40 protein-coding genes (1 of these 40 running past the window's edge) are annotated in these 57671 nt (G+C 32.3%); 28 read left to right on the forward strand and 12 right to left on the reverse strand.

The features are described from left to right. Positions 1-82 precede the first annotated feature (82 nt). Together Q0891_RS14845 and Q0891_RS14850 are read right to left on the reverse strand one after the other, a co-directional pair. Positions 83-649, reverse strand: coding sequence for an aminodeoxychorismate/anthranilate synthase component II (locus Q0891_RS14845; protein ID WP_299102853.1), 567 nt, complete (start codon positions 647-649; stop codon positions 83-85). A gap of 58 nt (positions 650-707) precedes the next feature. Further along, on the reverse strand, positions 708-2108 hold the full coding sequence (locus Q0891_RS14850) for an anthranilate synthase component I family protein (protein WP_299102855.1): 1401 nt from the start codon (positions 2106-2108) through the stop codon (positions 708-710). 232 nt (positions 2109-2340) lie between these two features. Here Q0891_RS14850 and Q0891_RS14855 point away from each other — a divergent pair, with 232 nt between their 5' ends. The 5 genes from Q0891_RS14855 (at position 2341) to Q0891_RS14875 (ending at position 6851) form a co-directional block, all read left to right on the forward strand. After that, complete coding sequence (locus tag Q0891_RS14855) at positions 2341-2814, forward strand: TlpA disulfide reductase family protein (RefSeq protein ID WP_299102857.1); 474 nt, start codon at positions 2341-2343, stop codon at positions 2812-2814. A 4-nt stretch (positions 2815-2818) separates the two neighbouring features. Then, complete coding sequence (locus Q0891_RS14860; protein ID WP_299102859.1) at positions 2819-3430, forward strand: thioredoxin family protein; 612 nt, start codon at positions 2819-2821, stop codon at positions 3428-3430. Between the two features lie 145 nt (positions 3431-3575). Continuing rightward, entirely contained in the window at positions 3576-3893 is a 318-nt protein-coding gene (locus Q0891_RS14865; RefSeq protein ID WP_299102861.1) for a rhodanese-like domain-containing protein, read from the forward strand. 16 nt (positions 3894-3909) lie between these two features. Further along, positions 3910-4320, forward strand: coding sequence for a rhodanese-like domain-containing protein (locus Q0891_RS14870; protein ID WP_299102863.1), 411 nt, complete (start codon positions 3910-3912; stop codon positions 4318-4320). Between the two features lie 140 nt (positions 4321-4460). Beyond that, a complete protein-coding gene (locus Q0891_RS14875; protein ID WP_299102865.1) occupies positions 4461-6851 on the forward strand; it encodes a protein-disulfide reductase DsbD in 2391 nt (796 codons plus the stop codon). Positions 6852-6860: 9 nt separating this feature from the next. Here the strand turns inward: Q0891_RS14875 and Q0891_RS14880 are convergent, their stop codons facing one another. The 6 genes from Q0891_RS14880 to Q0891_RS14905 are packed head-to-tail and all read right to left on the reverse strand — an operon-like array spanning position 6861 to position 15078. Beyond that, entirely contained in the window at positions 6861-7595 is a 735-nt protein-coding gene (locus Q0891_RS14880) for a 4'-phosphopantetheinyl transferase superfamily protein (protein WP_299102867.1), read from the reverse strand. Between the two features lie 29 nt (positions 7596-7624). Continuing rightward, positions 7625-8971: a phosphopantetheine-binding protein gene (locus Q0891_RS14885; RefSeq protein WP_299102869.1), complete on the reverse strand. Its 1347-nt coding sequence runs from the start codon at positions 8969-8971 to the stop codon at positions 7625-7627. Further along, positions 8968-9756 (reverse strand): class I SAM-dependent methyltransferase, encoded by a 789-nt coding sequence (locus tag Q0891_RS14890; protein WP_299102871.1) that lies wholly within the window; start codon positions 9754-9756, stop codon positions 8968-8970. Before Q0891_RS14890 ends, Q0891_RS14885 begins: the two co-directional genes overlap by 4 nt. Before the next feature lie 11 nt (positions 9757-9767). Next, a complete protein-coding gene (locus Q0891_RS14895; RefSeq protein WP_299102873.1) occupies positions 9768-12692 on the reverse strand; it encodes an amino acid adenylation domain-containing protein in 2925 nt (974 codons plus the stop codon). A 25-nt stretch (positions 12693-12717) separates the two neighbouring features. Then, positions 12718-13971, reverse strand: a complete 1254-nt coding sequence (locus Q0891_RS14900) for a HupE/UreJ family protein (RefSeq protein WP_299102875.1) — start codon at positions 13969-13971, stop codon at positions 12718-12720. A gap of 45 nt (positions 13972-14016) precedes the next feature. After that, entirely contained in the window at positions 14017-15078 is a 1062-nt protein-coding gene (locus tag Q0891_RS14905) for a hypothetical protein (RefSeq protein ID WP_299102878.1), read from the reverse strand. An 875-nt stretch (positions 15079-15953) separates the two neighbouring features. On the opposite strand from Q0891_RS14905, the gene Q0891_RS14910 reads away from it, so the two are divergent. The 7 genes from Q0891_RS14910 (at position 15954) to Q0891_RS14940 (ending at position 26111) form a co-directional block, all read left to right on the forward strand. Next, positions 15954-17108, forward strand: coding sequence for an acyl-CoA dehydrogenase family protein (locus Q0891_RS14910; protein WP_299102880.1), 1155 nt, complete (start codon positions 15954-15956; stop codon positions 17106-17108). Between the two features lie 11 nt (positions 17109-17119). Continuing rightward, positions 17120-18700 carry an amino acid adenylation domain-containing protein gene (locus Q0891_RS14915; RefSeq protein WP_299102882.1) on the forward strand — a complete coding sequence of 527 codons (1581 nt, stop codon included), beginning with the start codon at positions 17120-17122 and terminating at the stop codon, positions 18698-18700. After that, positions 18693-18932, forward strand: coding sequence for a phosphopantetheine-binding protein (locus Q0891_RS14920; protein ID WP_299102884.1), 240 nt, complete (start codon positions 18693-18695; stop codon positions 18930-18932). Before Q0891_RS14915 ends, Q0891_RS14920 begins: the two co-directional genes overlap by 8 nt. A gap of 14 nt (positions 18933-18946) precedes the next feature. After that, positions 18947-22090, forward strand: coding sequence for an amino acid adenylation domain-containing protein (locus tag Q0891_RS14925; RefSeq protein WP_299102886.1), 3144 nt, complete (start codon positions 18947-18949; stop codon positions 22088-22090). Positions 22091-22092: 2 nt separating this feature from the next. Next, complete coding sequence (locus tag Q0891_RS14930) at positions 22093-22563, forward strand: hypothetical protein (protein WP_299102888.1); 471 nt, start codon at positions 22093-22095, stop codon at positions 22561-22563. Positions 22564-22682: 119 nt separating this feature from the next. Then, the gene (locus Q0891_RS14935; RefSeq protein ID WP_299102890.1) at positions 22683-24917 is read left to right on the forward strand and encodes a TonB-dependent receptor; all 2235 of its coding nucleotides are present in this window, start codon (positions 22683-22685) and stop codon (positions 24915-24917) included. A 183-nt stretch (positions 24918-25100) separates the two neighbouring features. Beyond that, complete coding sequence (locus Q0891_RS14940; RefSeq protein ID WP_299102892.1) at positions 25101-26111, forward strand: hypothetical protein; 1011 nt, start codon at positions 25101-25103, stop codon at positions 26109-26111. Here the strand turns inward: Q0891_RS14940 and Q0891_RS14945 are convergent. Continuing rightward, positions 26095-27438: a HAMP domain-containing sensor histidine kinase gene (locus Q0891_RS14945; RefSeq protein ID WP_299102894.1), complete on the reverse strand. Its 1344-nt coding sequence runs from the start codon at positions 27436-27438 to the stop codon at positions 26095-26097. The two genes, Q0891_RS14940 and Q0891_RS14945, sit on opposite strands and share 17 nt — an antisense overlap. After that, a complete protein-coding gene (locus Q0891_RS14950) occupies positions 27428-28780 on the reverse strand; it encodes a sigma-54 dependent transcriptional regulator (protein WP_299102896.1) in 1353 nt (450 codons plus the stop codon). Before Q0891_RS14950 ends, Q0891_RS14945 begins: the two co-directional genes overlap by 11 nt. A 207-nt stretch (positions 28781-28987) precedes the next feature. Here Q0891_RS14950 and Q0891_RS14955 point away from each other — a divergent pair, with 207 nt between their 5' ends. From Q0891_RS14955 to Q0891_RS15005, 11 genes are all read left to right on the forward strand, one after another. Beyond that, on the forward strand, positions 28988-30238 hold the full coding sequence (locus tag Q0891_RS14955) for an efflux RND transporter periplasmic adaptor subunit (RefSeq protein WP_299102898.1): 1251 nt from the start codon (positions 28988-28990) through the stop codon (positions 30236-30238). 123 nt (positions 30239-30361) lie between these two features. Further along, complete coding sequence (locus Q0891_RS14960; protein ID WP_299102900.1) at positions 30362-31039, forward strand: ABC transporter ATP-binding protein; 678 nt, start codon at positions 30362-30364, stop codon at positions 31037-31039. Between the two features lie 208 nt (positions 31040-31247). Continuing rightward, the gene (locus Q0891_RS14965; protein WP_299102902.1) at positions 31248-33647 is read left to right on the forward strand and encodes an ABC transporter permease; all 2400 of its coding nucleotides are present in this window, start codon (positions 31248-31250) and stop codon (positions 33645-33647) included. A gap of 52 nt (positions 33648-33699) precedes the next feature. Next, positions 33700-36117 carry an ABC transporter permease gene (locus Q0891_RS14970; RefSeq protein ID WP_299102904.1) on the forward strand — a complete coding sequence of 806 codons (2418 nt, stop codon included), beginning with the start codon at positions 33700-33702 and terminating at the stop codon, positions 36115-36117. Between the two features lie 49 nt (positions 36118-36166). Further along, complete coding sequence (locus Q0891_RS14975) at positions 36167-38545, forward strand: ABC transporter permease (RefSeq protein ID WP_299102906.1); 2379 nt, start codon at positions 36167-36169, stop codon at positions 38543-38545. A 23-nt stretch (positions 38546-38568) separates the two neighbouring features. Next, complete coding sequence (locus Q0891_RS14980; RefSeq protein ID WP_299102908.1) at positions 38569-41016, forward strand: ABC transporter permease; 2448 nt, start codon at positions 38569-38571, stop codon at positions 41014-41016. A gap of 153 nt (positions 41017-41169) precedes the next feature. Continuing rightward, on the forward strand, positions 41170-43521 hold the full coding sequence (locus Q0891_RS14985; RefSeq protein ID WP_299102910.1) for an ABC transporter permease: 2352 nt from the start codon (positions 41170-41172) through the stop codon (positions 43519-43521). A gap of 19 nt (positions 43522-43540) precedes the next feature. Then, entirely contained in the window at positions 43541-44284 is a 744-nt protein-coding gene (locus Q0891_RS14990; protein WP_299102912.1) for a DUF2807 domain-containing protein, read from the forward strand. 17 nt (positions 44285-44301) lie between these two features. After that, positions 44302-44979 (forward strand): ABC transporter ATP-binding protein, encoded by a 678-nt coding sequence (locus Q0891_RS14995; protein ID WP_299102914.1) that lies wholly within the window; start codon positions 44302-44304, stop codon positions 44977-44979. Between the two features lie 10 nt (positions 44980-44989). Next, positions 44990-46411 (forward strand): TolC family protein, encoded by a 1422-nt coding sequence (locus tag Q0891_RS15000; RefSeq protein ID WP_299102916.1) that lies wholly within the window; start codon positions 44990-44992, stop codon positions 46409-46411. 136 nt (positions 46412-46547) lie between these two features. Continuing rightward, a complete protein-coding gene (locus tag Q0891_RS15005; RefSeq protein ID WP_299102918.1) occupies positions 46548-46976 on the forward strand; it encodes a peptidylprolyl isomerase in 429 nt (142 codons plus the stop codon). Between the two features lie 92 nt (positions 46977-47068). Here Q0891_RS15005 and Q0891_RS15010 read toward each other — a convergent pair whose 3' ends face one another. Further along, positions 47069-48568 carry a sulfatase-like hydrolase/transferase gene (locus tag Q0891_RS15010; protein ID WP_299102920.1) on the reverse strand — a complete coding sequence of 500 codons (1500 nt, stop codon included), beginning with the start codon at positions 48566-48568 and terminating at the stop codon, positions 47069-47071. Positions 48569-48580: 12 nt separating this feature from the next. Continuing rightward, positions 48581-49339 (reverse strand): DeoR/GlpR family DNA-binding transcription regulator, encoded by a 759-nt coding sequence (locus tag Q0891_RS15015; protein WP_299102923.1) that lies wholly within the window; start codon positions 49337-49339, stop codon positions 48581-48583. A gap of 187 nt (positions 49340-49526) precedes the next feature. On the opposite strand from Q0891_RS15015, the gene Q0891_RS15020 reads away from it, so the two are divergent. The 5 genes from Q0891_RS15020 to Q0891_RS15040 form a co-directional block, all read left to right on the forward strand. Then, complete coding sequence (locus Q0891_RS15020; protein WP_299102925.1) at positions 49527-51092, forward strand: glycerol-3-phosphate dehydrogenase/oxidase; 1566 nt, start codon at positions 49527-49529, stop codon at positions 51090-51092. Between the two features lie 53 nt (positions 51093-51145). Beyond that, positions 51146-52642 (forward strand): glycerol kinase GlpK, encoded by a 1497-nt coding sequence (gene glpK, locus Q0891_RS15025; protein ID WP_299102927.1) that lies wholly within the window; start codon positions 51146-51148, stop codon positions 52640-52642. 14 nt (positions 52643-52656) lie between these two features. After that, the gene (locus tag Q0891_RS15030) at positions 52657-53385 is read left to right on the forward strand and encodes an MIP/aquaporin family protein (RefSeq protein WP_299102929.1); all 729 of its coding nucleotides are present in this window, start codon (positions 52657-52659) and stop codon (positions 53383-53385) included. Positions 53386-53498: 113 nt separating this feature from the next. Beyond that, entirely contained in the window at positions 53499-56264 is a 2766-nt protein-coding gene (locus Q0891_RS15035) for a triple tyrosine motif-containing protein (RefSeq protein ID WP_299102931.1), read from the forward strand. Between the two features lie 301 nt (positions 56265-56565). Further along, a protein-coding gene (locus Q0891_RS15040; protein ID WP_299102933.1) for a TonB-dependent receptor crosses the window boundary here: on the forward strand, positions 56566-57671 show its beginning. Its footprint extends 1969 nt past the window's final position; 1106 of the gene's 3075 nt are visible here — the first part of the coding sequence; the start codon lies at positions 56566-56568; the stop codon falls past the right edge of the window.

The following is a 57671-nucleotide window of genomic DNA, read 5'->3' on the forward strand; positions in this document are numbered from 1 at the left end:
GCTAACTGCTAACTGCTAACTGCTAACTGCTAACTGCTAACTGCTAACTGCTAACTGCTAACTGCTAACTGCTAACTGCTAACTATTCATTAACCCAATTCTCTAAAATCTTTTTTCCATCTGGTGTTAACACAGATTCTGGATGATATTGAACACCTTTTACATCGTAAACTTTATGCCTTAATGACATTATTTGTCCGTTTTCATCAAATGACGTGGCCTCTAAGCTTTCGGGTAAATTAGCGTTTACAACCCAAGAGTGATATCTACCAACTTCAAATGTTTTACCTAATCCTTTAAATAATGGTTCGTCATCTACCGAAAGTGAAATCGTGGTTGAAACACCATGATACACATCTTCTAAATTTTCTAATGAACCACCAAAGACTTCGCCAATGGCTTGTTGTCCTAAACACACACCTAAAATACTTTTTGTTGGTGCGTAGGTGGCTATGATTTGTTTTAATAAACCTGCTTCATCAGGAATTCCTGGTCCTGGTGATAATACAATTTTATCAAAAGCATCAACTTCATCTAGTGTCAATTTATCGTTTCGTTTTACAATAACTTCACAATTTAAGTCTTCTAAATAATGGACCAAATTGTATGTAAAACTGTCGTAGTTGTCTATTACTAATACTTTTTTCATCTCAATGCCTGCTAAAGCAGGTATCTATTAATTAAACTATTTTCTTTTTTGCTTACTGCTAAATATCCTTCGCTAACTCAATCGCATTTGTCAATGCACCAAGCTTATTATATACTTCTTGCAATTCACTTTCGGCATTAGATTTTGCTACTAATCCTGCGCCTGCTTGCCAGAATAATTTGTGATTCTGACTTAAAAATGTTCTAATCATTATAGCATGGTTAAAGTTTCCGCTGAAATCCATAAAACCTATAGCTCCTCCATAATAACCTCTACTAGTTTTTTCATATTTCTCTATAAGTTGCATGGCTTTATGTTTTGGTGCGCCACTCAATGTACCTGCAGGAAATGTATCTGCTACCACTTGCATCGTATCTGTGTTTTTATGAATGGTTCCGGTTACTTTACTCACTAAATGTATCACATGAGAGAAAAACTGTACTTCTCTATAATTTTCTACAGTGACATTGCTTCCGTTTCTACTTAAGTCGTTTCGTGCTAAATCAACTAACATTACATGCTCGCTGTTTTCTTTGTCGTCTTTTATTAATTCCTCGGCAAGCTCTGCATCTTTAAGGTCGTTTCCGCTTCGCTTAAAAGTACCTGCAATTGGGTGAATTTCGGCTTTTCCTTCGCTAACTACTAATTGTGCTTCTGGAGAACTGCCAAAGATTTTAAAGTTGCCATAATCGAAATAAAATAAATATGGCGACGGATTAATACTTCTTAATGCTCGGTAAACATTAAACTCGTCTCCACTAAATTTTTGTGAAAACTGTTTAGATAATACCAATTGAAAAACATCGCCTCGTCCACAATGTTTTTTTGCTAATTCTACATGTTCTTTATATTCATCGTCTGTAAGATTAGAATCAATATCGCCATTGGTATCAAAATCGTAAGAGGCATATTGTCTGGTTTGAATTAACTGTAATATATCATCAATGTTATTTTCAGTATCAAAGCAATGCGCAAAAATATAGGCTTCGTTTTTATGATGATTAATCGCAATTATATTTTGATAAACGGCATAATATACTTCAGGAATAGCAACCGAATTTTCTTTTTTTGAAATTTCTATATCTTCAAAATATTTAACAGCATCGTAGGATGTATACCCAAAAATACCGTTGTTGATGAATTTAAATTCTTCTTTTGTATCCACTTTAAAACGTTGTGTGAATTTGTGTATTTCTTCAACAACACCAACTGTATCTACAAAATTAGATTTAGAACTACCATCGGGATAAGTTTGGTAAATGGTATCGCCTTCAACTTTTATAGAAGCAATGGGATTGCAACAGATATAAGAGAAGCTATTATCATTGGCATGGTAATCACTACTTTCTAAAAGAATGCTATTCGGGAATTTATCTCTAATCTTAAGATAAATGCTAACAGGTGTAATAGTGTCTGCTAAGATTTTTTTATAATGTGTATATAAACTAAATGTTTTCATAAGTTTTTAAATTAAAAAAGGCTTGTCGTGAATGACAAGCCTTTTTTCTATATAATTACATAACAAGGATGGTTTCACTAACTAACGTTTGAGAAATTCCACCACCAAGTATGATTTGTATTTATTTTCATAATATGGTCAAATATAGAAATGAAAATTCGTAAAGTCAAACATTTAATTAATTTTTTGTTAATTATTAAATGTTGGGTCATTTGATTAATAACTTTATAGCATGAAACATTTCTTATTAATACTTTTAATTTTTGTTTTACCAGTCCAGGATGAAAAATTAGAAGTTTATGATTATGATGGTTTAGAACCGTTAATCAATCAGAATGACGATAAAGTTCATGTTGTTAATTTTTGGGCTACTTGGTGCGGACCATGCATAAAGGAATTGCCATATTTTGAGGCTATAAACGAAAAATATGATGATGACAATGTTGAGGTACTTTTGGTAAGCTTAGATTTTCCGAAAAAATATGACACAGCCTTAAAACCTTATATAGAGAAACATAAATTAAAATCTAGAGTAGTTGCGTTAAATGACACGGATCAAAACAGATGGATACCTGCTATAAATGAAAACTGGTCTGGCGCGCTACCAGCAACTATTATTTATAGAGGTAATAAAAGGCAATTTTATGAAAAATCTTTTACACAAGAGGAATTAGAAACCGAACTTAAACAATTTTTAAAAAACTAGAAATATGAAAACTTTAAAATTATTCTCGGCATTAGTGTTGGTTTTAACGCTGTCAGCATTTACGATTAACACAGAAGACAAAGGATATAATGTTGGAGATGTGGCAACAGATTTTAGCCTGGAAAATATAGATGGAAAAATGGTGTCCTTATCGGATTACAAGGATGCTAAAGGTTTTATAGTAACATTTACGTGTAATACTTGTCCTTATGCTGTTGCTTATGAAGATAGAATTGAAGCTTTAAATAAAAAATATGCATCAAAAGGCTTTCCAGTTATTGCTATAATGCCAAATAACATAGATGTTAAACCTGGAGATAATATGAAGTCGATGCAGCAAAGAGCAAAGGAAAAGGGGTTTACATTTCCATATTTAATGGATAAAGATCAAGAGATTTATCCGCAATATGGAGCAACAAAAACACCACATATTTATTTGTTAGAAAAAACCGATAAAGGCAATGTTGTTAAGTATATTGGAGCAATAGACGATAATTATCAAGATGCGAGTGCTGTAAAAGAGAAGTATGTTGAAAATGCTGTTGATGCTTTACTAAAAGGAGAAGCAATCAAAGTAAACGAGACTAGAGCAATTGGCTGTTCTATTAAGGTTTAATAGCCTTTAGTTTCTTTAATATGATGAGATTCTGAATTAAATTAGGGATAAAATGTTAAAATATGAATCCGGAGTGTAACACTTCGGATTTTTTTTCGTCTATATCATAAGGAAAAGTTAATTTTACCCAAATTTAATATACACTATGGCAGATTTATCACAAGAAGATTGGATAAAACAATTAGAAGCGGACAATAATTCGGTAATTTTAGATGTTAGAACACAAGACGAAGTCGATGCAGGATTTATTCCAACCGCAAAGCATATAGACATTTATAAAGGTCAAGGATTTATAGATGAGCTAGAGGAGTTAGATAAATCTAAGAATTATTACGTGTATTGCAGATCTGGTGCTAGAAGTGGACAAGCTTGTGGTATAATGGATCAGTTAGGATTTGAAAACGCTTATAACCTAGAAGGAGGTTTTAATGATTGGGATGGTGAGGTAGCGCACCCTGAATAGTTTAATATTATAAATTATGAAAAGAATATTTACAATTTGTTGTTTTTTATTGGCTTTAAGTTTCAGTGTGAGTTGTTTAGATAATAAGCTAGAAAGCAATGAAGTAAAGTTGGTAACTGCTGAAGAAATGCAGTCTATATTAGAATTAGAAGATGTTCAGCTGGTAGATGTACGCACACCAAAGGAATACGAGGAAAGCCATATCGCCAATTCTCAAAATATTGATTTTATGTCGCCAACTTTTGATGTAGATATAACAAAACTTAATAAAGATAAACCGGTTATATTATATTGTAAATCTGGAGGAAGAAGTGCCAAATGCGCTAAAAAAATGAAAGATGCTGGCTTTGAAAAAGTATATGATTTAGAAGGCGGAATTTCTAAATGGAAACATTCCGACAACCTAGAGATAAAAGTAAAATCTTAAATTCTTAGTAACCGAACGAAACGTTCGGTTTTTTTATTGCCATAATTCATTTCCTAAATTCTTAAGGTTTTTATAAATTAGACGACTGTATAACGAAGACAACTAGACTTCTGTTACATTTGTAAATTAACACGTCCTCTATGAACTTTAAAAAAGTATTTCTGCTTTGCTTATTGGCATTTTCAGGTAATTTATTTGCTCAAATATATAATCCTGTAAAGTGGGAAACGAGAACCGAGAAAATATCAGACACTGAATATAATCTTATTTCTACAGCAACAATTGATGCTAATTGGCATTTGTATTCTCAAGTAGTGCCAGAAGGTGGCCCAATTGCCACGGGTTTTTCGTATAAATCCAATTCAGATTATGACATAGTTGGAAAAACTATTGAAGAGGATGGTCATACGATTATGGACCCTGTTTACGAGATGAAAATTAAATTTTTCGAAAATAAAACTGAGTTTAGACAACGCATAAAAGTTTTAAATGAAGAATTGTCAATCGTTGATGGCGAAGTTGAGTTTATGGCATGTGACGATGAAAAATGTATGCCACCAAGTTACGTTGATCTTAAGTTTAATATAAAAGAAGCTGAACTTATTAAAGAACCTTCTGCAACGGAAGTGATTAGTTTTGGTAATCAAGGAAAACAAATTTTTGAACCTGTAAAGTGGTCAACTTCAGTTGAAAAAGTAAATGATTCTGAATTTATTTTAGTTTCTAAAGCGACTATTGATGAGGGTTGGAAATTATATTCTCAAGTTGTACCAGATGGTGGTCCTATACCAACGAGCTTTGAGTACAATAGTGAGAATGGTATTACTCTTATTAAGAAAACTATAGAAGAAAAAGGCAAAGAGGTTATGGATAAAGTCTTCGAAATGAAGATTAAGTTCTTTAAAAACACAGCCGAGTTTAGACAAAATATAAAACTTACAGATTTAAAAACGACCACAGTAATGGCTGAGGTAGGTTTTATGGCTTGCAATGACGAACGTTGCTTGGCACCAACTTATAAAGATCTAGAATTCGATATAACTAAAAGTGTAGCTGTAAAAAAAAACGCTGATAATTTTGAGGCTGAAAAGGAAGAAGAAACAAAAGGTTTATGGTCTATCTTTTTTATAGCCTTCTTATCTGGTTTCGTTGCTTTGTTGACACCATGTGTTTTTCCTATGATACCAATGACGGTTAGCTTCTTTATTAAGCAAAGTCAGTCTAAAGCTAAAGGCATAAGAAATGCTATTATTTATGGATTATCTATTATTGTAATCTATGTGTTATTAGGGACAATTATCACAGCTATTTTTGGTGCAGATGCCTTAAACGCACTAGCTACAAACGTCTGGTTTAATCTTATATTCTTTATATTACTTGTTGTATTTGCAATGTCTTTTCTTGGAGCGTTTGAAATTGTATTACCAAACTCTTGGGCTAATAAAGCAGACAGACAAGCAGATAGAGGAGGACTTGTTGGTATCTTCTTTATGGCATTAGCGTTAGCTATTGTGTCATTCTCTTGTACAGGTCCTATTGTTGGTACAATTTTAGTAGAAGCTGCTTCAAAAGGTGGAATTGCGCCAGTTATTGGTATGCTTGGTTTTTCATCTGCCATTGCATTGCCATTTGCTTTATTTGCAGCTTTTCCAGGTTGGTTAAATTCTCTACCAAAATCTGGTGGTTGGTTAAATACAGTGAAGGTAGTTTTAGGATTTTTAGAATTGGCATTAGCCTTTAAGTTCTTATCACAAGCAGATTTAGTTTTACAATTACACTTACTTGAGCGTGAAGTGTTTATTGCTATTTGGATAGCTGTATTTGGCGCATTAACCTTATACCTATTTGGGAAAATTCAATTGCCTCACGATTCACCTTTAAAACATATTTCTGTAGGAAGATTAATGTTTGGGTTATTAACTTTAACCTTTACTATTTATATGATTCCAGGACTTTGGGGAGCACCTTTAAACTTAATTAGTGCGTTTCCGCCACCATTAGATTATTCGGAGTCGCCTTATGGTGTTGGGAATGCTAAAGGAGGAAGTTCTGCTAGTCACTCAGATTTACCTGATGGTGCACATTTATTAGCGCCTCATGATATTTTAGCATTTAACGATTATGACAAAGGTTTAGCATATGCTAAAGAAATAGGTAAGCCAGTAATGCTCGATTTTACAGGTTGGTCTTGTGTTAATTGCCGTAAGATGGAACAGAATGTTTGGGTAAAACCAGAGATTTTAAATAAATTAAAAAATGATGTCGTTCTTATTTCATTATATGTTGATGAACAAATTGATTTTCCGGAAGGTGAAGCTCCAGATTCTAAATTAAGACCAGGAAAAAAATTAAGAAATAAAGGTCAGAAATGGAGTGAAATGCAAACCATTAAATACAAAACAAATACTCAGCCTTATTATGTCTTAATGGATCATAACGAAGAAAACTTAAATGAACCTGTTGCTTATACACCAGATTATATGGAATATAGTGAATGGTTAACCGAAGGTATTGGGAATTTTAAAAACTAAACTTCAATTTTAGATAAGGTTTGTTGGATCTAGTTCCATCGTTTTAAAAGAACAAAAGTTGTTTTTAACTATTACAGCTGCTATGTATTCCGCACGTGGTTTAAAAGTGTGAAAATTCCATTCTTTTTTTTCTGATTTATCCCAATGTGTTTCTTGCATTTCTGCTATGAAATCGTGGTCTAAAGTCACAGAAAATGAATCTAAAGGAAACGATAAGCCACTTCCTATTGCTTTTATAAGAGCTTCTTTACGTGTCCAACATCTGTAAAAAGCGATATATTGTTCGGGTTTAGAAATTAATTGAAGGTCAGCTATTTCTTTTTTAGAGAAGAAGTTTGAAGCAATTTCAAAGGTATCGAAATCATTTTTTATTTTCTCAATGTCTATTCCAATAGTATGATTGGTTACAAAACCAATAGTAGCAAGATCTCCAGAATGCGATACATTAAAATTTAAATCTGTGTTTTGTTCAAATTTTGGTTTACCAAATTCACCATAACTAAACATTATATCTTGAGCATTTCTATTTAAATATTTTCCAGAGAGTGTGCGTAAAACACCTTTAGAAACAACGTAACATCTTCGGTCTTTATCAAATTTAAATTTGTTTGCGCGCGCTTGTTCATCTTGGGAGAGTAGGTGGAAATACTTTTTAACAGCCTCATCCTCTATATTAAAATCGAAAGACCAAATGTGTACTGTATTTGGTTCTAAATTAAAAAGTGATTCTGTCAATTTAATCATGGATTTAAATTGCTTTCTAAAAGGTATTATTAATCTGCAATACAAGCTTCAATTTGTTTAGAAACATAAGAAATATCTGGTTCTTTAAAAAGAGTTCTGTGATTACCTTTTGTATAATAAAGTTTTAATTCTCCGTTAGAAATTTCTTTCCAAGAGTCAATGGTAATTTTTTGTAAATCTTTATGTGGCTTTTTAGTAAGAATGAGAGATATATCGCCATTATGAGGTCTAAATTGGTAAGCCAAACATATTTGTCTTAAATTTTCTTGCAATTTCTCTAAATCTCTGGTGTTTTCATTTCCAAAATATTTAGCAATAAAAGGTCTTATATGCCATAATCTGTCTTCAAAATAATGCTTCGTACTTATCAATGGGTTTTTAGTAAATCTAATAGCGAAAGATTTAAGTCGCGCTTTTAATCTTAAGGGTGTGTTTAAAGACCAAGGTGATGCCATGGTATCCATTACTATAATATTTACTTTATGTCCAAGTTTGGAGAACTCAATAGCCATTTCATTTCCTACAGTTACACTAAAGCAATAGACTAAAATATTATAAGTTCCTTTTGTCTGGACAGATTGTATAGCCTTCATATAATCTGAAGTCATTTCCTCAACATTTTTATGCATTTCTCCTCCATAAAGTCCTGACGGTTCTAGTGCATATATTGGACGATCAGTTTTCATGTACTTAGTCAAGAGGTTATAAAATACTACGTGTCCTCCTCCTGAATGTATACAGAATAGAGGTTTTTTATTTCCTTTTTCTCTTAATGGAACTAGAAATTTAAATTGTTCTTTTTCTTCATCAATTTCTTTGTGAGATAATTGTTTGCTAAGCGTTTTTATAGTTTGATGTTCAAACAACTGATTCGCAGATAAAGAGATTCCTAATTTTCTAGCTTTAGCAATTATTTGAATACTCAATATAGAATCGCCTCCAATTTCAAAAAAGTTGTCGTCTGGTAAAACAGGCGAAAAATTTAATACTTCTTCCCAAATATTGATTAATTGCTGTTCAACTTCAGTTAGAGTAGAATTATTTTCAGAGAGTGAAGTTTCAATTGTTGTGTTCTTCTGTTCAATCGGTTTTAAATGCTTTCTATCCACCTTTCCGTTGGGAAGCAATGCGAAATTTGCAATTGAATGAAAAGTAGAAGGTACCATATAATCTGGTAACTGTTTTTTTAAATAGGTCTCAATGTCCTTAAGATTAAAACCTTTTTCTGTTTCAACATAGGCAACAAGACGTTTTGGTTTATCAGAACTATTAGAATCTGAACCATTTGAAACCAACTCTTTTAGTTTTAAAAGAATCAATTGGCGATCTTCATTGGGTAACTGATCTAATTTATTTTCTAAAATATCTTGTCTCATTTTACAGCCTTAATTATTACCATTGAATCTGCCCACCACGTATCTTTTACATCTGTTGGCATATCTAAAGGAATGATATGGACACTAAAGGAACTAAAATACTTTAATAACATATGTTGATGCTCTCTGCTTAAAGAGGCAATTTCATTTGAAAAATAAGTAAAACTTCCGCCTGGTTTTAAGTGTTTAGCTGCATGATGAAAAAAGTGTTCTGCAAATGTAATACTTGCATTAACGTATTGCATATATTCATCTTCGTTGAGTGGATACGTATGAAAAAATATTCCATCAAATAATCCTAAGTCATCAATACAATCTTGCCAGAGACTATGTACCAACCTGATGTTCTTTGCTGTATATTTAGATTTCCACGGCTTAAAATGTTGTTCTATAACCAAATCATTACATTCAATAATGGTGTGAGAGTCTATAGGATGTTCTTGAATCATATCTGCAGAAATTCCTCTGCCAAAACCTACTTCTAAAATATCGCCTCCATCTTCCGCTATTGCTTTTGCCATAGCTTTCATCAGTGGAATTTGCCAATCTTCCATGATTTCTTGAGCCGTTAATTGGGCTTGACCTCTTTCTGATAAACCAACAACTGTTTCGCCTGGAACAAAGTTTTTTGTTTGTTCATTGAGTGCGTTTAATTCGGCTGAAAATTCTTTTAAAGCTCTATTAACTACAGCGTTTCGTTGTGCAGCTTTTGGTGGATTTATAAAATTATCCTCTTTTACAACTAATGTGACTTCAAAATTTTCTGTTCTTTTAATTCTTTTCATAACACTATGACTTATTTCAATTGTTTGAATAAGTACGCTTTATCATTGGTATCTAATACTTCAACAGAGTGAAGCAATTTTTTTATCTCTACTGAATTTAAGTTTTCAATTAATAATTGAGCCAGTTCTGAAGCTTCTACCGCAGTATTGGTGTTTATTGAATTGATATTCTTATTTGCAGTTTCCGCAACGACAACAGCTTTTTTAACCATTTTAAATTCATTAAGGACAGTCTCAATTTCGTTGAGTTCTACGCGAAATCCTCTAATTTTTACTTGTTGATCTGCTCTGCCTAAAAATTCAATATTACCATCTGTATTATATTTAACGAGATCACCTGTTTTGTACAATGTAATGTTCTTCTCGTTTTTTAGATAAGCTTTTTCAGTTAAGTCTGGTCTGTTTATGTAATAACCTGCTAAACTTGGTCCACTCACATAAAGTTCTCCAGTTACACCAAAAGGTACTCGTTTTAGGTTTGAATTTAATATATGAACATTAGCATTAGCGACACTTTTTCCTATTGGTATTTTATTGTGTTCTAAATCTAATTCTGAAATTTTATGCGCAATACACCAAACGGTAGCTTCTGTTGGTCCATATTCGTTATATAAATTTACATTAGGAAGTGTTGAAAAATGCTTTTTTGCAACCGTAACAGAACACGCTTCACCAGCAACCATTACTGTTCTTAAACTGGTAAGTTTAGCGTTGTTACAATGTTCTAATATCAAATGATATAGTGATGGAAGCATCAAGGCGTGGCTTATCTTATTAGCCTCAATTATTTTACCAATTCCTTCAATATCTTGCTCTAAACGTTGTTCTGAAATTACTAAATTTCCTCCTGTACAGAGTGTCCAGAAAATACCAGCTTTAGAACTGTCAAAAGAAATGGAAGACATTAAAAGGAAAGCTGTTGGGTTATTATCATAAAATGCTAAGCGTCCTGCTGTAGAATTAATTATGTTTTTATGTGTAATGGGTACACCTTTAGGATTTCCTGTGCTTCCTGATGTATAGATTACATAAGCCAGGTCAGTGTTTGATACTAAAGGTAATTTTTTATTAGTATCGTCAATATCTTCAACGGCTTCAATAGTTATTAAGTCCGTTTTAAATTCATTGAAAATCGGAGTTAAAGATTGTTGTGTAATAATGCAATTTATATCAGCATCTTTTAATATAAAATCAATACGTTGTGAGGGATAATTTGGGTCTATTGGTAAGTAAGCGCAACCGGATTTTAAAATGGCAAGTAAGCCAACAATCATATCAGTAGACCGTTCAATAGATAAGCCTACTATTTTATCGTTTACATTCTTCCTCGCAAGTAAACTATGAGCTAAGGCTGTAGCCCGTTTATCTAAATCTTTATAAGATAATTTTTCTGAGCCAAAAGTAACAGCTATAGTGTCTGGGTTTTTCTTAGCAATATCTTCAATAATATGATGTATGCCTGTAAAGTTTTTAAAGATATGATTTGATGAGCTGTTATCTTTAGAGAAATACATCTTCTCATACGAGGTTAACATTGGTAGCTCAGCAATTGAATTATCTGAATTGCTAATGACTGCTTTTACTAAATTATTAAAATGTGCAGAAAAACGTTCTATTGTAGATTCATCAAATAGGTCTGTAGCATATTCTAGAGTGGTTGCAAGTTGACCATCTTTTTCATTTATAAATAAGGTTAAATCGAATTTTGAAGATTTTAAATGAATGTCATTACGCTTTTTAAAATCAATGTTATAATCATTGCTAGAGGTTTTTTCGTCACTGTTAAAAACAAACATTACCTGAAAAAACGGGTTCATGCTTAACGATCTGCTAGGTAATAATTCATTAACTAAATAGTTAAATGGAATATCATTATTAGAGAATGCATCTAACGTGTTTTTTCTAACTTTAGACAGTAATTCTTTAAATGAATTGTCTTCGTTAAACTGCGTACGCAAAACAATAGTGTCTACAAAGAAGCCTAGCAAATCTTGCAATGATTTATCCTTTCTATTAGTAAAAGGTAGGCCAATTAAAATATCTTTTTGGTTGGTGTATCTATATAAAAGTGTGTAGAAAATAGTTAGAGTTACCACAAAAGGAGTTGTTTCCATTTGTTTTGAAAACGCTAAAAGACCTTCAGAATCTTCTTTAGATAGTAGAGATGAATAATGCGCTCCTTCATACGAAGGTTGTAATGGTCTTTTATAATCCGTAGGTAATTCTAAAACTGGTATTGTGCCAGACAATTTATGTTTCCAATAGTCAACTTGTTTCGTTGGTAATGTTCTATGCTGATCCCAATAAGCATAATCTTGATACTGAATAGGCAGTTCTTTTGGCTGTATGGTTTCGCCTTTTGATAGTTTTGTGTAATACTCAGCTAATGAATTGATGAAATGTCGCATAGACCATTCATCAATAATAATGTGATGTATGTTTATGGACAAGATATGGTGTTCCTCAGACAGTTTTAGTAGCGAAACTCTAGTAAGTGGTGCAGCATTAAGGTTGAAAGGTAGAATGATTTCTTCCGCTATAAAATCGTTCGCTTTTTGCTTAGCCTCATCTAATTGAAAGGTACTGAAATCTACGGTGTTGATTTTTAATTTGAAATCCGAGGCAATCTTAATCGTTGTTTGTCCATCTTCAATAGGAAAGTAAGATCTGAGACTTTCTTGTTCTTCAATGATTAAATCGAAACTTTTAGATAGGAATTCAAAATTTAAATCTCCTAGTATATTATAAGACTCAGCATGATTGTAAAACGAATTACTAGGATATAACTGTTGTAAAAACCAAAGACGCTGTTGCCCTTTAGACAAAGGAATAGCTTTACCAAGAGGTGCTTTATTTATTTTAAGCAACGTTGATGCATTTCGCTTTTGATTTTTCCACTGACTGAGTAGGGAACTTTTGTCTATTTCACTTTTCATTAGGGAAAATTTTGAAAATGAGAACTTAAGACCACAAGCCTAAAGCATTAATAATACGTCTTATAAAACTCTTAAACTGATCGTCTAAACCAAATTTGATATCGAAAGTGCGTTCTATTACCCAATATAAGGAAACAATAATTAGAAATATTGAACCATAAAGTAAAATCTTCTTATAGATTTTTGTCTTTCTTAGCAGATACAGAACAGGAAACATCATTGCTATAATTAACAATTGACCGATTTCTACACCAATATTAAAGCCTAATAAAGATAAACCAAGGTTTTCTGATGATAGACCTAAATCGGATAAAACACTTGCAAATCCAAAACCATGAAAAAGCCCAAATACAAATGCAATAATCCAATCTTTACCTTTAAAAATAGGTTTTATATTATGGTATGCAGCTAACCCAATGGATAATGCAATTATAGTTTCAACAAATCTTGATGGTAGCTTCACGATCTCAAGTGAAGCCAAACTCAGCGTAATTGTATGAGCAATAGTAAAAAATGTGATTATTTTTATAACATAAAAGAAGGCATCTTTAAAACTCTCTACTGGTACCCAATTAGAAGATTCTATGCTTACTGAATTACCTGTAACGTTTGTCTCTTTTTTTCTAACTCTACGAACCACTGAAGGTAAAATCAATGCTAATAAAAATAGAATATGGTCAAGACCAATCCAAATATGCCAAACACCTTGTTTGATCATTGCGATTAAACCTTTCCATATAGACGTGTCTGAGAGATCTAATGTAGCTTCTGTTTCATTTGGTGTAAAACTCAGTGAGATATTTGCTTCTTGATTTATGACACCTGCTGCCCAACTATTTTCTGTGATTAAATAACCTCTATGTGTATCATCCTTTTCATAAACAACGTCATATTTTACATCTAGCAATTGTGGTAATTTTTCCATATTGTCTAGCTTAAAGAAAACCTGAACCATTGTGCCTTGGGAAATATCTAGTAAACCAACATTTTTTAAGACTATGTTGTGCGATCCATATTTAGATGAGAATGCGGCATGTTTTAAGATGTATGCTTTTAGTTGCTCTTCGTATGGTTTGAATTCTTCGGCAGTGACGTTATCTCTAAGGTTTAAATTAAAGACTTTGTTTATTTCACGTGTATTAATTTCAAATCGTCCTTCAATACCATTGGTTTCATAAACACTAATAAAGATATAACTTTGATTAGGGAAATGAGCAGCACTAATCATTGGTGTTAACAACAGTAGTATAAAAAGCGATTTTAGTAGTAGTTTTTTCATTTAGTTTAGTTTTAGCAAAAGGGAAATATTTAGAGATTTGTTAAACTATATTGATACAGATTTTAGCATAAAGTGATAAGGGTTTTTTGCATCTTCTGAAATGTTTTCAATTGAGATTTTTTGTCCAATTCCATACTCTTTTGCTAGGTCTAAAAATAAGTCCATAACAACTTGGTCTTCTAAAGCCCAACCAGTAGAGTCAAATACAGTTCTTTTGTTTTTAGCATAGGCATAAGTTTCTTTATGCTTAACCAAATTAGATAAATCAGGACCAATTTCAGCATCTGTCAATTGCTGGCATTCACCTTCGATTTTTGCTTGTTCTAAAAAATCTGGACAAACTAAACTTTGCTTTAAAAAATCTAAAGGAAGTTCTACCTTTCCGGGAAAATCAGAACCGATAGCATTGATATGAATATGTTCGTTAGTTTCTAAGTTATTAAATAAAGGGCCAGTACCAACGTCTATTGATGTTTCTGTACAAACAATATCACTTGTGTTTAAAATATTTTCAATTGATGAAAATATAATCTCAATGTTAAGGTCTAACATTTCTACGCGATTACTAAAAGATGTCATAGTTGCGGTATCCACATCAAATAATAATACTTTTTTGATGTTGAATACTCTAGATAAAGCATGAAGCTGTGTTACCGACTGTGCACCACAACCAATTAATCCCAAAATTGAACTTTGCTCTTTAGCCAAAAATTTTGAAGCAACAGCAGATGCTGCACCTGTTCTTAAAGCTGTGAGTAAAACGCCATCTACTAAACCTTTAAGATGGCCAGTTGTTGTGCAGTATGATGAAATAGATGATAAAATAGTAGGTAAATCTAGTTTTTCAGGGTTTCTAGGATGGTAACCTACAACCTTTATAACCACTTCTTCTCCTAATTTATGAACAGGCATCCATTCTACTAATCCAGGATCATTTATATCGTAGTTAAAACCAGAGCGAATTGGGATTTCAGTTTTTTCAGCATCGTATGCTTTAATACTCTCTGTTGTTCTCCTTATTAGTGTGTCCATTAATTTATTGAAACCATAAGTTTCTACTATTAAATTGACATCACTAGCAGATAAAATTAGTGTATTCTTCTTCATGGGTTAGCGAAGTTAAAAAAGGCTTTTTTTTTTCAATTTAGTTGATTATTAAGGATATCGAACAATTTCAATCAATACATTCGATAAAGTGGTCATTCCCAAAGATATTAGTGACAATATTGTAATAAATCAGCGTTTTTCGTAATTGATAATTGAACTAAATTAATTTTTATAACTTTATCAAAACAATGTTTTTCATCACATTAGATGTGAAAATATCTTTATTAAAGTATTTACGATAAAATCGAATTAAGGGTTTTAAAATATTTTAAATTAGTTTTTTTAGTGTTGTTTTTTGTCAATGATTTACTTCTTCCTCATTAAATCATAATATTTATTTTGGTGCACGACAAAGCCTAATTTGGTTTTGAGTTTTGTATCGCTATTGAATATAATTCTAATAATTATTACATGAGTATACGTAGCTTCAGCGCCTTCGCAACGTTTAGTTTTTCCTGTTGAGAATTTGTATGATGGTAAACATTATATTCAAAAGATTGATGTTTATCAAAAACTTTGATTATTCAATGGATAGCAATATGAGGTTATTAGAAACTCAAAAGTTTTAACTATAGATATAGATGAATAATCTTCTTTTATATGAATTGTAGAATTAATAAAACCAAGCACTTCATATTTACGTAAACTTACTAAAAGTATATACTTTTAGTAATTGAAGCATGGATTTATTGCTGAATAACTAATTAAAACGCGAATAAAAGGGAATGTAGATGTTTAACGGATTAAAATTCATTACGACTTGATAATCAGTTTATTTATATATTTTTCGTTTAATTAGCTAAGTTTTGTTTTTTTAAAAACAGAATATTGAGATAAAAATTACAAAACAAAATTTTAATAAAACCGATATACAAGTGAATTTTTCTTGGAGCCCAGAACAGATTGATTTTAAGGATAAAATAATTGCATTCGCAAAAGAAAATCTTAATGATGATATTGAAGAACGCGATCAAAATTTAAGTTTTTCAAGAGTACTCTGGAAAAAGTGTGCTGAATTTGGGATTCAAGGTTTGTCAGTGCCAAAGAAGTATGGAGGGAAATTTAAGGACATTGATTTACTAACAGCAACACTTGCTATGGAAGGTTTAGGTTATGGTAGTAATGATAATGGCTTGCCATTTGCTTTAAATGCGCAAATGTGGACTGTGCAATTACCGCTTTTTGAATTTGGCACTGAAGCTCAGCGAGAAAAGTTTTTAAGGTCTATGGTAATTGGTGACAAAATAGGATGCCATGCACTAACGGAACCAGAAGCCGGTTCTGATGTGTTTAATATGAAAACACATGCTAAAAAAGTAGAAGGCGGCTATATTCTAAATGGTCAGAAACGCTTAATCACTTTTGGACCAGAAGCAGATATCGCTTTGGTATTTGCAAATGTTAATCCAAAAATTGGAAAATGGGGAGTAACTGGCTTTATAGTAGAAAAAGGTACCAAAGGATTTACACAAGGTGTAAACAAATCTAAAATGGGATTAAGAACAGTACCCATTGGAGATTTATTTTTCAAAGATTGCTTTATTCCAGAAGAAAATAGATTAGGAAAAGAAGGGTCTGGTTGGGCAATTACCACGTATTCTTTAGAGTATGATCGTTGCAGTATTTTAGCAAGTCAATTAGGTGCTATGGAGCGTCAATTAGAAACCAGTATTAAATTTGTACAAGAAAGAAAACAATTTGGTCAAGCTATAAATACATTTCAATCTGTGTCTAACCGAATAGCAGATATGAAACTACGTTTAGAAACCTCAAGACTTTTACTATATAAGGTTGCTTGGCTTAAAAATGAAGGCGATTCTGCAATGTTAGATGCAGCATTGTTAAAACTACAATTAAGTGAGAGTTTTATAACGTCTAGTTTAGATGCTGTTCGTAACCATGGCGGAAGTGGTTATATAACAGAATATGGTGTAGAAAGAAATCTTAGAGATGCTGTTGGTGGTGTTTTATATGCTGGTACTTCAGATATTCAACGAAACATTATTTCACAATTATTATTTTCTAAATAATGTATAACGAAATGATTTATACAATCCCAAAAATATTAGAAAATGCAGTTTTAGAGCATCCAGATAAGGTGGCTCTTAGATACATGTCTCAATCTATTAGTTATAAAGAATTTTATGAAAAATCAGAATGCTTAGCGATTACTTTGCTCCAGCTTAATGTAAAAAAAGGCGATCGTATAGGTATTTATATGAATCGCTGTATGGAATCATTTATAGCGGTTTACGGTATTACAATGGCAGGAGCCGTATTTGTTCCTTTAGATCCTACTGCGCCAAACGAACGTACGCAATTTTTAATAGACGATTGTAAAATTGAACATCTAGTTACGGTGCCAGCACAATCTAGGGCAATTGTTAAAATAGCTGCAGTTTCAGAAGGTTTACAAACAATAATTGGGCTAGATAAAGATTTAGATGTAAACACAGTATCTTGGTCTAATGTTTATAAATCAGACAGAAATTCTGTTGAGTTTCCTAGAGTTTTAGGTAAAGACTTAGCGTATATAATGTATACTTCAGGTTCTACAGGATTACCAAAAGGTATTATGCATACACACAATAGTTGCTTGGCTTACGCTAAAGGTTCTAAAACGCTTTATGATGTTGCTGCTCTAGATGTTATTGCAAGCCATGCTCCATTGCATTTTGATATTTCAACATTTGCCTATTTTACAGCACCATTGGCTGCATCTACAATCGTTGTTTTGTCTGACGCGCATACCAAAATGCCAGTAAGTTTAGCACAGTTAATAGAACAAGAAAAAATTAGTATTTGGTATTCTGCACCACAAGCATTAATACAATTGTTCCTCAATGGACTAATTGAAGAAAAGGATTTTTCATCGCTACGATGGGTTTTATTTGGAGGCGAAGTATTTCCTAATAAATATATTAAGCAATTATTAGCGCTTTGGCCTCAAGCCAAATTTAGCAATGTTTATGGTCCTGCAGAAGTTAATCAATGTACATATTTTAACATTGACAATACTTATGAGATTAATGAAGATTTACCTCTTGGTACAGTTTGGGAAAATACAGATTACCGAATTTTAGACACTAATGATAAACAGGTAGAAAAAGGAACTTCAGGAGTTTTAGCGATAAGAAGCGAAACCATGATGTTGGGCTATTATAATAACAAGCCACTAACAGATAAATCATTTTATCACGAGTCAATCCTATCAGGTTATGATCATGTTTTTTTTAAAACAGGCGACGTCGTCAAAGAAAATGAGATAGGTCAATTACTGTTTATTGGTAGAAATGATAGGCAAGTAAAAATTAGAGGTTATCGTGTAGAATTAGATGAAATTGAAGCTATACTCCTTCAACATATAGATGTGAGAGAAGCAGTGGCATATGTAGAAAAAAATAATAATGAGTCTCGTGATTCGGTTACAGCGGTTGTTTTGTTAAAAAATGAAACAAGTGAGATTGATATCAAAGAATTAAAAATACACTGTTCGCAAAATTTACCAAAATATGCTGTTCCGGAAGAAATTTATATAATGAATGAATTCCCAAGGACAACCTCAGACAAGATAGATAGAAATAAAATTCAAATAAAAATATCAGAAAACCATAATGGATAATACAATTATAAATTACATAAAAAATCAACTAATTGTAAGTGACGAAGCTATTGATCTTGATGCGGAAGATGATTTGTTAGGAAGCGGATTATTAGATTCATTGAGTATGATGAAGCTGGTTGGGTTTATAGAGCAAGAGTTTAAATTAAAAATTCCTGCTCAAGATATGGTCATAGAAAATTTTATGACGGTTGCCTGTATTACAAATTATTTAAAAAGTAAATCAGATTAAGGTTTAGAACTATAATGAATTCAGAAATTAATTACATAGAGACAAATATAGCATTGACGCAAAGTCAATTAATGCTTTGGGTTGGTCAAAAACTAAATCCAGAGAGTCCTATGTATAATATGGCACATTCTTTTGAGATTTCAGGTAAATTAGATGTGCGAATTTTTAAGCAATCTTTTAATGATTTAATCGCTAATTTAGATGTGTTCAGAATAACATTCAGTGAAGACAAAGGCATTCCATCTCAAAATGTTTTAGCGAATTTTCAATATGATTTAGAAATTGTAGAGTTTTTAAACAGAAGTACATTAGATTTAGAAAAGGAATTACAAAACAGAACTATGCAAGTTTTTGATACTTCTCAACCTCTGTTTAATTCCGTTCTTTATAAGTTAGATACAGCTAAATATGTGTGGTTTTTAAATATGCATCATTTAGTTACAGATGCGACATCGTCTACTGTTTTATTTGATAATTTTTCAAAGCTTTACCAACAACATTTAAATTCTGAAAACGAAAGTTTACCAGAAATTCCACAGTTTAGAGATTATCTAAAATTTGAAGCCATTATTACACATGACAAAGAAAAAGATGATATTAGAAACTACTGGAAAGAAACGGCAAAAAAAGTAACTGCAGCACCTATTTTATATGGTCAAAAGAATAAAGAATCCACATCGTCTTCAACTAGAGTTTCTGTTAGTCTGGGCAAAGATCGTATTGCAAAATTAGAGCAGTTAGTGAGTTTGCCAGAGTTTCGCTGTTGGACAAAAGATCTTACCTATTTCAATATATTTCTAACGGCATTATTTGTCTATATAAAGCGAGTAAGCAATGAAGAAAAATTAGCCATTGGTGCATTGTCTCACAGTAGAGTGACCAATGCATTTAAGAAAACCGCAGGTATGTTTGTGGAATTGTTTCCGCTGGTTGCTGAGTTTTCTACTGATGATACATTTCTAACTTTTTACAATAAAGTACGAAATGAAACTAATAACTATTTATGTAACGCTCAACCAGGAATGGCAACTACAGAAGCAAGTAGCGGCTTTAACGTGGTGCTGAATTATATAAAAGCTAGTTTTTCAGATTTTAATGGTAATTCTGTGACTTCAAAATGGATTCATCCTAATCATTGTGACGCAGCACATCATATGAGATGTACGGTTTATGATATGGATGGAACAGGAGATATAGAGTTGTTGTTTGATTTAAATACAGCAGTATTTAATTCTGAAATGCAAAAAAACACGCCATCACATTTCTTAAAAATATTAGACGCTTTTCTAGAAGATAATTCTCAATTAATAGACGTGCCTTCAATGATTAGCAAGGAAAGTATAAAAGAAGAATTAGACATGGTCGCTTTTAATAATTCTTACCCATCTTTCATAAATAAGATTACTGATGTCATTGAAAATTATTCAGACAAAATAGCTATTAGAGATAAATCGGAAACATACACATATAATGATCTAAACAGGTTGTCTAACGCGCTTTGTTTTACGTTAAAAAATAAAGGAATTAAAGCAGGTGATCGTGTGGGTTTGCATATGTATAGGTCTGCTGATTACGTTATTTCTTTATTAGCTCTTATGAAATCTCATGTAACTTGTGTTCCTATTGCTGCCGATCAGGCCAAAGAGCGCATTAAGACTATATTAGAAGATTCTGAGTGTAAATTGGTAGTGACAACGTCAAGTTTAAAAAAGAATTTAAAAGATTCTGCCATAGAGGTTTTTGATATTTCAGATAAAAGTTGGACGGATAACAAATCCAATACTACGTTTACTCTACAGAAATTTAATCCTAACGAAATAGCCTACATATTATACACATCTGGTTCTACAGGGAAACCTAAAGGCATTAAAATTAAAGAACAAAGTGTCTCTAATTATTTACAGAGTTGTAATAATTTTTGGGGCGCGCAAACAAAGTTTGCATTCTGTACATCGATAAGTTTTGATATAACGTATACGGCAATTTTATTGCCACTGTATCAAGGCGGAGAAATCATTGTTTATAAAGAGGATGAAGAAGGTCCAGATGGTTCGGTATTAAGAATGTTAGAAGATAATAGAGCAGATTCTATTGTGTTAACACCATCACATTTATTATTGTTTATTGGTAAAGGAAATGCTAATTGTAGCTTGAGAAATATTATAGTATTAGGCGAAGATTTTAAAACGGATTTGGCCAATAAAATTAAAGAAGAGTACCACAAGGATACTAGTATTTATAATTTTTATGGTCCAGCAGAAGCTACTATTGCTTGTGTGATTTCAAAATTTAACTCTGAAAAACATAAAGGTGTTTCGGTTCCAATAGGTAAACCTATAGCTAACACAATCGCCTTGGTGTTAGACGACTATCTTAATCCTGTTCCTAAAGGTGTGGTTGGTACGCTTTTTATTGGTGGTCATGGTATTGCAGATGGTTACGTAAAACGTCCTAATCTTACAGCAGAACTATTTATTACAAATCCATTTTTAAATACAGATAGACTTTACAATACTGGCGATTTAGTGAGACTTAATAGTGATAATGAGTTCGAGTTTTTAGGTCGAAAAGATAGTCAGGTAAAACTGAATGGTCATCGTATTGAGCTGAGAGAAATAGAATGTGTTTTAGAACAGATTGATGGCATTATTGAAGCCGTAACACTTGTTATAGAAAAAGATGATGGTGGATTAAATAAGAACGCACAATTGGTTGCCTTTTATAGAGGCGATTATGAACTTGAAGTGTCACAAATTCAAAATTATTTAGTTAGGAAGCTTCCAAGTTACATGATACCATTGCAATTTAAATATCTACATCACTTTCCGCTAACCACAAGCGCTAAAACGGACCGTAAAAAACTTAAAGATGAAAATAATATAGGATTTAAGTCCAATGAAGCCTATATCGCACCAACAAATGAAATAGAAGAAATTGTTGCCAATGTATGGTCAGAGTTATTACATATTGAAAAAATTGGGATCTATGATAACTTTATTGCACTAGGAGGACACTCATTATTAGCTATGAGAATTACAAGTGCTTTAAACGAAATACTAGAAATGGAAAACCCACTTGATAAAATTTTCGTATATCCTACTGTAGCCTCTTATGCAACCTATGTAGAGGAAACCATAATAAGCTTATTAGCCGAATAGAAATGCAACCTAATCAACCAAATAGTATCAAAAATAATTTGTTCAGAGTAACTGCTGTGGTTATTACGTTATGCTATATTTTGGGACCTGCAGAATTACCAATAAGCAAAATTTTACATAACCTATCTCATCATTTACAAGCACCAAGTTATGTGCTTCAACATGATTTTGAAGGCAACCACATCGCTGTCAATAAGCTGCATATTGTAGAAAATAAAAATAGCTTTAGCAGCAATCATCAGCATAATGTTATTGATTTTATAGATGAGGTATTGAATAATTCTTCAAATGAAGATAAAAACCATCAAGGCGAGTCAATTTTAGATTTAAAAATTAATAAGCACATTACTTCTAATAAATACATTTTGGTATTTCAGAATAACAACGAAAAGGAGCCTTCAATTTATCAAAATAAATCAATGATTTTTAAAAGTAGGTATCTCGATCAACTCTACAAACCACCTATAGTTTAACAGCTTCATTATTTAAGTTTTTCAAATTACCTATGCGATATGGGAAGTGTTTCTATGCTTTAAATAGAAATATTTATTTGATAAAACATTTTACTGATTAAACTTTTAAAAAATAAACTATGAAACAAATTATACTAAGTTTTGTGCTTTTAGCACTGTGCAATACCGTTTTTGCCCATGAAATAAACGGAACGATTACCAACGAAAATAATAAACCAATAGAAGGTGTAAATATTTATAATCAAAATACAGGAGGTTACGCCTATACCAATGTCTCAGGATATTATGAATTAGATGATATTTCAGAAGGCGATGTCATCATCATTAGTGGGTTGGGTTATGAAAAACAAGAACTCATTATTTTAAATAGCCAATTAGACGGTACTATTAATATTGTATTACAAATTTCATCTGTGTCATTAGACCAAGTAGTATTGGTGTCTAAAGCTAATGTTTTGAGCCAGTTTGCTAATGTTGAAATTAAAACAAATCCTATAAAATCTGCACAAGAAATTTTAAGAAAGATACCAGGCTTAATTATTGGTCAACATGCAGGTGGAGGAAAAGCAGAGCAAATATTCTTACGAGGATTCGATATAGACCATGGTACAGATATAGCAATTAGTACAGATGGAATACCTGTTAATTTACCTTCGCATGCACATGGACAAGGTTACGCAGATTTACACTTTGTAATTCCAGAGATTATAGATAATATCGATTTTGGTAAAGGGCCATATTATGCAGACAAAGGGAATTTTAATACTGCAGGTTACATTGAATTAAATACTAAGAAATCTATTGAAGACAATCTTATAAAAATAGAAGCAGGAGATTTTAATACCTTAAGATCAGTTAACTTATTTAAAATCTCAGAAAGCAAACATAGTAGTGCATTTATTGCTTCTGAATTAGTTTTAACCGATGGTGTATTTGATTCACCACAGAATTTTAATCGTTTAAATATTTTAGGACGTTATAATTTTAATAATTACGAAGATGAAGAACTAACATTATCTTTTTCACATTTTCAAAGTCGATGGGATGCTTCAGGGCAAATACCAACCAGAGCTGTGGAACAAGGAATCATTGGACGTTTTGGTGCTATTGATGATACTGAAGGCGGTAATACGAGTAGATCTAACATTTGGGTAAATCATACAAAGCAGTTAGATGAGCACCAACGTATAAAGTCTAAAGCGTTTATATCTAAATACGACTTTGAGTTATACTCTAATTTTACATTCTTTTTAGAAGATCCTATTAATGGAGATCAAATTAAGCAAAAAGAAAACAGAACAATTATTGGTGCAGAAAGTGTTTACAATCGTACATTTCATATAGAAGATCACGACATTCAATTAAGTTTTGATGCAGGTGTTGGTTTTAGATACGATGATGTAAATGATGTAGAATTATCCAGAACAAAAAATCGTAAGGAAACTTTAGAAAGAATTGCCTTTGGTGATATAGATGAATTAAATGGGTATACTTTTTTAAGTGGTAATTTTAAATCTAAAAAGTGGACATTAAATCCAGGTCTAAGATTAGATTATTTTAAATTTAATTATGTAAATTTTCTAACTGATAATTATGAAACTTTAGGAGAATCTGATGTTATTGTTAGTCCTAAATTCAATACTATTTTTGCGGCATCTAAAGATTTACAATTATTTGCAAAATTAGGTTACGGTTTTCACTCAAACGATGCTCGTGTAGTTACAGCAAACACAGGAGAGGAAACGCTTCCGCATGCATTCGGTGCAGATCTTGGTGCTATTTTTAAGCCAGCAGACCGTTTGGTGTTAAATACATCACTGTGGTATTTATTGTCTGAGCAAGAATTTGTTTACGTCGGTGATGCAGGTGTTGTTGAACCTAGTGGAGAATCTAAACGTTATGGAATTGATTTTGGTTTCCGTTATCAAGTTACGGATTGGTTATTTTTAAATAGTGATATCAATTATACAATAGCAAGAAGTACTGAAGAATTAGATGGCCAAGATTACATTCCCTTAGCGCCAGATTTTACATCTACAGGTGCATTGACTGTAAACAATTTAAATGGGTTTTCTGGTAGTTTAAGCTATAGATTTGTAGATGATAGACCAGCAAATGAAGATAATTCTATTGTTGCAGATGGTTATTTTGTAACGGATTTTAATATTAATTATAACCTAACAAAAAGCTTAGTAATTGGAGTAGCAGTAGAAAACCTATTCGATGTAGAATGGAATGAAACGCAGTTTGCTACAGAAACCAGATTATTTAATGAAACGGAATCTGTTGAAGAAATTACATATACACCAGGAACACCGTTTTTCTTAAGAGGTAAAATTTCATTTACTTTTTAATAGAATAAAAAAATGGTAATTATAAAAGGGTAGACTTAGTCTATCCTTTTTTTATTTTTTAATCTAGTTTAAGTTGTTTTTATTGCTCTATTGCGTATTCTTAAATAAGATCTTTTAAAAAGAATCAAGGTTCAAGAAAAAAATATTTGTTTTAATAAGATAAAGCTTATATTTCGTTTAGATATGAAAAGTAAAATTATAGATAATATAAATATTTGGCTCCTCCTTATTTCATTTATAGTGGCTATATATTTACCCTTTGAACTTTTTTTATTTTCGTATGCATTTCTAGGGCCATTGCATTATTTAACTGAAATCAATTGGTTAGATGATAAAAGATATTTTATAAAGTCTAAGTCTCAAGGTTATAAAATATTCATAGTTTTTGCTATCATTATTGCAATTTATCCACTTATAAAATATCTAGAATTAACAGTTACAGGAAATTTAAAAACCGTAGTTGAGTTTCTGGGTTCTCAGAAAAATATAATTTTAATCTCAGGTTTTGTTTTTTCTATTAGTCTTATATTTTTCACAAAGCTGAAGCACATTTTATTGGCCTTTTGCTTTAGTGTTTTATTCTCAATAATCAGTGATTATTATATACCCAAGATTATAATAATTCTCGCTGTTTTCTTGCCAACATTGTTACATGTTTATGTGTTTACGTTGCTTTTTATGATTTACGGACAGTTAAAAACTAAAAACAAAGCAGGCATAGTTAGTATTATATTTTTAAGTATTGCGCCAATTGTAATTCTATTTTTAAATGTAAATCCTGAAAATTATGTGATTTCAGATTTTGTAAAAAGCACCTTTACAAGTAGCGGATTTGTATCTGTAAATAATAGTATAGCAAGTTTATTTGGCGATAGTTATAATTACAAATTAATCTCTGTAATTGGTGTGAAAATTCAAATTTTCATAGCATTTGCATATACATATCATTATTTAAATTGGTTTTCTAAAACGTCAATTATAGGTTGGAAATCAAGTATAACAAGTACAAGGATGAAATACATTGTGTTCTTTTGGATAGCGTCAGTTGGTCTATATCTGTACGACTATGTAACAGGTTTAATAGCCTTGTTTTTTCTTAGTTTACTACATGTGGTTTTGGAGTTTCCTTTGAACCTAACTACGATAAGGGAAATTGTTTTAGCAAGTGTACAAAAGATTAAAAAACCAAACTAAAAACAGAGCCTTCGCCTTCTATACTTTTTACAATAATTCTGCCTTTATGAAGTAGCATAATCTGCTTACAAAGACTTAAACCTATGCCACTGCCTGTCGTTTTACTTGTAAAGAAAGGAATAAAAATATTTTCTAAAATATCTTGTGGAATACCAGAGCCGTTATCAAAAACTTTAATCACAATATCTCTATTAGGGTTTTGAGAAGCTATAATTTTTATTTCAGGATTTTCAGAATTTTTGCAAGCATCAACAGCGTTTAAAATTAAATTAATCAAAACCTGTTCAATAAGATGTGTGTCAATATCGAGCGCTAATTTTGGAGACGTGATTTTAAATTTTATTTCAATATGTTTCGCTTTTATAGAAGGTTCCATAAGTCGCTGAATATTATCAAATAAGTCTTCGACTTTTACACTTTGTAAATTAAGATGCGTTACTTTGCTTAAACTTCGGTACGTTTTAGCAAATTTTAAAAGCCCTTCACTTCGATTTTTAATCGTTTTTACGCCAGCATTTAAATCTTCTAATTCTAATGAAGCTTCATCAGGTTGTTCTATAGCAAGTTGTAAATTTTTCTGAAGTGTATCTGCTAAGGAAGAAATTGGCGTAATTGAATTCATGATTTCATGGGTCATTACACTTAGTAGTTTTTTCCAAGATTCAGATTCGTTTTTATTTAATGTATTGTCAATATCTTGAATCACAACAAGCTTAAAAGCATCATCTTCAACTTGAAAAACCGTATCTGAAATAAGTATTTTTATACTCTCATTTTGAAGCGCTATAGAAATAGAATCTGGTTCTCTATGATAAGTTTCAAAAATAGTATTGAAAAGTTCTGGTTTTCTGTTCTCAACAAACCTAATATTCTTAAAAGAGGGTATATCTAAGATGTCGCCAAATGAATCATTGCTCCAAAGAACATCGCCAGATTCTAAATTATAAGCTATAATTCCGATATCTACCATTTCTAAAATCTTTTGTAAGTAGACATATTGCGCTTGATTCTGCGAATTGATTTCTTTTATGGTTCTGTTAATCTCATTAAATCCTGTATAAAGAAAACGAATATCTTTAGGACCTCTATCTTCTGGAAACCATCTTGAAAAATCTCGATATTTTACGGCTTCAAAAAAATCATCCATGGCTACAAAACGTCGTTTTACAAATGTGTACGTATTTATGAGTAAATAAAGAATAACAAGACCTGAAACAACAGAATATGCTGTCTCGTTTTTGAAAATAGTGTAAGCTAAAGTTAGAATGGAACCAACAATAAGTGCAATTCTGAAAAACAGTTTAAAGATGTATGTTCTATAATTCATACTTCTCTAATCGTCTATACAATGCAGCTCTAGTGATGCCAAGTTCTTTAGCAGATTTAGAAACGTTGCCTTTATTTTTTTCGAGCACAGTTAATATGGCGTTTTTTTCTATATCATCTAGATTTAAACTTTTGGTTTCAAAATTGGAAGTCGTCGTGGAACGTTCAATAGATGAAAACACTAAATCTTCAGGTTTTAAAATAGTGCCATCCGTCATTATTACGGCACGTTCTAAAACATATTGAAGCTCTCTTACGTTACCTGGAAAGTCATGCTTTTTTAATTTTGAAATAAAGCCAGTATCAAAAGAAAAAGCACTCTTATTATACTTTTCTGCATATAACGACACAAAATGATGTGCTAATTCTGTAATATCAGTACCACGATCTCTTAAAGGTGGAACTATAATATCAACAGTATTAATTCTATAGATTAAATCTTTTCTAAATTTATTTTCATCCGCCAATACTTTTGGGTCAATATTGGTTGCACAAATTAACCTAATATCAATAGGAACTGGCACGTTAGAGCCCAAAGGCGTGACCTGTCTATTTTGTAAAACGGTTAATAGTCTTACTTGTTGATTTAGCGAAATGTTTCCAATTTCATCTAAAAATAGTGTGCCACCATTGGCAGCTTCAAATCGTCCTTTTCTATCTTCTCTAGCGTCCGTAAATGCACCTTTTTTATAACCAAATAATTCACTTTCAAAAAGTGATGCTGTTAATGCGCCCACATCTACTTTAATAAAAGGTTGATTTTTTCTGTTAGAATTATCATGTAATGCTCTAGCAATTAAATCTTTTCCGGTACCATTTTCGCCGAGAACTAAAACATTAGCATCTGTAGGAGCTACTTTTTTTAGTTTAACAAAAACATCATCCATTACATCGCTGTCTCCAATGATTTCGACAGAATTAGAGCTGAGTTGTTCTTTTTTAGAACTGGTAGATTTTTTTTTGCTTAATATAGTCGTAATGGTGTCTACAATCTTTTCATTTTTCCAAGGCTTCATTAAAAAGTCTGAAGCACCTTCTTTTAATCCGCGTATAGCTAAATCAATATCAGCATAAGCTGTCATTAAAATTACAGAAGTTTCAGGTTTTTGTTTTTTGATTTTGTTTAACCAAAATATGCCTTCATTACCAGTATTAACTAGACCATTAAAATTCATGTCTAATATGATAATGTCATATGTGGTACGTTCAATTTGCGACGTAATATTACTAGGATTCTTTTCTGTTACCACTTCTTTAACCAGTGGTTTTAGTAATAAACGTAGTGCTGTTAAGACATCAACATCATCATCTATAACTAATATTGTAGCGTTTTTTAATACCATCCTTACAATATTACGATTTTATCTTCGGCTTATAAAAATTACAAAACCTAAATTTTTCTTCAGTTAAAAAGTGTGCATTTCCGAACATAAAGTGTATCAAAAACGGACACTTATTAATTTTTAAAATTATTTAAATTATTGATTTTCAATTGGTTGTTGTTTTGGCATCATCTTCACTATATAAAGAGTATAAATCAAAAATTAACAATGGACGTTCCAATACAAAAGAAAAAATTTTCAAATCAAAAGTTAGGACTCATTCTAGGAGTTATAGCAATTATAGCCTTAATAGTATATGTTATTTATCAAACTTCAGGCGGTTCAAAATTAAATGTAAATAAGGAACGAATTTCAATAAATACAGTTACTAATGATGTGTTTCAAGAAAATATTCCTGTAAATGGTATAGTGCTTCCTATCACTACAATCTACTTAGATGCTTTAGAAGGTGGACGTGTTGAAGAGAAGTTTGTTGAAGATGGAGCAATGCTAAAAAAAGGTGAGCCTATTTTGCGTTTATCTAATACAGATTTAGAATTGACTTTAGTTAACCAAGAAACTTCAGTGTATAATCTGTTAACGCAAATGCAAATTTCGCAAAATGCAGCACGCCAAAATACCATTAATAGACAAAATCAATTTACTGATGTTGAAAATAGTTTGATTGAAGCTGAGCGAGTTTATAATTTAAACAAGCGTTTGTATGATAAAGGTGCTATTGGTAGAATGGATTATGAGTCTTCAGAGAATAATTATAAGTATCAAAAAGAACGTATGAAACTAGCAAAACAAGTTTTATCTGAGGATACCATTTCATCGCAATTAGAAGTAAACCAAGCAAAAAACTCGTATGCTAGAACACAAAGTGCTTTAGAATTAATGAGGAAAAAAGTAGGCGATTTGGTGGTACGCGCTCCAATTGATGGACAGTTAACATCATTAGATGCAGAAATTGGTCAATCTATAACAAAGGGCACACGATTAGGACAAGTAGATGTTACTAGCGCATTTAAGGTAAGAGTAGATATTGATGAGCATTATATATCTCGAATTTATAATGGTCAAACAGGCACATTTACCTTAAATAATAAAACCTACACATTAACCATTAAAAAAGTATTTACTCAAGTAACCAATGGACGTTTTCAGGTTGATATGAAATTTGAAGGTGATGTGCCAGAAGGCATTAGAAGAGGTCAAAACCTACAGATAAGAGTTGCACTAAGCGCAGAAAAAGAAGCTTTGCTGGTTGCTAAAGGAGGGTTTTTTCAGAAAACAGGTGGAAACTGGATTTTTAAAGTCAGTGAAGATGGCACTACTGCTTATAAAGTGTCAATAAGATTAGGCAGCCAAAACACAGAATATTATGAAGTGTTAGAAGGTTTAAATCCAGGAGATAAGGTGGTAACGTCGAGTTATGATTCTTTTGGAGATACAGAAGAATTGATTTTGAAGTAATATTATTCGAATAGTTTGTACCCTTCTGGCGACTTTAGGTGTGTTTTCAAACTTATTAATATATAAATAAAAGCTAACTAAAAACAGATTCCTGCCTTCGTAGGAATAACAAAAAAGAATAAAATGATACAGATTAAAGACTTAGAGAAATTTTATAAAACGGAAGAAGTCCAAACCATTGCATTAAATAAGTTGTCATTTGGTGTAAAGGAAGGCGAGTTTGTAGCCATAATGGGACCATCTGGTTGTGGTAAATCTACTTTACTAAATATACTTGGATTACTCGATGATCCTGATGGTGGAAGTTTTGTGTTCAATGGAACTGAAGTTGCAGGTTATAACGAACGTAAAAGGTCTGAACTTAGAAAGCACAATATTGGTTTTGTTTTTCAAAGTTTTAATCTTATTGATGAGCTTACGGTTTTCGAGAACGTAGAGTTGCCATTGATTTATACAGGTGTAAAACCAGCAGAACGCAAAAAACAAGTCGAAGCGGTTTTAGAAAAAATGCAAATAATGCATCGTAGAAATCACTTTCCACAACAATTATCTGGTGGTCAACAACAACGCGTCGCTGTAGCTAGAGCTGTAGTTAATAAACCAAAATTAATCCTTGCCGATGAGCCAACTGGTAACTTAGATAGCACTAATGGTAATGAAGTTATGGATTTGTTAATAGATCTAAACGAAGCAGGTACAACTATAATTATGGTTACACACAGTGAGCATGATGCCAAATATAGCCATCGTATTATTAGAATGTTAGATGGACAAAAAGTGACAGAAAATGTTTTAGCATAATAAAATTCATCAATCAAGAAACGAACGATCAATCAATCAATCAATCAATCAGGTGGAAAGCACTTCAGTATAACACGTAACCAACCAAAAAATCAATCAACGATACTGAAGTGTTGAAACCAAACCAGCCTACTGGCAGGCAAGTCAATCAAATCAAACAGATGTTGAAATCTATTCAACACAAAGCGAACAGTAATTACTAGAACTTATGCTTAAAAATTATTTCAAAATAGCATTCAGAAACCTTATTAAAAATAAGGTGTATTCATTCATTAATATATTCGGTTTAGCCATTGGTATGGCTGCGACAATATTAATTGGATTGTGGGTTGCAGATGAGCTTACTTACGATGATCATTTTAGTAATAAAGCAACTATAGCTCAGGTTTTTCAAAGCCAAACAATGAACAATAATATTGGTACAAGTCCTGCAATTCCTAGACCATTAGAGTTTGCGTTACGTCAAGATTATGCTGATAATTTTAAGCATATTGTTATGGCATCTTGGGAGCAACCACGTTATCTAAAATATGGGGAAACCAATATTTATAGAAAAGGAAATGCAATGCAAGAAGGAGCACCAGACCTTTTAGACTTAGAAATTATTGCAGGAGTAAAAAACGGACTTAAAGAGAAGAACGCAATTATGCTGTCAGAATCTGCTGCAAAGTCGCTATTTGGAAACGTAACTGCACTAGGTAAAATCATTACAGTAAATAATGAGCATGAATTGGAAGTAACAGCTATTTACAAGGATATTCCTATTAATAACTCTTTCAACGAAATGGAATATATTATTCCATGGAAACATTATGTGACGACTCAAGAGTGGTTAGAGCGGTCAAAAGAATCTTGGGACAATAATTCATTTCAATTATTTGTTCAGATTAATGAGAATATTACAATGGATGCTGTGACGGCAAAAATTATTAATGTAAAAAAGAAGGCATCGCCAACTACTGCAGAGTTTAACCCACAGTTATTTCTATTGCCAATGAAAGATTGGTATTTAAGAAGTGATTTTGAAAACGGCTTACAATCAGGAGGACGTATTGAAAACGTATGGCTTTTTGGTATAATTGGTTTGTTTGTTTTGTTACTAGCATGTATCAATTTTGTAAATCTAAGTACAGCACGTTCTGAAAAAAGAGCTACCGAAGTAGGTATTAGAAAAGCGATTGGTTCGCAACGTGGTCAGCTAATTTTTCAATTTCTAAGCGAGTCTTTTTTAATTGTGATATTATCGTTTATAGTTGCGCTTGGTATTGTGATGTTGTTTTTAAATGGATTTAACAATTTGGCGAGTAAAGCAATTGTATTTCCTTGGAGCAATTTACAGTTTTGGCTATTATCAATTGTATTTATAGTAGTTACTGCTTTTTTAGCTGGAAGTTATCCTGCCTTATACTTGTCATCATTCAACCCAGTTACTGTATTAAAAGGCACCTTTAAAGCTGGTCGCTTTGCGTCTTTACCTCGTAAGGTTTTGGTTGTTGCTCAATTTACAATTTCGGCAGCATTAATAATAGGTACGCTTGTGGTTATGAATCAAATTCAATTTAGTAAGGATAGACCAGTTGGTTATAATAAGAATGGATTAATTCAAATTCCTGTAATGAGTAATCAATTCATTGGTAAAAAGGATCTTTTACGTGAGCAGTTTATTGCGTCAGGTGGTGCGACTGAAATGGCAGGCACAAGTGGACCAATGACGGAAGTTTGGTCTAATAGATCTGGATATACTTGGGAAGGTAAACCTGCTGGTTTTCAAGAAGATTTAGCATTTACATCAGTTTCATACGAGTTTGTAGAAACTTTAGGGCTAAATGTAACTGAAGGTCGTGGATTTTCTAGGGAGTTTGCAACAGATTCTAATGCTGTAATTCTTAATGAAACGGCTGTAAAATATATGGGAATTAAAAACCCAATTGGAAAATACATCAGAGATTCTGATACCGAAGATCCTAGTCCTCCTTTAAAAATTGTAGGTGTAGTTGAAGATATGATCATACAATCGCCATATAGCGCAGTAAAACAAGCAATGTACGTTTTTGATAGTGATGCTAATGTAGCTTATTATAATGTAAGACTCAACCCTAAAAAAAGCACAAGTCAAAATTTGATATTAATTGAAAATGTATTTAAAAAGAATTTTCCAAACACACCATTCGATTATCAGTTTGTAGATGAAGAGTATGGTGCAAAATTTAAATCTGAAGAACGCATTGCAAGTTTAGCAAGAGTATTTACAGCCTTAGCAATATTTATAAGCTGTTTAGGTTTGTTTGGATTGGCATCTTTTGTAGCAGAACAGCGTACTAAAGAAATTGGTGTAAGGAAAGTTTTGGGAGCATCGATTAGTCAACTTTGGTTATTGCTATCTAAAGACTTTATTACGCTAGTGGTAATCGCACTATTAATCGCTTCTCCAGTGGCCTATTATATTATGGGACAATGGTTGCAGAAGTTCAGTTATAGAACAACGGTAAGTTGGGATGTGTTTGCTATTGCATGTTTTGGAGCACTAATAATTACATTGATAACAGTAAGTTTTCAAGCTATAAAAGCGGCAACGTCTAATCCTGTAAAATCATTGCGTACAGAATAATCATCAATAATCAATCTTTGCTCAATTAATTTGAGTCAAAAAAACGACAATCATGTTTAAGAATTATTTCAAAATAGCCTTCAGAAATCTTTGGAAGAATAGAACGTTTACTTCGTTAAATCTTGTAGGTCTTACTATAGCTTTTGGCATAGCGATATTATTGGCAATGTATGCTGTGTTTCAATTGTCTTATGATCAATTTCATGAGAATAGTGATCAAATTTATCAGGTTTATTCAGAAGATAGCTCTCCAAATGGCATTGAGTCTAATACGTCAAAATCTGAACCTTTTGCAGCAGCACTTCAAGAAGAAACTGCTGGTGTTGAAAGCATTACGCGTTATAATGGTTCTGGAGTATTATTAAGTTATAAAGACAAACAACTTGGTCTTAGCGCTACTTATGCAGATCCAGATTTTTTTAAGATGTTTAGTTTTCCAATCATTAAAGGAGATAAGGAAAATCCAATAACATCTGAAACCTCTGTTGCAATTACGCAACAAGCTGCACAACGAATTTTTGGGGATGAAAGTGCAATAGGACAAACCGTTACTATTCTAAGAGATGAAGAACAAGTACCATTTACAGTTTCTGCAATAATTGAAGATTTTCCAGAAACGAGTACAATGGGATTTGATGTGGTTTTAAATTTTAAAAGTCAAAATAAACATGCTTATGAACGTTCTATTGGGCGTTGGGATGTTGAGAATCATCAGGTTTATTTACAACTCGCTAAAAATGTAACACCAGAGCAGTTTGAGAAAGGTACAAGAGATTTTACCAATTTGCATTATAAAGAGGAAATCGCAAATGCAAAACGAGATGGTGCACAACCAAATAATAATGGTCTATATAGGCAAATAAAATTGTTGCGATTGGGAGACGTGAGATTTGCCAATTTTAATCAAGGTCCAGTAACCGTTAATCGCACAATGCCTTATTTAGTATTAGGAATTGCTATCTTAATTTTATTCATCGCTTGTGTCAATTTTGTTAATATGAGCATTGCTAAAAGCGACCAAAGATTGCGCGAAATTGGCATGCGTAAAACCTTAGGAGCAAATAATAAGCAGTTGTTTTTTCAGTTTTGGGGAGAGAGTATTTTGGTGTTTTTAATCGCCACAGGTTTAGGGATTGTATTGGCCTTTGTTCTGTTACCAAATTTTCAAACTTTATTTAATACAAGAGCATCATTTGCTACTATATTAAATCCGTCAATGCTAATTTTATTAGTGTTGAGTGTTGTTGCTATCACGCTAGTAGCAGGCGGATATCCTGCAATTTTAATGAGTCGTCTAGGTACATTACAAAGTCTAAAGGGTAAACTAGAGATCAATGGAAAAAATCATTTACGCAATGGTCTAATGGTTTTACAATTTAGCATTGCTATATTACTAATCAGTGGCACTTTAGTCTTGTGGGATCAGGTAGAATTTATGAGAACTAAAGATTTAGGCTTTAATAAAACACAAGTCATTGCTTTTCCACTCAATGGAGAACGAAATGACCAACAAGCGCTTCAACTTTTAAGAAATAGTCTTCAAGATAATGTTAACATTAAAGGTATTACAGCATCCAATAATATTTTAGGTTTAGGTAAAGATGGGTCGCGAACAACAAGTGTTTTGGGCTTTGAGTATCATGGAAGAGGAGTTGAAACACACATGCTCGTTGTGGATGCGGATTATATAGAAACTTTAGATTTGGAAGTAGTTCAAGGTAGAGCGTTCCGAAAAAATTTAGCGAGTGATAGTCTTTCAGTTATCATAAATGAATCGATGGCAAAGCAATTAAACGAAGAAGAAATTTTAACAGCAAAAATAGATTTAGATGATGCTATTTATAACGTTGTTGGTATTATTAAAGATTTTAATTTTCAAGAGCTCGATCAAAATATTGCTCCTATGACTTTGTTTGCACTTCCTAATTGGAACTTAAGAAATGTATATGTTAAGGTTGCACCTCAAAATTTAGAACAATCTTTTAGTGATGTTAAAGCTGCATGGAAAATCATAGAGCCTAACGCAGAATTTCAAGGATCATTTTTGAATGAAAATATAGACCGTACACTGCGAAGCGAACGTACCATGGCAACCATGATTGGTAGTGGTTCAATCTTAGCTATTATTTTGAGTTGCATAGGTCTATTTGCTATGTCATTGCTCATTGTAGCACAAAGACGTAAAGAAATAGGAGTTCGTAAAATTGTTGGAGCAAGCGTGTCCTCAATCACAGTGCTTTTAACTAAAGATTTTTTAAAATTAGTAGGCATTGCTTTTGTCATTGCTACGCCAATTGCATGGTGGGCAATGAGTGAGTGGTTGCAGAATTATCCATATCGTATTCAATTAAGCATTTGGATGTTTTTAACGGTTGGTGGAATAGCAGTTGTTATTGCTATGTTAACCATAGCAACTAAAACAATTAAGGCCGCAACCTCAAACCCTGTAGAATCTCTTAGGGCAGAATAAATATCATTAACCTGTGCTGAATTTATTTCAGTATAAAAAACAATCAACTATGATTAAAAATTATATTAAAATAGCACTGAGAAACTTATACAGACATAAGGGATTTACTTTTCTTAATATTATTGGTCTTGCTATTGGAATGACAGCAGGTTTTTTAGTGTTACTCTATGTAAATTTTGAATTGAGTTATGATACTATGCACTCCAAATCAGATTCTATTTATAGAGTTGTTGCAGATATCGATACTCCTTCTGAAAAAATAGAAGCAGGAATGGCAGCTTGGCCCATTGGTCCTAACATAAACAAGGAATTTCCTGAAATCTTAAACTTTACGAGAGTTAATACTGAAGACTTAACATTTGTTAGAGATGGTAAGAAATTTTTAGAGGAAGATGTTATAGCTGTGGATTCTGCTTTTTTTGAAATATTTGATTTTAAATTTATAAAAGGAAATAAAAAGGAATCTTTGAAAGCTCCTAATAGTTTGGTTATTTCCGAGACTATAGCAACTAAGTATTTTGGAACTGATAATCCTATTGGGCAAAATATTATTCTAGAAAATTTTGATAACCCAGCTATAGTAACAGGAGTCATGGAGGCTATTCCAGAAAACTCTCAAATTCAGGCAGATATATTAATTTCTATGATTACATATACGGCTGCTCCAAGTGAACGAGACGAGCAGTGGGGAAATTACGGACCATCAATTTATATCTTAACGGCTAACGGAACCAATGCTAAAAATTTGGAGGCAAAATTTCCTGATTTTCTCGAGAAGAAAACCGGAGATGAAATGCGTGAATCTAAAATGTTTGTGACGTTATTTTTAGAGCCATTCGAAGATGTTTATTTGAGGTCTGATCGCAGTGGTTATGTTTCTGGTGATATGAATAATGTCTATATATTTTCAATAATTGGTGTTTTTATATTGCTAATAGCTAGTATAAACTTCATCAATTTAACAACTGCTCGTTCTGCAGAAAGAGCCAAGGAAGTTGGAATAAGAAAGGTTGTAGGTGCAGAAAAGAATCAATTAGCATTTCAATTCATTGGAGAATCGATTATCATTTGTCTAGTGGCCTTTGTTGTTGCTGTGGGTTTAACCGTTTTAGGGCTTCCTTACTTTAATGAATTGGCGGGCAAAACTGTTAGTTCAGGTGTTTTTTCAGAACCTATTAACATTTTGTATTTATTTATAATAGCAATTATTATTGGGTCTATTGCGGGAATTTATCCAGCTACTGTTTTATCTTCTTTTAAACCTGTAAGCGTATTAAAAGGTAGTTTTTCAACAGGCACTAAAGGAGTGTTTCTTCGCAAGAGTTTGGTGGTACTTCAATTCACTATTTCTATTTCATTAATTATTGGCACTATTGTAATCTATAATCAGATGCAATTTATGAGAAATCAAGAATTAGGTTTTAATAAAGAGCATATTTTATTACTTCCAACAGAGGCTGGTAGTGGTCAAGAGGCATTAAGAAGTAGTATTGCCAAAATATCAAGCGTAAAGGGAACGTCATTAACCTCTAGTGTACCAGGCTCTGGAAATCCTGCGGCATATTCTGAAATTGAAAACAAACAAGGCGATTTGCAGGTTGCGAATTTAGATTTATACTTTGTTAATGAAGATTATATAGAGCAATTAGGTATGACAATGGCTGCAGGAAGAGCATTTTCTAGAGATTTTCCTTCAGACTCAAGTAAAGCAATGATAATAAATGAAAAAGCAGTATCTCTTTTAGGTTACGCAAACGCTCAGGATGCTATTGGTGCTGATTATCAACAATGGGGAAGTAGTGGAGAAATTATTGGTGTTGTAAAGGATTTTAATTTTAGATCTCTTCAAGAAGAAATTAGTCCAATTACTATGCGATTAGATCCTACAGGGACCAATATAATTACTGTTAAAATAGATGGTAATAATGTTTCTCAAACTTTAGCTTCCATTGAGGAGGTGTGGCAAACGATGAAGCCTAATGATCCTTTTCAATATTATTTTTTGGATGAAGTATTTAATAATCAATATGAAGCGGAAGAACAATTTGGAGATTTGTTTCTAAATTTTGCATTATTAGCAATTTTGATTTCTTGCTTAGGCCTTTTGGGTTTAGCAGCATATAGTACTATGCAGCGTAAACGTGAGATCGGAATTCGAAAAATAGTAGGTGCATCCGTAGGAAGTATAATTAATTTACTTTCAAAAGAATTTATAAAATTAGTAGGCATTGCATTCGTTATATCCACGCCAATAGCCTGGATTTTAATGCATAATTGGTTAGAAGATTTTGCGTATAAAATTAATATAGAATGGTGGATGTTCATTGTAGCAGGATTAGGATCAATTATTATTGCCTTAATCACTGTAAGCTTTCAAGCAATGAAAGCCGCAACATCAAATCCAGTGGAATCGCTCAAGGCGGAATAAAATAATAATAAAATCCATCAATCATGATCAGAAATTATTTCAAAATAGCATGGAGGAATATAATGAAGCACAAAGTGTTTTCTCTTATTAATGTTATTGGTCTTACCATAGGTTTAAGTGCGTCTTTTATTATTGGTTTAATGATTTATTACGATTATACGTTTGATGATTTTCATAAAGATGGCGAACGAATATATCGTGTGGTTACTGAATTTACAGACCCAGAAGAAAAATATTATAATGCAGGCATCACACTGGCTTTAAAAGATGCTATTGAAGATAATTCAAATTTTGAAATTGTAAGTGAATTTTACATTGAACGGCCATCAAAAGCGGTTAATATCCAAAACGACATTACCCTAAAATGGCCAGAATTTGTAATTTTTGCGGACCAAAATTATTTAGATATTTTTCAATATAACTTTTTGGCAGGCAATAAAACCGAAGCACTGAAAAATCCCAACCAGGTTGTATTAACACAGACGCGCGCTGAAGAATATTTCCCAAAACTTTTGCCATCCGAAATTGTTGGTAAAACATTAGTATACAACGATTCTATAAATGTAAAGGTCACAGGTGTAGTAGAAAATTATAAACAACGTACAGATATCGTTTTTAAAGAATTTGTATCACATGCGACCTTACTTCAAACTAATAGAAAAAGAGATATTACTAAGCGCTATTGGTTTAATACAAACTCTAATTCGCAATTGTATGTTAAGTTTAAAGAAAAAGCAGATCTCTCAAGTGTACAAAAACTTTTAGACGATTTGGCACTAGAACATACGGATGAAGACGATATTAAATATGGTGAATCTCGCAAATTTAAATTACAACCACTTAGCGATATTCACTTTAATGAGGATTATGGCACTTACGATTGGGAAAAAGCACAAGCCAGTAAACCGTTATTAAGAAACTTGGCACTTGTAGCACTCTTTTTATTAGTATTGGGTTGTATTAATTTTATTAATCTAAATACGGCACAAGCCTCGCAACGCGCTAAAGAAATTGGTATAAGAAAGACCTTGGGTAGCAGCAGAAAACAACTCATAGTGCAGTTTATGGGCGAAGCTTTTATTTTAGTATTAATCTCTGCAGCGTTGTCCTTATTGCTTTCAAAATGGCTAATCGATGTGTTTTCAGATTTTGTTCCAGATGGTTTAAGTTACCAACTTTTTAAATCGCCAATACTAATTTTTGGTGTGGTTATTTTACTAGTGTTGGTTACATTCTTATCTGGATTTTATCCGGCTTTGGTACTTTCAAAATACAATGCGGTTTCTGTGATGAAAAATCAAATTTCTGCTGCCGAACAAAAAGTTGGTTTGCGTAAATTTTTAACCGTATTTCAATTTGCAATTGCACAAGTTTTTATCATTGCCACATTATTGGTTGGTAAGCAAATAAACTATTTGTTAACTAAGGATATGGGTTTTAAAACTGATGCCATTGTTTCGGTATTTCATCCAAGAGCAGAGCAAGAATTTTCTAAGAAGTTACTGTTCGCTGAAAAGCTGAAAATAATTCCGGAAATTAAACAGGTAAGTATTGGCGGAAAAGGTCCAGCTTCAAATTCAATAAATTCTACAAATGTTACTTACACCAATGGTAAAAATATCGCAAAATCCGAAATGCAATATATTTCTGGTGATTTGAATTATGCTAATTTGTTTGAGCTTCAACTTTTAGATGGACGCCTTTACAGAAACGATACCATTAGAGAGCTAGTAATTAATGAAACTTTATTACATAGCTTAGGATTTTCTAATCCAGCAGAAGCTATTGGGAAACTAGTTGAAACAAATAATAAGCGTATTCCCATTGTTGGTGTTATGGCAGATTTTAACCAACGTTCTTTAAAGTCCGAAATAAAACCGATGGCATTAACTGGTGATTGGTACCGACCAGACTTTAGTTTATATCAGGCTGTGCACGTATCGTTTCATAATGAAACTTCCGAACATTTGAAATCGACATTATCAAAAATCGAAAATGCCTACCAGCAGGTCTATAACGAAACAGATGATTATCGTGTGGAATTTATGGACGATACAATTGCTAAATTCTATAATCGCGAACAAAAAATATCTAAACTTCTCAATTGGTCAACTGGTCTATCTATTTTAATAAGCTGTTTGGGACTTCTGGGTCTGGTAATTTACACGACCAATCGTCGTGTTAAAGAAATTGGAGTTCGTAAAGTTTTAGGCGCGTCACTGTTGCAGATTAATACGCTAATATGCAAAGAGTTTTTAATACTTGTTGCTATTGCTTTTTTTATCGCAGCACCAATTGCCTACTATGGAATTAATAATTGGTTGCAAGATTTTTCATATAAAATAGGTATTAGTTTTTGGGTGTTTTTAGCAAGCGGATTCGCTATGATTTTATTTGCATTAATAGTGATTAGTGCAAAAACGTTGCAAGCTGCAAATGCAAATCCTGTTAATTCTTTACGTTCAGAATAACTGTTCGTTTTTGAACAAGATGTGTATCAATATCGAACACATTTATTTCTAAAAAAATTTGTAAATACCTGACAGTCAAATGTTTTTGTTTTTGGCATCATCTTAACTATAGTAATAGTATAAAACATCAATCAATTACATAAATATACTTTTATGATATTTAATTACTTAAAAATAGCATTCAGAACCTTACGAAAAAACAAAGGCTACAGCTTACTGAATATTTTTGGATTAGCTATTGGTATTACATGTGCTAGCTTAATCTTTCTTTGGGTAGAGGATGAGGTTAGCTTTAATTCTCATTTTGATAAACAAGATCAAGTTTTTTATGTGCCAACACATCAAGAATATGAGGGTGAATGGCGAACATTTAATTCTACACCAGGACCATTAGCAGAAGCTATGAAAACTGAAATTCCTGGAGTTGTGAGAGCTACACGTACTAAGCGTATGGAAATTTTATTAGCGGATGGTGATAATTCTATAAACAGTATTGGTCGCTATGTTGATGCAGATTTTATAGATATATTTAGTTTGTCTTTTGTAGAAGGCCATGCCAAAGAAGCCTTTAAAAATCCTAATTCAATTGTTATAACTAAAGAAACAGCAGAGGTACTTTATGGTAACAGCAAAAATGTTGTTGGTAAAAATTTAAAGGTTAATGATACAGAAAATTATCTTATAACAGGTGTTATAGAAAATCTGCCAAATAATGTCACGTTTCCATTTAACTGGATTGCGCCTTTTGAGCAATACAGCAGAGGTCAAGATTGGATGAACGAATATGGCGGCTTTTTTGCTGATACTTTTGTTGAATTAGCACCAGAGGCCAATGTTGAAAAAGTAGATGCAAGTGTTAGAAACTTACTCGAACAAAAAACAGGTGATACCGATTCTAAAGCATTTTTGCATACAATAAAGGATTGGCATTTAAGAGATGATTTTGAAAACGCTGAACAAGTTGGTGGTCGTATAGAATCGGTTCGTTTATTTACAATAATCGCTTTAATTATTTTACTGATTGCATGTATTAATTTTATGAATTTATCTACAGCTAGAAGTGAAAAAAGAGCAAATGAAGTAGGTGTAAGAAAAGCAATGGGATCTGGTCGTACGCGGTTAATCTTTCAGTTTATTTCAGAAGCATTGATTCTTGCAGCTATTGCTAGTTTAGTGAGTGTCATTTTGCTAATTATTCTGCTGCCACAGTTTAATCTGCTGATAGAAAAAGATTTAATTTTAGGGCTTTCAAAACCAATACACATTATCTTTTTATTAGGTATTACGCTTATCTGTGGTGTATTGGCTGGTCTTTATCCTGCATTTTATTTATCGTCTTTCAAACCTGTTCAAGTATTAAAAGGAATAAAAGTAACTCAAGGATCAGCTAATTTTATTCGAAAGGGCTTAGTGGTTGGTCAGTTTACGATATCAATCGTATTTATAATTAGTACCATTTTAGTTTATCAGCAAATTCAGCATGTAAAAAATAGAGATTTAGGTTTTGATAAAGATCAATTAGTTTCATTAAATGTAAATGGTACTATGATTGATAAATTTGAAGTTATAAAACAAGATTTAATTAATTCTGGAGCTGTAAAGAGTGTGGGATTAAATAATTCAGGTGTTTTAAATGGAGGAAATAATGGTTCTGGTTTAGAGTGGGCTGGTGGATCAAACACCGAAGATGTGTTAGTGTTCTTTAGGTATATTAATTCAGATTTTATTGAAACTGCAGGTATGACATTACTAGAAGGAAAAGGATTTAGCGACAATGTAGCAATAGATAGCACTAATGTGCTAATAACGGAAGCCTTTGCAAAGTTATTGGGTGAAGGAAGTGCTGTCGGAAAAAAAATTGTTAGAGAAGATACATATACTGTTATTGGTGTTGTGAAAGATTATTTATTTGAAGATATGTACGGACAAAGTGATCCTGTGATGTTTTTTAATTATCATGGTGAAGCGTCGTATATGTATTTAAAAACCGATCCTCAAATGGCAACAGAAGTCATATTATCGAAGGTTGAAGCTGTAATGAAAAAGCACAATCCTGCATTTCCTTTTGAGTATAATTTTGTTGACGATGCCTTTAACGCTAAATTTAAAAGTGAACAGCTTATTGGCAAGTTATCTCAACTGTTTGCTTTATTGGCTATTCTTATTTCTTGTTTAGGACTTTTTGGTCTAGCTGCATATACGGCAGAACAACGTAGTAAAGAAATTGGAGTTAGAAAAGTATTAGGCTCTAGTGTTTCGGGTATTGTAAAGCTATTATCAAAAGATTTTTTAAAACTCGTTGGTGTTTCAATTTTAATAGCTATTCCTATTGCATGGTATGCTATGGATAATTGGCTTCAAGATTTTGCTTATCGCATAGAAATCAATTGGTGGATTTTTGTTATAGCTGGTTTAGTCGCAATATTGATTGCATTAATTACTGTAAGTTTTCAGGCTATAAAAGCTGCATTAGCAAATCCTGTAGATAGTTTAAAAACGGAATAAATTTTAATACGTATATATTATGAAAATTATAAAGAAAATAACATTGTTTAGTTTGCTTTTAATATGTGGAAACCTGTTTTCACAAGCAAAGCATACTGTTGAGTCTTTTAGTAAAGTGATCATTAGTCCTCATATTGAAACCACTTTTGTTCAAGGTGATGAAGAGTCTGTAACTATTTTAGAAAATACAGAATCTAACGGTATAGTAAATATTGAAGTCAATAAAAATACACTGCGAGTATATTTAGATGATGCCAAAGAAACGACAAAACATGAAAGTGTAGAAAAAGATGGAATGAAAATGAAAGTGCCTATTTATAAAGGTAAGGTGTTAACAATTCTTGTAACCTATAAAAATATTGAAACGATGTCTTTAAGAGGTGAACAACGCACATATTGTCAAAGTTTAATAGATGGAAATAAATTTAAATTGTACGTGTATGGCGAATCTCAAATAACATTTAAAGATGTTAATTTTCAGACTTTTAACGCAGATATTTATGGAGAAAGCCAGCTCACAATTAAAAAAGGATTAATAAACTCTCAAAATATTACTGCTTATGGAGCTGGTAATATTAACCTTATTGGTGTAGATAATAAAACTTCTAAATTAAAAGCATATGGTGAGGCTGTGTTTAAAATTCAAGCTTCAAAGCATATCAAATTTACGGCCTATGGAGAGGCAACATTGCGATATAAAGGTAAAGCTGAGGTCAATAAAGGGTTGAGTTTTGGTGATTCTGAAATCACTAAAATTGATTAATATAAAAAAGCAAGAAAATGATAAATACATTGTTAAGTCTTAATGAAGCTACAAGAACGGTAAATTCAGGTAGTAATAAGGTTACGTTGCTCAACAACATAAATTTAGATGTAAAGGAAGGTGAGTTTATTTCGCTAATGGGACCATCAGGTTCGGGTAAGTCTACTTTGTTAAATTGTATAGGTATGTTAGATAGTTTTACAGGTGGAGGTTATACGTTTCTGGGTGAGCCAGTACATGCCATGAAAGATAAAAACAAGTCTAAATTATATAAAGAATATATTGGTTTTGTATTTCAGGCCTATCATCTTATAGACGAATTGAATGTCTATGAAAACATTGAAACGCCTTTATTGTATAAGAATGTAAAATCTTCAGAACGTAAAGCGATGGTAGCAGATATGTTAGATCGTTTTAATATTGTTGGAAAGAAAGACTTATTCCCAATACAATTAAGTGGAGGACAACAACAATTAGTTGGTATTGCCAGAGCCTTAATAGGAAAACCTAAATTAATCTTGGCAGATGAGCCTACAGGTAATCTAAACTCTAAACAAAGTGAGGAAATTATGAATTTGTTTTCTGAATTAAATAAAGAAGGTGTCACTATCATACAGGCCACACATTCAGAATCGAATGCCTCTTATGGCTCACGAATAATTAATCTACTGGACGGTAATATAGTTTCAGAATAATATAAAAATCATGAGAAATAAATATGTGTTAGCAACTATCTTTAATTTGATGGTGTGGTCAATCTTTGCTCAAAATGATGCTACGAAACGTTATTCTTTAGAAGACTGTATTTCTATTGCGTTAGAAAATAATTTAGAATTAAAATCTACAGCACTATTAGAAAATTCTGCGAAGATAAATTACCAGCAATCAAAGGCAAACTTGCTACCAAGTGTTAATGGTAACTTTAATGTTGGTGTCAATGACGGAAGAAGTATAGATCCATTTACAAATGATTTTATAAATCAAGAATTAACATTTTCAAACTTAGGTTTAAGTTTAGATATGACAGTTTTTAATGGCTTTAGGCTATTAAACACTGCTAAGCAAAACAGGTTAAATAATCACGCTTCACAGTTAGAAACGGAAGCTGCGCAACAAGATTTAATTTTAAACGTGACCTTAGCCTTTCTTCAAGTTTTAAACGCTCAAGATGTATTAGAACTTTCTAAAGCTCGCTTAAAAGTTACGAGGCAGCAACTTAAAATTCAAAAGGACTTTTTTGATGATGAATTAGGGAATCCTGCAGATTACGCAGATATTTTAGGTCAAGTGGCGAGTGATGAAACGAGTGTTTTAGTTTCAGAAAGTAGTTTGAACAATGCCAAATTGAGTTTAATTCAATTATTAAATATTGAGACTAATATTGAAGTTAATTCAGAAACTATGCTCTTAGGTTTTGAGGAATATAAGTTATCTGCAGATGAAGTTTATGTAGATGCTTTACAAAACTTAGCAACATTTAAAGCTAAAGAATTACGGATTGATGCTGCAAAAAAAAGTGTTAGTGTCGCTAAATCTCAATTTACGCCAGAGATTTCAATATTTGGAGGTGTTAATACTAATTACTCTAGCGCAGCAGAAACGTTTACGGCTTCAGGCACAAGTATTGTATCAACAGGCGATTATGTCACTGTAGATGGCCAAGATTTATTAGTTATGACGGAACAAACTACTTTCGATGCGCAAAATATAGCCTATAAAGATCAATTAGATAATAACCTAAATACTGTCGTTGGTGTAGCCGTAAATGTGCCACTTTTTAATGGTTTTAGAGCAAAGAATAATGTGGCTTTACGAAAAATCGAAGTCAAAGAATCTTTGCTAGAATTAGAGCGAACACACTTAGACATCAAAAATGCGATAGCACAAGTTCATTTTGATATGAAAGCTGTTTATCAACGTTATCAAAGTATTGAAAAACAAGTTGAAGCCTACCAAGAATCTTTCCGGATTAATGAAATAAGATTTAAAAATGGTGTTTCTAATTTTTTAAACTATATATCTAGTAAAAACAACTTAGATAATGCCTTAGTCAACAGGGCAAATGCAAAGTATGAGTATTTACTTAGAACTAAAGTATTAGACTATTACAGGGGTTTGGTTAACTAGTGCTAATATGTTGAAGTTGAGATTGTACCTTATGAAGTTAAGTTTTTCATAAATACAGAGGAAAACCGTCGCATCATTCTTTATTCTCTTTATTAAATAATAGTTTTGCAACTTATTTAAATGAAATTAAAAATTTATGAGTCAAGTAAAAGAAAACGATACTGTAAAAGTGCATTATACAGGAAAATTAAAAAGCGGACAAGTCTTTGATAGTTCTTTAGAGCGTGAGCCTTTAGAGTTTACTTTAGGTCAAGGTATGTTAATTCCTGGTTTTGAAAAAGCAGTTATTGATATGAAAGTGAATGATAAGAAAACTGTAGACATTCCTATGGAGGAAGCTTATGGAGATGTTATAAAAGAATTATTTCATAAGGTAGAGAAAGCGCAATTACCACCAGAAATGGAGCCTGCAGTAGGTTTAGGTTTAGCGTCTAGAGATGCACAAGGTAATGAGCATCAATTTAGAATAGTTGAAGTAAATGAGGACCACGTAATTGTTGATGGAAATCATCCTCTAGCTGGCCAAGAATTAGTTTTTGAATTAGAAGTAGTAGAGATTAAATAATTAGTTTTTACATTAAAATAGAAAAACCTGTGAAACTTAATTCGCAGGTTTTTTGCATTTGAAAATTTGCTATTAATCAAATAAGGGTAAAGTTATTTTTTAATATTGGCATTACACCAATCGTTGTATGCTTTTTCTAATTGTATTACTATTTCAGGATGTTGAGCCGAAAAATCGTTTCGTTCGCCAGGATCTGCTTCAATGTCAAATAACTTAAGAGTTAAATCATCTTTTATTGGAGCAATATATTGTTCAGAAGGTTCACTTTTCCAGTGGTTTTCTTTTGTATTAGTTAGCTTCCATTTACCTAGTCTAGCAGCCCAAGTTTTTTGCCACTTCCAAACGAGTAATCGGTCGTTACTTTTGGATTCAAATAAATCAATTCCATCTAAATTTTGATCTGTTAGAGTAATGCCTGCCGCATTGGTTAGCGTAGGTAAAATATCAGCGGCAGAGACATACTGCTTTTCAATTTTGCCTGCATCTACATGTCCTGGCCAACTTACAGCCATTGGTACACGTATTCCGCCTTCCCAAAGTGAATATTTTCCTCCAGTTAATGGCGCATTGTTTGCACCTGTAAGTGGAGAGCCGCCATTGTCTGATATAAATACAATTAATGTATTTTTATCGAGTTCAGTTTCATGCAGTGCATCAAGTACACGACCAATATTGTCATCTAAGCAATTAAGGTTTGCCAAATAATACTTTCTTAAGTCATCCGTATTTATTGCTCCAACTCTAGAGTACTTATCATAATAGGCAGAATAACTTCCTGGTTCGTGGTGGCTGTATTCTAGTTTGTTGTCTGGATCGTAATTAGGAATTTCTTCAACACTGTATTTGTCTAAATATTTTTTCGGTACCTCATGGATTAGGTGATGAACAGCACTATAAGACAAGGTTAAGAAAAAGGGTTCGTCATGCTCTTGCTTAAGGTAATTGATTGATTCGTTGGTTAAAATATCTGTGAGATAGCCATCTTCATAACTTTTTTCGCCCATATTGTGCATCAACGGTCCTAGAGCAGCACTAGTACCATAAGGATCTGGTGTTCGTTCTTGTATGCTTTTTGAGTTTGCCCAATAATCATGAGCATGTGCTGAAAAACCTAAGAATTCATCATAACCATGGTTAAGAGGGTATTCTCTAACATTATTTTTATGAAAGTTTCTACCTAAATCATTTTTTCCTATTCTGGCGGTTTTGTAGCCAGCGTCTTTTAAATATTCTGGAAGTGTTTTTACATCATCTGGTAATCCTGGTCCCCAACTTGCAGGAATATCCCAACGAAATTGATTTTTACCTGTAATGATTCCGGCTCTAGATGGACTGCAAACTGGTGCAGTAACATAGGCTTGAGAATATACAGTCCCAGATTTTCCTAATCGAGCAATATTTGGTGTTGAAACTGAGGTGTCAAAATTATCAAAGGGTGCAAAATCTGCATAGCCTTGATCGTCTACTACAATTAAAAGAATGTTAGGTTGTTTGTTTTGTGTGGAGTCTTCAGGCGAAGTTCCGTTTTTCTTTTTGTCGGAATTACATGAAAATAATACTGCAAATACCATTACAAATAAAAATTGTTTCATTTTTTTAATTTATCAATTGTCTACTATAGTGACTTTTATTTCTTTTTCTTCTAGTTTTTTGCGTTTCATTTCAGAAATGCCACTGTCCGTGATTATCTCATCAACTTGAGAAAGATCACATATTCTCGCAAAACTCTTTTTTCCAAATTTAGATGAATCTGCAAGTACAATAACTTTTTGAGCTGCGTGTAGCATTTTTTTATTGAGTTCGGCTTCTTCTAAATTTGTGGTTGAAAGCCCATAATCTATATCTATACCATCAACACCTATGAATAATTTACTGCAAGACACATTATTTAAAATGTGCTCTGCATAATTTCCTATAACTGAGGCAGAACTATGTCTTATATAGCCACCGAGTTGAAGAATTTCAATATTGCTATCATGTATAAGGTGTAAAACAACATGAACCGAAGATGTAATAACGGTGAGTTTGTTTTTAGCCTTAATAAATTTAGAGAAGGCCTGTACAGTTGTACCTGAAGCAATCATTATAGAGTCGTTCTCTATAATACGAGAAGCAGCTAATTGGGCAATACCGTTTTTTTCTTCTACGGAGATTTTTTCTTTATCTAAAACGGTTCGTTCGTTAATATATGGATTGTCTAAGGATGCGCCTCCATGAGTTCTGTAAAGCAAACCTTTTTGTTCTAATAGTTTTAAATCTTTTCGTATCGTTACGGCTGAAACATTAAGAATCTCGCATAAATCAAGGACTTCTAAATGCTTTTCTTTGGCGAGTCTATCTAATATATTTTGGTGTCGCTTCATGCAATATTGGCTTTTTACGATTAAACTAGCTAATTTTTTAAATAAAACACAAATATAGTAAAACGAAAGAAAATGAAGTGTTTTATTTGTGTAATTCTTCTTTTTTATTAATTTTTTATTTCGTTTTGTTTCATTTTGCATTATATTTTATATATTTGAAAGATGATTGAAATAAATACAACATATTTTGTTTAAAAGAGAAACCTTAATAGATCAACTAAAAGCCAATATCAATTGGGATGTCATAATAATTGGTGGTGGAGCCACAGGATTAGGTGTAGCCTTAGATTGTGTAACTAGAGGCTATAAAACATTGTTGTTAGAGCAAGTAGATTTTGCTAAAGGCACATCTAGTAGAAGTACTAAATTAGTGCATGGTGGTGTGAGGTATTTGGCGCAAGGTAATATTGATTTAGTGCGTGAAGCTTTGTATGAAAGAGGTTTGATGTTGCAGAATGCTTCACATTTGGTAAGTAATCAATCGTTCATTATTCCTAACTATAAATGGTGGGATAATTTCTTCTACACTGTAGGCTTAAAAGTTTATGATTTTTTAGCAGGAAAATTAAGTTTTGGTAAATCGATTAGAATAAAGAAAAGTGAAACTATTTCAAGATTATCTACTTTAAAAACGGATAAGTTAAAAGGAGGTGTTGTTTATCATGATGGTCAATTTGACGATTCAAGATTAGCAGTGAATATAGCACAAAGTTGCATTGAAAATGGAGGCACAGTGCTTAATCATTTTAAGGTAAAAAACCTTCAGAAAAATGAGCATGGTAAGATTAATGGTGTAATTGCAATTGATACTGAGACAAATACAGAATATGCTTTAAATGCCAAAGTGGTTGTTAATGCAACAGGTGTTTTTTCTGATGAAGTCTTACAAATGGATAATAAGGATGCGGAAAATAGTATTCGTCCTAGTCAGGGAATTCACTTAGTTTTTGATAAATCGTTTTTGCCAGGTAATGACGCTATTATGATTCCCAAAACGGATGATGGTCGAGTATTGTTTTTAGTGCCTTGGCATAATAGAGTTGTGGTTGGTACAACAGATACATTGTTAGACAGCCATAGTTTAGAGCCAAAACCCTTAGATAAAGAAATTGCTTTTGTCTTAGAAACGGCGAACAGATATTTAAATAAAAAAGCAGACAAAAATGACGTCTTAAGCATCTTTGCTGGATTACGACCTTTGGCTGCACCTAAAGATAAATCTGAGAAAACAAAGGAGATTTCTAGAAGCCATAAAATAATAGTTTCAGATTCTGAATTGGTTTCTATTACAGGCGGAAAATGGACCACTTACAGAAGAATGGCTCAAGATACTGTGAATAAAATAATTGATTTGAACAAGTTGTCAAAGGCAAATTGTAAAACTCAAGGTTTAAAAATTCATGGGTCAAATGGTTCTGTAGATAGAACAAATCATCTTTATATTTATGGCACTGACCAAAAAGGAATTGAGGAGTTGATAAAAGAAAATCCATCGTTTGGTGACAAATTGCATGAACGATTAGAATTTACAAAAGCTGAAGTTATCTGGGCAGTTAGGCATGAAATGGCAAGAAGCATTGAAGATGTGTTGGCGAGACGTGTCCGAGTTTTATTCTTAGATGCTAAAGCGGCTATAGAAATGGCGCCAATGGTAGGAGAGCTATTAAGGTCAGAATTAAATGAAACCAATGATTGGAAATCTGCGCAGATTTCAGAATTTATTGAAATAGCAGACCAATATATTTTAAAATAAACTAATTCTTGCCGAACCTCTACTTCGGTAATTAAATTTATAAACAACAAACTATGGGAAAATATATTTTATCCTTAGATCAAGGTACTACAAGTTCTAGGGCTATTGTTTTCGATAAAAGAGGCAATATAATTTGCAGTGCGCAAAAAGAATTTACGCAGTACTTTCCAAAATCAGGTTGGGTAGAGCACGACCCTAAAGAAATATGGTCTACACAAGCTGGTGTCGCTGCAGAAGCCATTGCAAATAAAGGATTGGATGCAGAAAACATAGCTGCGATTGGTATTACTAATCAACGAGAAACAGTTGTTGTTTGGGATAAAAATTCAGGAAATCCTATTTATAATGCTATCGTTTGGCAAGATAAGAGAACAGCAGATTTTTGCGATCAGTTAAAGAAAGAAGGCAAGGCTCAAATGATTAAGGAAAAAACAGGATTAGTTATTGATTCTTATTTTTCTGGCACTAAGGTAAAATGGATTTTAGACAATGTTGAAGGTGCCAGAGCAAAAGCTGAAGCTGGAGATTTAATTTTAGGAACCATTGATAGTTGGTTGGTCTGGAATTTTACCAAAGGAAAACAGCATGTTACTGATGTTACAAATGCGTCACGTACTTTAATGTTTAACATCAACACAATGGAATGGGATGATGAGTTATTAGAATTATTAACCATTCCCAAAAGTATGCTACCAGAGGTTAAAGCTTCAAGTGAAATTTATGGCCATACAACTTCAACATTTTATGACACAAAAATTCCGATCTCTGGTATAGCAGGAGATCAGCAATCTGCATTATTTGGACAAATGTGTACCAAACCTGGTATGGTTAAAAATACTTACGGAACTGGTTGTTTTATGTTAATGAATATTGGAGAAAAACCAATTGTTTCTAAAAACAATTTACTTACAACAGTAGCATGGAAAATAAATGGAACAACAACTTACGCTCTTGAGGGTAGTGTTTTTATTGCAGGTGCTGTGGTACAGTGGTTGCGAGATAGTTTAAAGATTATTAGGAATTCTGCTGATGTTGAAGCATTAGCGTCTTCTGTAAAAGATACAGATGGTGTTTATTTTGTACCAGCTTTTGCTGGTCTTGGAGCACCACACTGGAATCAGCATGCAAAAGGCACTATGTTTGGATTAACGAGAGGAAGTACAGATGCACATATTGCAAGGGCTTCTTTAGAGTCAATCGCATTTCAGACAATGGATATTTTAAAGGCTATGGAAGCAGATTCGGGTTTGTCTATAAAGGAACTTCGAGTAGATGGAGGCGCAACAATCAATAATATGTTGATGCAATTTCAGTCTGACGTTTTAAATACTGTAACTGTGCGACCAAAAGTGGTTGAAACCACAGCAATGGGAGCGGCATTTTTAGCAGGCTTAGCTGTCGGTTATTGGGATAATCCTGAAGAAATACAAGATATATGGCAGACAGATAAAACATTTAATCCTAAAGAAGAAAGAGCAGAAATAGAAGCCAATATAAAAGGTTGGTATAGAGCAATTGAAGCATTAGAGTATTGGACAAATAATAACTAATTAAAACTGAATTTATGACACCATTTATAGCAGAGATTATTGGTACAGCGATATTAATTTTACTGGGAGGAGGCGTAGTTGCAAATGTAGTTTTAAATAAAACCATCGGAAATAATAGTGGTTGGATTGTGATAACAACAGGTTGGGCACTTGCAGTTTATGTGGCAGTTGTAATAGCTGGTCCTTATAGTGGTGCGCACATCAATCCGGCTGTAACGGTTGCTGTGGCCATTGCAGGTAAGTTTCCTTGGGCAGATGTGCCAATGTACATTTTAGGACAAATGATTGGTGCAATGATAGGTGCAACTTTGGTTTGGGTAATGTATAAAAATCATTTTGATGCCACTGATGATGCAGATGGTAAAAAAGCAGTTTTTTGCACTGCTCCTGCAATCAGAAATACGTTTTCTAATTTCTTTAGTGAAATGTTAGGCACCTTTGTGCTATTGTTTACCATATTCTTTTTTACTGATGCAAATATCAGTGATTCTGGTACGGTTATAGGTTTAGGTTCGTTAGGTGCATTACCCGTTGCATTTTTAGTTTGGTCTATAGGCTTGTCGTTAGGAGGAACAACAGGTTATGCTATAAATCCTGCGAGGGATTTAGGACCTAGAATTATGCATGCTATTTTACCTATTAAAAACAAGGCAAAAAGTGATTGGTCTTATGCTTGGATTCCGGTTTTAGCACCTATAGTGGGTGGAGCACTTGCAGCTTTGTTGATGCTTGTATTATTATAGAATTATATAGTTTTTTTGTTATAGTTAGAAGTGTCAACTCGTTTTGGGTTGGCATTTTGTTTGTTCGTAATCTAAAAACTATATTTACATAAATAGAATTTTTAAATAGGCAAATGAAATCTTTTCAGTTTATTATTTTATGTTTTTTGTGTTTCATGTCTTTTGGGCAAGAGTTACCTCCTGTTGAGACATTTTCTACTTCAGATTATAATGGAGAAAACCAAAACTGGATGATCACACAAAATACCAATAAGTATATTTATGTCGCTAATAATTTAGGATTATTAGAATATAATGGATCAGATTGGACGCCTTATCGATCTCCAAATCATACGATTTTAAGAGCTGTGAAAGCCATAGATAATAGAATTTATTCTGGCTGTTATGAGGAGTTTGGTTATTGGGAACGTCATGAGTATGGCCACTTAGTATATCAGTCGCTAATACCAAAATTGGGTGATAAAATTCTAAGCGATGATCAAATTTGGGATATTTTAGATTATGAAGATTGGGTGTTGTTTCAAGCAGGTCATGCTCTTTATTTCTATGATAAAGTCTCTGAAGAATTTAAAACTATAAATTCTGAAAATATTATTTACAAGGTTTTTAATGTTAATAATAGAATCTATTATCATGTTGCAAATGAAGGTATATATGTTTTAGAGGAAGGAGAGCCTAAGTTAATTTTAAATGATAAAATAGTCATAGAAGATCGTGTAATCGATATTTTTTATAAGAACGAAAAGCTGATTATTCTTACTAGAAATTCTGGATTTTTTCAATTTGTAGATAAAGAGTTTGAAGCTTGGGATGTTTCATCAAATAAAAGACTAAAAGAACTCAATATCTTTAGTAGCATACAATTAAGAGATCAAAGTTTTGTGCTAGGTACTATTTCTAATGGATTAGTAAAAGTTAGTCAAGATGGCGAAATAGATTATGAAATAAATCAAAGGAAAGGATTAGCAAATAATACTGTGTTAACTCTTTTTGAAGATTATGAAAATAATGTGTGGACAGGATTAGATAACGGTATAAACTGTATTAATGTGAACTCGTCTATAAAAACATTTATAGATTATAACGGAAGTATAGGGACGGTTTACACAACTTTGATATTTAATAATCAGCTCTATGTTGGCACAAATCAAGGATTGTTCTTTAGATCTTTAGAGTCTAAAAATCAAGATTTTAAATTTGTAAAAGGAACTGCAGGGCAAGTTTGGAGTTTATTTAATGATGAAAATGAGAATCTGTTTTGTGGTCATCATTTAGGTACATTTCTAATAAATGAAGATAAAGCGACAAGTATAAGCTCAATTTTAGGTGCTTGGAATTTTAAAACTGTACCAAATCGAAATAATCTTTTGCTTCAAGGTAATTACGATGGGTTGTATGTGCTTCAAAAAGAAGGAAGCACTTGGAAGCTAAGGAACAAGATTGATGGCTTTAAAAACTCATCTCGATTTTTTGAAATTAATGATCATAATCAAATACTTGTTAATCATGAATACAAAGGTGTTTTTAATATTCAATTAGATAGCACTTTGCATAAGGTAATAGATATAAAACACCAATCTGAGTTAGAGCTAGGAAAAAATTCTGGTTTAATATCATATAAAAACAATATTCTTTACACCTCTGAAGATGGTGTGTTTGATTACATCAAAAAAGAAGGAAAATTTAAAAAGAATTTAGATTTATCAGAAAAGTTTTCGCCTTATAAATCAGTGAAAATGGTTGTAGATCAAAAAGGTAAGTTATGGCTGTTCTCAGAAGATAATATAAGTTTTGTGAGTTATGATAATCTTACTAATAAACCAGAGGTAACGACGATTTCAATTCCAAATAATTTAAGAAAAGGTGTGTTGGGTTTTGAAAACATTCAGCATATTGAAAAAGAAAATTATGTGTTAGGAACTTCTAATGGTTACCTAACTATGGACTTATCACAAATAAAAAATAAAAGAGAATATCATATTTATCTGAATGCGGTTACGATTTCGTCTCTTAATGATGAAACTAAAGATTTACCACTAGCACTTAACGGCGATTTTAATTACGATTACGGCACGCTACACTTTAATTTTTCTGTGCCAGAATATGATAAATTCCTAGAAGTAAATTATCAGTATAGATTAGAAGGTAAAATGGAAAAGTGGAGTTCTTGGTCAGAGTCACCTAATATTCAATTTGAAAACTTGACGTTCGGCGATTATAAATTAGAAGTAAGGGGAAAAGTTGGGAACCAACAAACTGAAAATAGTGTTAGTTATGCATTCACAATTAATAGACCTTGGTATTTATCTAATGTCGCCATATTTGTTTATTTATTATTGCTTCTAGTTATTGGTCTTTTAATCCATAAAGCCTATAAATTCTATTACGAACGTATTTTAAGGCTTGAGCACATTAAGAGTGAACGTGCTTTTATGCAGATTAAAAATGAAAAGTTAAATCAAGATATTGAAGGTAAAAATAGAGAGTTGGCTATTTCTACCATGAGTATCATTAAGAAAAATGAATTACTTCGTAAGATAAAGAAAGAGCTAAAAGTTACTAAGGATAAAGAAGACATAAGTAGTGCAATTAAACTTATAGATACCAATTTAAATAATAATAAAGATTGGAAATTCTTTAAACAAGCCTTTAACAATGCAGATAAAGATTTTATGGATAAAATTAAGGCTGCGCATCCAGATCTTACACCAAATGATCTAAGGTTTTGCGCCTATTTAAGGTTGAATTTATCCTCAAAAGAAATGGCGCCATTATTGAATATATCTACAAAAAGTGTCGAGACTAAACGTTATAGGTTACGCAAAAGATTACAATTACATCATGATGAGAGCCTTGTTAACTATATCTTAAAATTCTAGCACCTTGACAATAGCAATATTTACCTAGACCTTACCACGACAAACGTCTATTCACGTTGAAAATCAATATTTTATTGCAAATTTCGTAATTCTAGTTATCTCAATGTTTATAGGAAGTTAAAGCAATTTCACAGAACTAAAGGTTGTTAAATTTTGCGATGTTCGTTTTTTATCGAGGTGTAAATTATCATATTAACATATTCTTAAGATTAAATTTACAATATCTTAAAATTTGAAGATCTGAATAGGGTTTCAGTATTTTCTAATTTTGGTAACTAAATAATTAATCAAAACAATATTTATGAAATTAAAATTTCAAAGATCAAGAATTGAAATATTCTTTTTTGTCTTTTTATTGTGTAGCTCTTTTGCTCTATTTGCGCAGACTACTGTAAAAGGAAAAGTGGTTTCTGAATCAGATAATATGCCGTTACCTGGCGCATCTGTTATAGAAAAAGGAACAAGTAGAGGAACTCAAACAGATTTTGATGGAAGATTTACTTTAGAGGTATCTAGTGATGATTCTGTAATATCTATATCTTATGTTGGTTTTAAAACACAAGAGGTAAAGGTTACTGATGGAGAAATGACAATTATGCTACAAGATAATTCTTCATTGACAGAAGTGGTAGTCGTTGGTTATGGTACACAAAAGAAAAGCGATATTGTTAATGCAGTAGCAACAACTAATTTGGAAAAAGCTATATTATCACCAACATCAGATGTTAATGAGATGTTACGTGGTAGAATTGCTGGCTTACAAGTTGATGTTGGAGGAGGTACTCTAAGACCAGGTGGAACTTCAGATATTATTTTTAGAGGACAAGGTTCTATTGAAGGTGCTGTGAGTGCAATTTATGTTGTAGATGGCATCATTAGAGATGGTGGTATTGAAGATATAGACTCAGATGATATTGAATCTATTGAGTTTTTAAAAGATGCATCAGCGCAAGCAATTTATGGATCTAGAGGTGCAAACGGTGTTGTTTTAATTACAACAAAACGTGGTAAAGCAGGTAAAATTAGTGTGAGTTATCATGGTTATTTATCTACAAAATCTATTGAAAGAAATTTTGATGTTTATAATGGACAAGAATTTGCGCAACTGAGAAGAGAGGCTGTAAGGTCTACGAGAGCTGACGATAGTTACGCTGATGATGAGCTTGATAATGTATTCTCTGACATAGAACTAGAGAATATTGCGAACAATAATTTCGTTGATTGGGAAGACGAGTTAATGAGAAATGGTTTTGTAAACAGCCAAGCCATTAGTGTAAGTGGTGGTACAGATATGACTAAAGTATTTGGAAGTATCAATTACTTTAAAGAAAATGGAATAATCCCAACATCGAGTTACACCAGAAAAACGTTACGATTAAATGTAGATCAAAAAATCAGTGATAAATT

Source organism: uncultured Winogradskyella sp., from assembly GCF_947498005.1.
Taxonomy (GTDB): Bacteria; Bacteroidota; Bacteroidia; order Flavobacteriales; family Flavobacteriaceae; genus Winogradskyella.

Bases quoted from the DNA above. Each gene is read 5' to 3' on its own strand.
- Q0891_RS14850 (WP_299102855.1), bottom strand. From the start codon at position 2,108: ATGAAAACATTTAGTTTATATACACATTATAAAAAAATCTTAGCAGAC.
- Q0891_RS14930 (WP_299102888.1), top strand. From the start codon at position 22,093: ATGCAACCTAATCAACCAAATAGTATCAAAAATAATTTGTTCAGAGTA.
- Q0891_RS14905 (WP_299102878.1), bottom strand. From the start codon at position 15,078: ATGAAGAAGAATACACTAATTTTATCTGCTAGTGATGTCAATTTAATA.
- Q0891_RS15035 (WP_299102931.1), top strand. From the start codon at position 53,499: ATGAAATCTTTTCAGTTTATTATTTTATGTTTTTTGTGTTTCATGTCT.
- Q0891_RS14895 (WP_299102873.1), bottom strand. From the start codon at position 12,692: ATGAAAAGTGAAATAGACAAAAGTTCCCTACTCAGTCAGTGGAAAAAT.
- Q0891_RS14925 (WP_299102886.1), top strand. From the start codon at position 18,947: ATGAATTCAGAAATTAATTACATAGAGACAAATATAGCATTGACGCAA.
- Q0891_RS14975 (WP_299102906.1), top strand. From the start codon at position 36,167: ATGATTAAAAATTATATTAAAATAGCACTGAGAAACTTATACAGACAT.
- Q0891_RS14845 (WP_299102853.1), bottom strand. From the start codon at position 649: ATGAAAAAAGTATTAGTAATAGACAACTACGACAGTTTTACATACAAT.
- Q0891_RS14915 (WP_299102882.1), top strand. From the start codon at position 17,120: ATGATTTATACAATCCCAAAAATATTAGAAAATGCAGTTTTAGAGCAT.
- Q0891_RS14920 (WP_299102884.1), top strand. From the start codon at position 18,693: ATGGATAATACAATTATAAATTACATAAAAAATCAACTAATTGTAAGT.
- Q0891_RS14985 (WP_299102910.1), top strand. From the start codon at position 41,170: ATGATATTTAATTACTTAAAAATAGCATTCAGAACCTTACGAAAAAAC.
- Q0891_RS14980 (WP_299102908.1), top strand. From the start codon at position 38,569: ATGATCAGAAATTATTTCAAAATAGCATGGAGGAATATAATGAAGCAC.
- Q0891_RS14870 (WP_299102863.1), top strand. From the start codon at position 3,910: ATGAAAAGAATATTTACAATTTGTTGTTTTTTATTGGCTTTAAGTTTC.
- Q0891_RS14885 (WP_299102869.1), bottom strand. From the start codon at position 8,971: ATGAGACAAGATATTTTAGAAAATAAATTAGATCAGTTACCCAATGAA.
- Q0891_RS14955 (WP_299102898.1), top strand. From the start codon at position 28,988: ATGGACGTTCCAATACAAAAGAAAAAATTTTCAAATCAAAAGTTAGGA.
- Q0891_RS14890 (WP_299102871.1), bottom strand. From the start codon at position 9,756: ATGAAAAGAATTAAAAGAACAGAAAATTTTGAAGTCACATTAGTTGTA.
- Q0891_RS14950 (WP_299102896.1), bottom strand. From the start codon at position 28,780: ATGGTATTAAAAAACGCTACAATATTAGTTATAGATGATGATGTTGAT.
- Q0891_RS15000 (WP_299102916.1), top strand. From the start codon at position 44,990: ATGAGAAATAAATATGTGTTAGCAACTATCTTTAATTTGATGGTGTGG.
- Q0891_RS15015 (WP_299102923.1), bottom strand. From the start codon at position 49,339: ATGAAGCGACACCAAAATATATTAGATAGACTCGCCAAAGAAAAGCAT.
- Q0891_RS14935 (WP_299102890.1), top strand. From the start codon at position 22,683: ATGAAACAAATTATACTAAGTTTTGTGCTTTTAGCACTGTGCAATACC.
- Q0891_RS15005 (WP_299102918.1), top strand. From the start codon at position 46,548: ATGAGTCAAGTAAAAGAAAACGATACTGTAAAAGTGCATTATACAGGA.
- Q0891_RS14945 (WP_299102894.1), bottom strand. From the start codon at position 27,438: ATGAATTATAGAACATACATCTTTAAACTGTTTTTCAGAATTGCACTT.
- Q0891_RS14970 (WP_299102904.1), top strand. From the start codon at position 33,700: ATGTTTAAGAATTATTTCAAAATAGCCTTCAGAAATCTTTGGAAGAAT.
- Q0891_RS14940 (WP_299102892.1), top strand. From the start codon at position 25,101: ATGAAAAGTAAAATTATAGATAATATAAATATTTGGCTCCTCCTTATT.
- Q0891_RS15030 (WP_299102929.1), top strand. From the start codon at position 52,657: ATGACACCATTTATAGCAGAGATTATTGGTACAGCGATATTAATTTTA.
- Q0891_RS15010 (WP_299102920.1), bottom strand. From the start codon at position 48,568: ATGAAACAATTTTTATTTGTAATGGTATTTGCAGTATTATTTTCATGT.
- Q0891_RS14860 (WP_299102859.1), top strand. From the start codon at position 2,819: ATGAAAACTTTAAAATTATTCTCGGCATTAGTGTTGGTTTTAACGCTG.
- Q0891_RS14875 (WP_299102865.1), top strand. From the start codon at position 4,461: ATGAACTTTAAAAAAGTATTTCTGCTTTGCTTATTGGCATTTTCAGGT.
- Q0891_RS14900 (WP_299102875.1), bottom strand. From the start codon at position 13,971: ATGAAAAAACTACTACTAAAATCGCTTTTTATACTACTGTTGTTAACA.
- Q0891_RS14855 (WP_299102857.1), top strand. From the start codon at position 2,341: ATGAAACATTTCTTATTAATACTTTTAATTTTTGTTTTACCAGTCCAG.
- Q0891_RS14990 (WP_299102912.1), top strand. From the start codon at position 43,541: ATGAAAATTATAAAGAAAATAACATTGTTTAGTTTGCTTTTAATATGT.
- glpK (WP_299102927.1), top strand. From the start codon at position 51,146: ATGGGAAAATATATTTTATCCTTAGATCAAGGTACTACAAGTTCTAGG.
- Q0891_RS14960 (WP_299102900.1), top strand. From the start codon at position 30,362: ATGATACAGATTAAAGACTTAGAGAAATTTTATAAAACGGAAGAAGTC.
- Q0891_RS14995 (WP_299102914.1), top strand. From the start codon at position 44,302: ATGATAAATACATTGTTAAGTCTTAATGAAGCTACAAGAACGGTAAAT.
- Q0891_RS14865 (WP_299102861.1), top strand. From the start codon at position 3,576: ATGGCAGATTTATCACAAGAAGATTGGATAAAACAATTAGAAGCGGAC.
- Q0891_RS14880 (WP_299102867.1), bottom strand. From the start codon at position 7,595: ATGATTAAATTGACAGAATCACTTTTTAATTTAGAACCAAATACAGTA.
- Q0891_RS14965 (WP_299102902.1), top strand. From the start codon at position 31,248: ATGCTTAAAAATTATTTCAAAATAGCATTCAGAAACCTTATTAAAAAT.